This window comes from Providencia zhijiangensis (assembly GCF_030315915.2).
GTDB classification, from domain to species: domain Bacteria; phylum Pseudomonadota; class Gammaproteobacteria; order Enterobacterales; family Enterobacteriaceae; genus Providencia; species Providencia zhijiangensis.
The window spans coordinates 461,371-519,041 of record NZ_CP135990.1; the positions used below are offsets into that span (position 1 = coordinate 461,371).

General features: G+C 44.2%; 46 protein-coding genes (2 of these 46 only partly in view). 32 read left to right on the forward strand and 14 right to left on the reverse strand.

The window, feature by feature from the left end; genetic code table 11:
* The 11 genes from QS795_RS02035 to QS795_RS02085 form a co-directional block, all read left to right on the forward strand.
* A protein-coding gene (locus QS795_RS02035; RefSeq protein ID WP_154602039.1) for an acyl-CoA thioesterase crosses the window boundary here: on the forward strand, window positions 1-115 show its 3' portion. It extends 308 nt beyond the left edge of the window; the window shows 115 of its 423 coding nt (coding positions 309-423); its start codon lies off the left edge, out of view; the stop codon is at window positions 113-115.
* 28 nt (window positions 116-143) lie between these two features.
* Window positions 144-2,459: a bifunctional salicylyl-CoA 5-hydroxylase/oxidoreductase gene (locus QS795_RS02040; protein WP_286271110.1), complete on the forward strand. Its 2,316-nt coding sequence runs from the start codon at window positions 144-146 to the stop codon at window positions 2,457-2,459.
* A 28-nt stretch (window positions 2,460-2,487) separates the two neighbouring features.
* The gene (locus QS795_RS02045) at window positions 2,488-3,630 is read left to right on the forward strand and encodes a cupin domain-containing protein (RefSeq protein ID WP_286271112.1); all 1,143 of its coding nucleotides are present in this window, start codon (window positions 2,488-2,490) and stop codon (window positions 3,628-3,630) included.
* A gap of 110 nt (window positions 3,631-3,740) precedes the next feature.
* Window positions 3,741-4,652: a fumarylacetoacetate hydrolase family protein gene (locus tag QS795_RS02050; RefSeq protein WP_286271113.1), complete on the forward strand. Its 912-nt coding sequence runs from the start codon at window positions 3,741-3,743 to the stop codon at window positions 4,650-4,652.
* Window positions 4,653-4,670: 18 nt separating this feature from the next.
* Window positions 4,671-5,702 carry a carbon-nitrogen hydrolase family protein gene (locus QS795_RS02055; protein WP_318626790.1) on the forward strand — a complete coding sequence of 344 codons (1,032 nt, stop codon included), beginning with the start codon at window positions 4,671-4,673 and terminating at the stop codon, window positions 5,700-5,702.
* Window positions 5,699-6,454, forward strand: coding sequence for a maleate cis-trans isomerase family protein (locus QS795_RS02060; protein ID WP_154602044.1), 756 nt, complete (start codon window positions 5,699-5,701; stop codon window positions 6,452-6,454). The genes QS795_RS02055 and QS795_RS02060 overlap by 4 nt, the downstream gene beginning before the upstream one ends.
* An 85-nt stretch (window positions 6,455-6,539) precedes the next feature.
* A complete protein-coding gene (locus QS795_RS02065) occupies window positions 6,540-6,992 on the forward strand; it encodes a MarR family winged helix-turn-helix transcriptional regulator (protein WP_036955244.1) in 453 nt (150 codons plus the stop codon).
* A gap of 274 nt (window positions 6,993-7,266) precedes the next feature.
* Window positions 7,267-8,913, forward strand: coding sequence for a Na+/H+ antiporter (locus QS795_RS02070; RefSeq protein WP_154602045.1), 1,647 nt, complete (start codon window positions 7,267-7,269; stop codon window positions 8,911-8,913).
* 245 nt (window positions 8,914-9,158) lie between these two features.
* Window positions 9,159-9,575: a YybH family protein gene (locus QS795_RS02075; RefSeq protein ID WP_286271115.1), complete on the forward strand. Its 417-nt coding sequence runs from the start codon at window positions 9,159-9,161 to the stop codon at window positions 9,573-9,575.
* Window positions 9,576-9,736: 161 nt separating this feature from the next.
* On the forward strand, window positions 9,737-10,024 hold the full coding sequence (locus QS795_RS02080; protein ID WP_154602049.1) for a zinc ribbon domain-containing protein: 288 nt from the start codon (window positions 9,737-9,739) through the stop codon (window positions 10,022-10,024).
* A gap of 36 nt (window positions 10,025-10,060) precedes the next feature.
* Window positions 10,061-10,618, forward strand: coding sequence for a class I SAM-dependent methyltransferase (locus tag QS795_RS02085; protein ID WP_154602050.1), 558 nt, complete (start codon window positions 10,061-10,063; stop codon window positions 10,616-10,618).
* A gap of 46 nt (window positions 10,619-10,664) precedes the next feature.
* Here QS795_RS02085 and QS795_RS02090 read toward each other — a convergent pair whose 3' ends face one another.
* On the reverse strand, window positions 10,665-11,285 hold the full coding sequence (locus QS795_RS02090) for a flavin reductase family protein (RefSeq protein WP_154602051.1): 621 nt from the start codon (window positions 11,283-11,285) through the stop codon (window positions 10,665-10,667).
* A gap of 685 nt (window positions 11,286-11,970) precedes the next feature.
* Between QS795_RS02090 and QS795_RS02095 the strand changes: the two genes are divergently transcribed.
* From QS795_RS02095 to QS795_RS02135, 9 genes are all read left to right on the forward strand, one after another.
* Window positions 11,971-12,312 carry a helix-turn-helix domain-containing protein gene (locus tag QS795_RS02095; protein ID WP_286271119.1) on the forward strand — a complete coding sequence of 114 codons (342 nt, stop codon included), beginning with the start codon at window positions 11,971-11,973 and terminating at the stop codon, window positions 12,310-12,312.
* A gap of 132 nt (window positions 12,313-12,444) precedes the next feature.
* Window positions 12,445-12,996, forward strand: a complete 552-nt coding sequence (locus QS795_RS02100) for a fimbrial protein (protein WP_154602053.1) — start codon at window positions 12,445-12,447, stop codon at window positions 12,994-12,996.
* 74 nt (window positions 12,997-13,070) lie between these two features.
* Window positions 13,071-13,652, forward strand: a complete 582-nt coding sequence (locus QS795_RS02105) for a fimbrial protein (RefSeq protein WP_181478662.1) — start codon at window positions 13,071-13,073, stop codon at window positions 13,650-13,652.
* Window positions 13,653-13,740: 88 nt separating this feature from the next.
* A complete protein-coding gene (locus QS795_RS02110; RefSeq protein ID WP_286271123.1) occupies window positions 13,741-16,245 on the forward strand; it encodes a fimbria/pilus outer membrane usher protein in 2,505 nt (834 codons plus the stop codon).
* A gap of 54 nt (window positions 16,246-16,299) precedes the next feature.
* Entirely contained in the window at window positions 16,300-17,028 is a 729-nt protein-coding gene (locus QS795_RS02115) for a fimbria/pilus periplasmic chaperone (RefSeq protein ID WP_286271124.1), read from the forward strand.
* Window positions 17,029-17,059: 31 nt separating this feature from the next.
* Entirely contained in the window at window positions 17,060-17,452 is a 393-nt protein-coding gene (locus tag QS795_RS02120; protein WP_286271126.1) for a hypothetical protein, read from the forward strand.
* Complete coding sequence (locus QS795_RS02125) at window positions 17,445-17,975, forward strand: fimbrial protein (protein WP_286271127.1); 531 nt, start codon at window positions 17,445-17,447, stop codon at window positions 17,973-17,975. Before QS795_RS02120 ends, QS795_RS02125 begins: the two co-directional genes overlap by 8 nt.
* Window positions 17,975-18,508, forward strand: coding sequence for a fimbrial protein (locus QS795_RS02130; RefSeq protein ID WP_286271129.1), 534 nt, complete (start codon window positions 17,975-17,977; stop codon window positions 18,506-18,508). Before QS795_RS02125 ends, QS795_RS02130 begins: the two co-directional genes overlap by 1 nt.
* 13 nt (window positions 18,509-18,521) lie before the next feature.
* On the forward strand, window positions 18,522-19,586 hold the full coding sequence (locus tag QS795_RS02135) for an adhesin (protein ID WP_286271130.1): 1,065 nt from the start codon (window positions 18,522-18,524) through the stop codon (window positions 19,584-19,586).
* Between the two features lie 2 nt (window positions 19,587-19,588).
* On the opposite strand, the gene QS795_RS02140 is transcribed toward QS795_RS02135, so the two are convergent.
* Window positions 19,589-20,362: an AraC family transcriptional regulator gene (locus tag QS795_RS02140; protein ID WP_132497125.1), complete on the reverse strand. Its 774-nt coding sequence runs from the start codon at window positions 20,360-20,362 to the stop codon at window positions 19,589-19,591.
* Between the two features lie 205 nt (window positions 20,363-20,567).
* On the opposite strand from QS795_RS02140, the gene QS795_RS02145 reads away from it, so the two are divergent.
* The 3 genes from QS795_RS02145 to QS795_RS02155 are packed head-to-tail and all read left to right on the forward strand — an operon-like array spanning window position 20,568 to window position 24,486.
* Complete coding sequence (locus tag QS795_RS02145; protein ID WP_318626795.1) at window positions 20,568-22,979, forward strand: DMSO/selenate family reductase complex A subunit; 2,412 nt, start codon at window positions 20,568-20,570, stop codon at window positions 22,977-22,979.
* Window positions 22,976-23,614 carry a DMSO/selenate family reductase complex B subunit gene (locus QS795_RS02150; protein WP_318626797.1) on the forward strand — a complete coding sequence of 213 codons (639 nt, stop codon included), beginning with the start codon at window positions 22,976-22,978 and terminating at the stop codon, window positions 23,612-23,614. Before QS795_RS02145 ends, QS795_RS02150 begins: the two co-directional genes overlap by 4 nt.
* On the forward strand, window positions 23,611-24,486 hold the full coding sequence (locus QS795_RS02155) for a dimethyl sulfoxide reductase anchor subunit family protein (protein ID WP_286271139.1): 876 nt from the start codon (window positions 23,611-23,613) through the stop codon (window positions 24,484-24,486). The genes QS795_RS02150 and QS795_RS02155 overlap by 4 nt, the downstream gene beginning before the upstream one ends.
* 33 nt (window positions 24,487-24,519) lie before the next feature.
* Here QS795_RS02155 and QS795_RS02160 read toward each other — a convergent pair whose 3' ends face one another.
* From QS795_RS02160 to QS795_RS02180, 5 genes are read right to left on the reverse strand one after another with little or no spacing between them, the layout of a single operon-like run.
* Complete coding sequence (locus tag QS795_RS02160; protein WP_286271140.1) at window positions 24,520-25,221, reverse strand: fimbrial biogenesis chaperone; 702 nt, start codon at window positions 25,219-25,221, stop codon at window positions 24,520-24,522.
* Between the two features lie 12 nt (window positions 25,222-25,233).
* Window positions 25,234-26,310 carry a fimbrial protein gene (locus QS795_RS02165; protein ID WP_286271141.1) on the reverse strand — a complete coding sequence of 359 codons (1,077 nt, stop codon included), beginning with the start codon at window positions 26,308-26,310 and terminating at the stop codon, window positions 25,234-25,236.
* Between the two features lie 11 nt (window positions 26,311-26,321).
* On the reverse strand, window positions 26,322-28,829 hold the full coding sequence (locus QS795_RS02170; RefSeq protein WP_286271143.1) for a fimbria/pilus outer membrane usher protein: 2,508 nt from the start codon (window positions 28,827-28,829) through the stop codon (window positions 26,322-26,324).
* A gap of 14 nt (window positions 28,830-28,843) precedes the next feature.
* A complete protein-coding gene (locus QS795_RS02175) occupies window positions 28,844-29,536 on the reverse strand; it encodes a fimbrial biogenesis chaperone (protein ID WP_286271144.1) in 693 nt (230 codons plus the stop codon).
* A 52-nt stretch (window positions 29,537-29,588) separates the two neighbouring features.
* Window positions 29,589-30,182, reverse strand: coding sequence for a fimbrial protein (locus QS795_RS02180; RefSeq protein ID WP_154602067.1), 594 nt, complete (start codon window positions 30,180-30,182; stop codon window positions 29,589-29,591).
* Between the two features lie 648 nt (window positions 30,183-30,830).
* Between QS795_RS02180 and QS795_RS02185 the strand changes: the two genes are divergently transcribed.
* On the forward strand, window positions 30,831-31,253 hold the full coding sequence (locus QS795_RS02185) for a DoxX family protein (protein WP_006663313.1): 423 nt from the start codon (window positions 30,831-30,833) through the stop codon (window positions 31,251-31,253).
* A 61-nt stretch (window positions 31,254-31,314) separates the two neighbouring features.
* Here the strand turns inward: QS795_RS02185 and QS795_RS02190 are convergent, their stop codons facing one another.
* The 3 genes from QS795_RS02190 to QS795_RS02200 are packed head-to-tail and all read right to left on the reverse strand — an operon-like array spanning window position 31,315 to window position 34,500.
* Entirely contained in the window at window positions 31,315-32,130 is an 816-nt protein-coding gene (locus tag QS795_RS02190; protein WP_418055367.1) for a nucleotidyltransferase domain-containing protein, read from the reverse strand.
* Between the two features lie 22 nt (window positions 32,131-32,152).
* On the reverse strand, window positions 32,153-33,379 hold the full coding sequence (locus QS795_RS02195; protein WP_286271149.1) for an RtcB family protein: 1,227 nt from the start codon (window positions 33,377-33,379) through the stop codon (window positions 32,153-32,155).
* Window positions 33,380-33,381: 2 nt separating this feature from the next.
* Window positions 33,382-34,500 (reverse strand): slipin family protein, encoded by a 1,119-nt coding sequence (locus QS795_RS02200; RefSeq protein ID WP_286271150.1) that lies wholly within the window; start codon window positions 34,498-34,500, stop codon window positions 33,382-33,384.
* A gap of 480 nt (window positions 34,501-34,980) precedes the next feature.
* Here QS795_RS02200 and rtcR point away from each other — a divergent pair, with 480 nt between their 5' ends.
* Window positions 34,981-36,564: an RNA repair transcriptional activator RtcR gene (gene rtcR / locus QS795_RS02205; RefSeq protein WP_318626798.1), complete on the forward strand. Its 1,584-nt coding sequence runs from the start codon at window positions 34,981-34,983 to the stop codon at window positions 36,562-36,564.
* Between the two features lie 69 nt (window positions 36,565-36,633).
* On the opposite strand, the gene QS795_RS02210 is transcribed toward rtcR, so the two are convergent.
* A complete protein-coding gene (locus tag QS795_RS02210) occupies window positions 36,634-46,347 on the reverse strand; it encodes an invasin domain 3-containing protein (protein ID WP_318626799.1) in 9,714 nt (3,237 codons plus the stop codon).
* Window positions 46,348-46,604: 257 nt separating this feature from the next.
* Here QS795_RS02210 and rnz point away from each other — a divergent pair, with 257 nt between their 5' ends.
* Entirely contained in the window at window positions 46,605-47,519 is a 915-nt protein-coding gene (gene rnz, locus QS795_RS02215; RefSeq protein ID WP_286272271.1) for a ribonuclease Z, read from the forward strand.
* 61 nt (window positions 47,520-47,580) lie between these two features.
* On the opposite strand, the gene QS795_RS02220 is transcribed toward rnz, so the two are convergent.
* Both QS795_RS02220 and deoC read right to left on the reverse strand, forming a co-directional pair.
* Window positions 47,581-48,360, reverse strand: coding sequence for a DeoR family transcriptional regulator (locus QS795_RS02220; RefSeq protein ID WP_181477949.1), 780 nt, complete (start codon window positions 48,358-48,360; stop codon window positions 47,581-47,583).
* Between the two features lie 46 nt (window positions 48,361-48,406).
* A complete protein-coding gene (gene deoC, locus QS795_RS02225; protein ID WP_154602075.1) occupies window positions 48,407-49,075 on the reverse strand; it encodes a deoxyribose-phosphate aldolase in 669 nt (222 codons plus the stop codon).
* A 182-nt stretch (window positions 49,076-49,257) separates the two neighbouring features.
* Between deoC and rbsK the strand changes: the two genes are divergently transcribed.
* From rbsK to QS795_RS02240, 3 genes are all read left to right on the forward strand, one after another.
* Window positions 49,258-50,178: a ribokinase gene (rbsK, locus tag QS795_RS02230; RefSeq protein WP_154601062.1), complete on the forward strand. Its 921-nt coding sequence runs from the start codon at window positions 49,258-49,260 to the stop codon at window positions 50,176-50,178.
* 161 nt (window positions 50,179-50,339) lie between these two features.
* Window positions 50,340-51,647: an L-fucose:H+ symporter permease gene (fucP, locus tag QS795_RS02235; RefSeq protein ID WP_154602076.1), complete on the forward strand. Its 1,308-nt coding sequence runs from the start codon at window positions 50,340-50,342 to the stop codon at window positions 51,645-51,647.
* 63 nt (window positions 51,648-51,710) lie between these two features.
* Entirely contained in the window at window positions 51,711-52,727 is a 1,017-nt protein-coding gene (locus QS795_RS02240) for an aldose 1-epimerase family protein (protein ID WP_195848864.1), read from the forward strand.
* A gap of 43 nt (window positions 52,728-52,770) precedes the next feature.
* On the opposite strand, the gene QS795_RS02245 is transcribed toward QS795_RS02240, so the two are convergent.
* A complete protein-coding gene (locus QS795_RS02245) occupies window positions 52,771-53,178 on the reverse strand; it encodes a DUF2750 domain-containing protein (protein ID WP_154602078.1) in 408 nt (135 codons plus the stop codon).
* A 142-nt stretch (window positions 53,179-53,320) separates the two neighbouring features.
* Between QS795_RS02245 and QS795_RS02250 the strand changes: the two genes are divergently transcribed.
* The 3 genes from QS795_RS02250 to uriH all read left to right on the forward strand — a co-directional run.
* Window positions 53,321-54,334, forward strand: a complete 1,014-nt coding sequence (locus QS795_RS02250) for a mechanosensitive ion channel family protein (RefSeq protein WP_154602079.1) — start codon at window positions 53,321-53,323, stop codon at window positions 54,332-54,334.
* 272 nt (window positions 54,335-54,606) lie between these two features.
* Window positions 54,607-56,766, forward strand: a complete 2,160-nt coding sequence (locus QS795_RS02255) for an ornithine decarboxylase (protein WP_286272279.1) — start codon at window positions 54,607-54,609, stop codon at window positions 56,764-56,766.
* 99 nt (window positions 56,767-56,865) lie between these two features.
* Window positions 56,866-57,671, forward strand: the 5' portion of a protein-coding gene (uriH, locus tag QS795_RS02260; protein ID WP_286272281.1) for a uridine-preferring nucleoside hydrolase UriH. The gene runs 130 nt beyond the window's last position; 806 of the gene's 936 nt are visible here — the first part of the coding sequence; its start codon is at window positions 56,866-56,868; its stop codon lies beyond the right edge, outside the window.

Sequence of the window (57,671 nt, forward strand, 5' to 3'; positions counted from 1 at the left end):
CGAGTTGCGCATGGAAGTGACGCAAACTTATGTCACTACATCACTGATTACGCATCAGGCTATTCCAATTCCTGAAGCACTGTATAGCGCCTTAACCCAGCAGCAACCGGTGTAATGGCACAACGTAATAAAGGAGAAACTCCATGAATATCGTTTGTATCGGCGGCGGTCCCGCAGGGCTTTATTTCGGGTTGCTGATGAAACTACAAAACCCAAGTAACCGTGTGGTGGTGGTTGAACGTAACCGCCCTTATGACACCTTTGGTTGGGGCGTAGTATTTTCTGATGCCACATTAAGTAATTTGCGCAGAGCAGATCCAGTCTCAGCAGAAACGATCAGTGCTGAATTTAGCCATTGGGATGATATCGACATTCACTTTAAAGGCAGCTGTAATCGCAGCGGTGGGCATGGGTTTATCGGCATTGGGCGTAAAAAGCTTCTCAATATCTTGCAAGATCGCTGCCTTGAAGTGGGTGTGGAGTTGGTATTTGAAACCCAAGTGGCGGATGACCAAGAAATTGCACGTCAATATGATGCGGATCTGGTGATTGCATCTGACGGGATCAACAGCGCAGTCCGTACTCGCTATGAAAAAATCTTCAAACCCGATATTGATCAACGCCGTTGCCGTTTTGTTTGGCTAGGAACGAAAAAGATTTTCGACGCATTTACCTTCTTGTTCGCGGAAAATGAACACGGTTGGTTCCAAGTTCACGCTTATCAATTCCAAGAAGGCTTATCCACATTTATCGTAGAAACCACCGAAGAAACTTGGTTGAAAGCGGGTATTGACCAAATGTCCCAAGAAGATGGAATTGCCTACTGTGAGAAGCTGTTCGCCCCGTGGCTGGATGGTGAAAAACTGATTGCCAATGCAGCGCACTTACGTGGTGCCGCGATTTGGATCCGCTTCCCTCGCGTGATCTGTGATAACTGGGTGCACTGGACTCAGCCAACAAGCAGCAAGGAAGTTCCTATAGTGCTGATGGGGGATGCAGCTCATACCGCTCACTTCTCTATTGGTTCAGGAACAAAACTGGCTCTGGAAGATGCGATTGAGCTGTGCGAAAGCTTGAAAGCGACTCAAGGAGATTTGCGCAAAGGACTTGAGCACTACCAAAAAGTTCGCAGTGTCGAAGTGCTGAAAATCCAGAATGCGGCGCGTAACTCAACCGAGTGGTTTGAAAACGTGCAGCGGTATGAAAACCTCGATCCTGAGCAGTTTGCTTACTCTTTATTAACCCGTTCTCAGCGCATTTCTCATGAAAATTTACGTGTGCGTGATAGTAACTGGTTAACCCATTATGAAAACTGGTTTGCCGAAAAATCGGGTTTACCAACGCAGGTAGCTAATCAAAAAGTCGCTCCAATGTTGACGCCATTTCGCTTGCGTAATGTGGAACTGAAAAACCGTGTGATAGCGTCTCCAACGTTGCTGTATTGCGCAACGGATGGGTTAGTCAGTGATTTCCATCTGGTACATATCGGTAGTCGCGCATTAGGTGGGGCTAGCCTGATTATGACGGAAATGACGGCGATTTCTCCTGAAGCACGAGTCACGACAGGCTGCCCAGGAATTTGGAATGATGCGCAAGTGGCGGCATGGAAAAATGTAACGCAATTTGTACACCAAAAAACGGATGCGAAAATTGGGATCCAACTAGGACATGCTGGGCGTCGTGGTTCAACACAGCGCGGCTGGGAGCAAGAAAACCACCCAATGAAACAAGGTAATTGGCCATTAGTTTCCGCATCACCATTACCTTATTTACCTTCAATTTCACAGACACCCACTGAGCTAACCGAAGCCCAAATGGCGACGATTATCGATCAGTTTGTGGCGGCAGCAAAACGCGCGGATCAAGCCGGTTTTGATTGGTTAGAGTTGCAAGCTGGGCATGGTTATCTGCTATCAAGCTTTATTTCTCCGTTAACTAACCAGCGTACCGATGGGTTTGGTGGGTCGTTAGAAAATCGTCTGCGTTTCCCGCTAGCGGTAGTGAGCGCGGTCAGAAAAGTATGGTCTGACGATAAGCCACTGTCTGTGCGTATCTCTGCGACAGATTGGGTTGAAGGCGGCACAACAGTCGATGAGGCGGTATTAATTGGTCAGGCGCTTTATCAAGCTGGCGCGGATATTATCGACTGCTCATCGGGTGAAGTTTCTCCTCTTCAGCAGCCAGTTTATGGGCGTATGTATCAAACCCCAATGGCGGATCGTATTCGCAACGAAGGATCGGTGCCGGTAATTGCCGTCGGAGCGATCACTGATGCGGATCAAGTGAATAGCATTATCGCGGCAGGGCGAGCAGATCTTTGTGCGCTTTCTCGACCACTCCTTGCCGACCCTGCTTGGTTACTCCATGAGTGTGCTCGCTTTGGGTGGAATTCAGTCACGTGGCCAGCGCCTTATGAGTATGGTCGCCAACAATTAATCCAACAATCGAAAAGCCGTTAATGGCGCAAATGCGAGAGGAGGAAACACCATGACAGCCCACTCCCATGAAATTCAGTCCCATGACCAATACAGAGAAAATGTCGCAGGACGCGCAGATGTGGAAGATACACCAGAGTTGTTGGCGTATTACAAGCAGTTAGATGAACTCAAAACAGGTGCATTGTGGACGGTTGCCAACAAAATTGAGCCGTGGCAGCCAAAATCTCAATCTGTACCTGTGCTATGGCGTTACCAAGATTTACGAGAACACGTTCTGCGTTCGGTAGATTTAGTCACACCAGAAAAGGCTGGACGTCGTGTGGTCTACTTGAATAACCCCGGTCGCCAAGATGTTGCTGCGGCAGTGGGTTGGTTGTATTCCGGTCTACAAGTGATGCATCCGGGGGAAGCCGCTTCGGCTCATGCACATTCATCATCAGCATTGCGTTTCATCATGGAAGGGCGTGGCGCCTACACCATTGTGGAAGGGCAAAAAATGATTTTAGAAGCCAATGACTTTGTGCTGACACCAAATGGTACTTGGCATGAGCACGGCGTGGAAGCTGATGGACTGCCATGCATTTGGCAAGATGGATTAGATATTCCTTTAGTTAATGCGATGGAAGCGGGCTTTTATAAAGTGCATCCAGATTTGCATCAGGCACAGACTCGCCCAATTGATTATCCCGTTGGAATGTGGGGAGCAACCGCATTACGCCCGCACCATGTGGGATGGGATAAGCCTTATTCGCCTCTGTTTAAATATCAATGGGGGCCGACTTATGAAGCCTTACAGCGAGCAGTAAAAGTAACGGATGGCTCACCGTTCGATGACGTGTTAATGAATTATACCAATCCATTAACAGGAGGCCCTGTCATGCCAACGATTGGGGCTAGTATGCAGTTATTACGCCCTGGGTTTGTCGGTAAAGCGCATCGTCATACGGGTAGTTTTATTTACCAAGTGGCGAAAGGAAAAGGGTATTCGATTATTAATGGGCAGCGCTTTGACTGGCAAGAGAGAGATATTTTCTGTGTGCCATCATGGATGTTCCACGAACATGTGAATACATCCCAGAGCGAAGATGCGTGCCTGTTCTGTTTTAACGACTTGCCAGTGATGCACTCCCTTGGTCTCTATTATGAAGAGGCGCTTGTGGACAATGACGGGCACCAAAAAGTGATTAGCTAAGTTTTTATTCTAACTATTTATTTTTTTAGCTATTTATTCCGATTATTGATTTTAATTATTTACGTGAAGATTTCAGTTAGGTCTTAAGACCTGACTCAAGGAGAAAAATTATGCGTCTTATTACTTACCGTTCAGATGTTACCGCAGCAGCACGTTTAGGGGCGATTGTTAACGAGCAAGTCGTGGATTTAGCGAGATTAGCGGAAGAGAACGGCCAATATCTCCCTGATAATATGCTGGATTTTATTGATTTAGGCCCTCAAGGGATCCGTGCAGGTACTGAATTATTAAATGCACATAAAGGCCAATTTCCTGCGGGAACGGCATGGCCAGTACAGAACGTAAAAATTCTAGCGCCAATTCCACGTCCAAGAAAAAACATTTTTGGGATCGGCTTGAACTATGTTGAACACGTTGCGGAATCAAGCCGTACGCTGGACACTTCTAAAGAGCTACCAAAAGAGCCAGTTATCTTTTCTAAACCGCCAACAACGGTGATTGGCCCAGGTGATGCGATTGAGCACAACGGTAAAATCACTCAGCAGCTGGATTGGGAAGTGGAATTGGCGGTGATTATGGGGACGCGTGCTAAAGGGGTCTCTGAAGTAGACGCTCTGAATTATGTGTTCGGTTATAGCTTAATGATTGATATGAGTGCGCGTGATTGCCGTCGTGCGGGTCAATGGATCTACTCAAAAGGTCAGGATACTTACGCACCATTTGGCCCGTGCATCGTAACGGCTGATGAAATTCCTGATCCTCACTCACTGAATCTGAGTTTGAAAGTTAACGGTGTAACCAAGCAAGACTCCAATACTCGCCACATGCTGTTTAACGTGAATGCGTTAATTGCTGATATCAGCAAAGGCATTACCTTAGAGCCGGGGGATATTATCGCAACGGGTACTCCTGAAGGGGTTGGTGCGGGTCGTTCTCCACAAGAGTGGGTATGGCCGGGTGATGTGATTGAAGCGTATGTCGAAAAAATCGGTGAATTACGCCATCCAGTGGTTGCGGTATAACCAAAGGGGGATAGCAACATGTTGAATCTACCTCAATTTAAGGCGGCGGCAGTACAGGCCGCCCCTGTATTCCTCGATACTGATGCGACAGTTGATAAAGTGTGTCGGTTGATTGAAGAAGCGGCTGATAATGGTGCCAAATTAGTGGCATTTCCTGAAGTGTTTGTCTCTGGCTACCCGTATTGGAGCTGGGTGATGAACCCAATTGATGGCAGCCCTTGGTTTGAAAAACTGTGCAAATCTGCCATTGAAGTTCCGGGGCCTGAAATTAAACGAATCGTCCAAGCCGCTGCTCGTCACCATATCAACGTGGTGGTGGGTGTGAATGAGCGTAATCCGAACGGGATTGCCACGCTATACAACACTTTAGTAACGATTTCTGATGAAGGTAAAATTTTAGGGCGTCACCGTAAATTAGTCCCAACGTGGGCGGAAAAATTGACGTGGGCAAATGGGGATGCCTCCTCGCTGAAAGTTCACCAAACCAGTATTGGGCCTTTAGGGGCGCTGGCATGTGGCGAAAATACCAATACGTTGGCGCGCTTCTCGTTATTGGCTCAAGGCGAATTGGTTCATATTGCCAGTTATATTGCATTGCCAGTGGCACCAAAAGATTATGACATGGCGGATGCGATTCGTTTACGTGCTTCAGCTCACTGCTTTGAAGGTAAAGTGTTTACCATCATTTCGTGTTCAACAGTTTCTGAAGAGATAGTTGAAGCTATGGCTGCGTCGCATCCCGAATCCCGTGAGTTGCTCGCGCGTCAAAATAGCGCGTTTTCCGGCATTATCGGCCCCGATGGTCGAGTGATTGGGGAACCATTGATTGATAAAGAAGGCATTGTATACGCTGAAATTGATTTGAATCGCTGTATTCAACCTCGCCAAATGCATGATATTACAGGACACTATAATCGCTTTGATATCTTTGACTTACAGGTCAATAGACGCCCATTAACGGCAGCTCGTTTCCATCATAGTGGACAAGATGTTGATGAACTTAATCAGTTTGCTGAATCGGATGACTCTTCAGTGGAGAAAGGACTATGAGCTTAGCACGTACATTTCGTATTGGTCAGATTGTGCCTTCATCAAATACCACGATGGAAACTGAAATTCCGGCCATATTGCGCGCCCGTGAAGCGATGTTTGCCGAGCGTTTTACGTTCCACTCTAGCCGTATGCGTATGCAGAAAGTCACCAAAGATGAATTAGCAAAGATGGATTCAGACAGTGACCGTTGTGCCATTGAGCTTTCAGATGCCGATGTTGATGTATTAGGGTATGCCTGCTTGGTTGCTATTATGAGCATGGGGAAGGGCTACCATCGTGTTTCGCAAAAACGCCTTCATCAGTGCACTATCGATAACGGGCATCCAGCACCAGTAGTCACCAGTGCAGGCGCATTAGTCGAAGGGTTACATGCCATTGGCGCAAAAAAAGTGTCGATTTTGACGCCGTACATGAAGCCATTAACGCAAATGGTCATCGACTATATTGAACATGAAGGTATTGAAGTGGTGGATAGCATTTCGTTGGAGATCCCTGACAACCTCGAAGTGGGCAGACAAAACCCATTAGCGCCAGTGGAAATCACCAAAAAGCTGAACACCAATGTGGATGCGATTGTGGCATCGGCTTGTGTGCAAATGCCATCATTACCATCGATTCAACTGATTGAAAATAGGGTGGGTTTACCAGTGTTGTCATCGTCTGTGGCAACAACCTACATGATGCTAAAAAAATTGGGGCTAGATACGCGAGTGGATGGTTTTGGTTCGCTACTTAGCGGAAGATTTTAGTTAAATTATGTTAAGAGTTCGGTTTCCTTCTGCTACTCTGCTAGCTTCTAATGTCATAAAACCAGAAGCGAGAAAAGAGGAATTGATGCCTGAATCGAAAGTCTTCGTTGATAATTACCTGCCTGCTCTTTTGGGGCAGGCATGGATGCTAGTTTCATCTGAATTTCATGCAGTTGTGGAAGCTAATGGGCTATCGGTTTTGGAGTGGAGAGTGCTTTCCACCTTAGCTAATAATGGTTCGATGGGGATCACCGAGCTGTCGCAAAAAACTGTCAGTAAGCAACCAACAATCACGCGGGTATTACAACGATTAGAGCAGCAAGGGCATGTGATCCGCCACAATAACCATACGGGAAGTGACCGCCGTGTGACTCTCGTGAGTGTGACGTCGAGTGGTGTCGAGCTAGTCGAAGGGTTATTGATTGCTGCGGAAGAACACGAAAGGCAGGTTTTGGCTCCTCTTGGTGTTCGTAAAAGCAAAATGCTCAAGCAAGTTTTACAAGAATTGATTGATAGACATAGCCCAGAAATCAAATAGATAAGTTACATTGAAATACTCGGAATTATCCGTTTTTGATGAGTGATAAGGATTTATAACAGAAGAGCAGATTAAATCCTTATAAAACACTAGTGTATTGAATAGAAATGTAATGTATTGGAAATTAAGTAATATCCTGTAACACAATGATTGCTATCGTAGTTTTTGATTTGTTTTATTTTTTTATTCGGTAATAAATTGATGCTTTACATTGGTTTGATTTATCTATTTACTGCAAGGCAGATAACTAAGATAAACCATTATGGAGCACTCAATGTCAGTAGTGACACTTGTACTCGTTTTTTTACTTGCAGTCATCGTGAGCGTATTTGTTTCTCGATTACTTAAAGACATCATTCCATTGCCCATTATCCAGATAGCGCTAGGGGCTGCCTTGTCGTTATACGGATTTACAGTGGAATTCGAACCGCATCTTTTTCTATTTTTATTTATTCCTCCATTGCTATTTCTTGATGGATGGCGAATTCCAAAAGAAGCCTTATTCCAAGAAATTAAGCCAATTATGTCATTGGCGATTGGCTTGGTGGTCGTCACCGTTATTGGTATGGGTTTCTTTATCCATTGGCTGATCCCAACGATTTCACTGGCGGTTGCCTTTGCACTGGCAGCTATCCTTTCCCCAACTGACCCTGTGTCGGTATCTGCGATGACAGTGAATTCGCCACTGCCATCGCGTATGGCGCACATTCTTGAAGGGGAATCTCTACTCAATGATGCGACGGGCTTAGTGTGCTTTAGCTTTGCGGTTGTGGCTGCGCTGACGGGGGAGTTTTCTCTGGCATCTGCTGCGGGCCAATTTGTGCTGGTGGCATTTGGCGGGATAGCGATTGGTTTATTAGTCGCATGGGCAATCGGCTGGTTAAACCAATTCTTGGTCAAGCGTACGGGTGAAGAGCCGGCTATCCAAATTATGATTAGCCTATTGATGCCATTTACAGCGTATTTGCTGGCTGAACATCTGCATGTTTCTGGGATCCTTGCCGCCGTTGTTGCGGGTATAGCGATGCACTACGAAAAAATCGCAGGGCGTATGCAAGCAGCGACTCGTATGCAAAGTAAGGCCGTTTGGGACACGGTACAGACAGGCTTAAACGGCATGATCTTTATTCTGCTGGGTGAGCAGCTACCGGGTATGTGGACGAACCTACCGCAGGTAGCCGAAGCCGCAGGTGCTAGCCATCCTTGGATGTTGTTTGTGTATGTTGCGGTTATCACCCTTGCATTAGGTGCGCTGCGTTTTGCTTGGGTATGGATATCAATGACCCTGACCGTTTTCCACAATCGTCGTCGTGGAAAGCAGGCAGATGAAGTGCGTATCCGTATGATGGCAGTGATGGCAACAGCTGGGGTTCGCGGGGCAATTACCTTAGCAGGTATTTTAACATTGCCATTCTTAATGCCAGATGGGTCATTATTCCCTAACCGTGATGTGGCTATCTTCCTTTCGATGGGCGTGATCCTGTGTTCGTTGTTAATTGCTAGTATCGCATTGCCGATTTTAACCAAAGGTTTGGTGCAAGATTTACCTTACGATAACGATGAAATTCGTGCACGTTTGGCATTAAATGAGGCCGCAATGGCGCATATTCGCGAATTAATGAATCACCCTTCTGACGATATGGATGAAATTGCGATGCGTACCGAAGTGGGTGCTCAACTGTTAGAAATCTATGGTCGCCGTTTGGATAATACGGATGAAACGGAATCAGATGTGTTTGATTTACATAGAATGATCGAAATGGAACGTTCGATGTCAGATTCGGCTCTGAAAGCGAAGCGTGAAGCGCTATACCAAATGCGTAAAGGGAAAAACATCAATGAGCGTGTGTATCATCGCTTACGTGATGAGCTTGATTTAAAAGAAGAAACATTAAATCACCATAAGAGTTCAAAACACTAGTTTCTAACTTGTTACTAAATGGCTTAAGGTCTCTTAAGCCATTTTTATATACTCATTGAAAAAAATTTTATTGCTGATAATGTAATCTCTAATTATATTCAGGAAAAAATTATGTCACAGCATGTAGCTCACCTCATTATTATGATGACCATCACTTAACTGGTGGGAGTTTGCTGCATCCTCAACCCGCCAGATAAGGCGGGTTTTTTGTCCTTGTCTGGTTAGCATTCAACAAGGAGCCCTCTATGAATCTTTTCGACAATACTCAAAAACATACGCAAGAACTTGAAGCCCTAATTGCTAATGCAGATCGTGCCATCACAGAAGAAAATTTCAGCCATTTAATGAATTTTTATTCTGAGAATGGCTCATTAGTGGTGAAAGACGGTTTACATGTCCATGGAAAAGAGAACCTAAAGAAAGCGTTTTCAGCCATCGCTGAATTTTTTAATCACAGCTTGCAAGTGTCTCAAGGTGCGGTGAAAGTTATTTTTGGTGAAGATTGTGCCTTAGTCTTGGCTGAAACCATTTTGAGTGCGCAAATGCAAGACGGTACGTCATTTAACACAGTGCGAGATGCCACCTACGTTTTTAAACTGATCGACGGTAGGTGGCTATGTGTGATTGATAATTCCTATGGAACTTCATTGCTGAAATCCTAAGAAAAGCTTTTGCTCTTCACCATTTGTGTCATGAAAAAACAGCGAAATTCAGTTTACGTAATAAATGGTTTTTTATTGTAATTATTAAGCTTTACTGTTGTCTTTGGAGTTAAGTCTAAGGTTTATACTCGAGACAAGAATAACGGTGGAGGATATTTATTATGTCAATTTTCAGCTGGTTATTTAATCTCGGTAGAAATCGCTATGACTCGAAACGCGATAGTCAATATCGAGGTCATTCAGGACATGGCAGTAGTTCTAAGCATGGTTCTAGAAGTCAACATGACTCTCGAGGTAAACACGGCGGGGGTTATCAATACAATGATGGTCGAAGCGAAGATAATTATTTTTCACAGGGGCAAAATCTTCAAAAGATAAGATGCCGACAATGCCAAAGAGCCGTAGACCCAAATGCCAATTTTTGCGGTGAATGTGGAGCATCAACTTAAGGAAATAGAAAAGGTACTTCTGATTCAGGAGGAAGCATGGCGGAATCATTTTTTTCTCATAAAAATCATTACCAGCTCTATGTTAAGAATTTCATTGCATCACCAGCTTCGATGGGAACGGTATTCCCATCATCTCGTTGGTTATGCAATACCATGGTCGATAATATCGATTGGGCGCAGTGCAACCAGATAGCGGAAATTGGCGCGGGTAATGGCGTGATGACTCGCTATATTGTGAATAAAATTACGGCGCAAACACGTTTAGATCTCTATGAAATTAATCGTGATTTTCTTGATATTTTAAATCAGATTGATGACCCGAGAGTGGCGGTTAATCCCTGCTCTGCAGAATATTTATTGGGTGATTATGATTTGATTATTTCAGGAATTCCTTTTCTTTCCCTGAATAAAAAAACCAGTATGCGGATATTAAAACAGGTGCGTCAGAGCCTGATAAAGCATCAGGGTAAATTGGTGTTATTTCAGTATACTCAAGGCTGTGAGGCGTTATTTTCGCGTTATTTTTCATTTACAAAGGAACGCGTATATCGCAACTTTCCACCTGCTTGGGTGTATACCTGTGTACCCAAATAACGCATCTTAGGCCAGCGTGATAGAAACTGGCCTAAGGCTTTTTACGTTATTTAGGGCGATACATTTCGAGTTTTTGTTGCTCTTCAATCCAGTAATAATCCGCAGGTCCCCCCGCCCGCATCAGAGGTTTTTGGCGGGCACTGTTATATAAGCCTTGCTCTAAGGTGGCTTCATCGATATGCACCATCACCACTTCTCCCATGACCATCCACGTATCCAGTAGGCTGCCGTCTGCACGCTTTAATTGTTGATATTCAGTGACCACACACTCCATGGAAACAGGCGTTTGGGCGATGCGTGGAGGAGTAATTAATGTAGACGGTAAGGTGGAAAGTCCAGTTAGGTCAAACTCACTTTCTCCGTGAGGTAACATCGCACTGCTTGAATTGACCTGCTGCCCAAGTTCAAGAGTCGCAAGGTTATAAACGAACTCACCTGTTTCGATAGCATTGGTGACGGAATCTTTTTTTCCAACACTTGAAAAGACCAAAATAGGGGGGGAGTAGTTAAAAATATTGAAGAAGCTATAAGGCGCAAGGTTGGTGTTGCCTCGCTTATCACATGTGGAGATCCAACCAATAGGGCGCGGACCAATTAATGAGGGAATAGGATCATGGGGAAGCCCATGACCTTGTTGAGGTTGGTAGCTGTAAAACTGAGTTTTCATTATTGGCTCCTTTTTTCGTTATCCTAACGGATTAATTTATTCTAGTTAATATTAGAAAATGAAAAGTGCACGATATGCATAGTTTAAGCATGATATGGATAATGGAAAAATTGTCATGATGAACATGGCTGAGATTAATGAATTTAAATTATATTTAAATTTTTATTAATTGAATTTATAAAACACAAAAAATGAGTTATTTAAGTTTATTTTCATATTTTATGAAAGCATTAAGATTTTATGTTTGATATTGTTTGTTTTTAATCTGGAGTAAATTTTATTAAGTTATTATTTGAAATATTTATAATTAGATTTCCTTCTCTTTTTTTAATTTTAAATAATATTGTTTTTAATGATTTATAATGATGAAAGAAGGCGGGTTTTTAAATTATTAGCTAATTATATTATATGAATTTGGTTATTTAATTCATTGATAATTAATGTTATATAAATTTAATTATGATATTTAAGCGATCAATAAAGTTAATTTGATAGGTATTAACTATTGAATGATATAATTTCGATCGATATAAACGTATTTACAGATTTATTTACTGTATCTATATTTTAATAAATTAAATTTCCTGCACTTTGGATATATCCATTTTTTATTGCGCTATTTGCTCAATGAATTGGCTACCTTTGAGTAAATAAAATTAAAGCTATTTAAATTGGTTTTAATATTATGAAAAACAAATATCGATTACGTGAAGAAGTTGGTTCATTTATCAGAGAAGCACGGCTTAATTGTTCATTAACTGGTGAGGAATTAGGGAGCATGCTTCATATTAGTCAGCAACAAATATCTCGCTATGAACGTGGAATTACAAGCATAAACATAGAGACGCTTGATGCTATATTAAAGGAACTAGGCAAGGATTGGTCTGAATTCTTTTTCAAGGTTATTGCTAACTATTCAGATGAAATAGCAGAGATAAAACTACAAGATAATTTTTTATTTCAAGATAAAAAATCAAAATATTCCTATTACGATAAATTAAAGTTCAAAGCCTTACATGATCTTTAATAACGAATAATCAAATTCAAACATTCTTCATTAATTGTGTAATTAATTGTTATTTAATGTTTTTTTTGTTCCATTAATTATTTAATGGTGTATTGCGTTTCTTTAATTTTTAAACGAAAGGAAAGTCATTATATGAAACTTAATCAGTTAGCAATCATTACACTGCTGGCAACATCAGCGACTTCTTTTAGTGTTATGGCGGAGAACACAGGTACAGTGAATTTTATCGGTACAGTGGTGACTTCACCCTGCAATATTGCTCAACCATCATTAAAACAAACTATTGATTTTGGTCAGCTTTCTCGCAGAGGTTTAGAGAATGGCCGAACGGCTGAAGTGGATTTTAATATTGAATTAACAGGGTGTGATTTTTCAGATTACACCAAAGATGGTACAGGGGCGGCAGCGGCAGTGAAAAACATGGAGCTGGTCTTTACGGGGCAAAACTACGCTGATGCGGGTAATACTTTGCTTTCAACTTCTCCGGGCAATGCAAACAACGTGGGTATTGGTATTGATGGTTTTGAATTTGGTAAAGCCAAAGATATTTTATCGCGGATTATCAATAAGAAGGGGGATAACACCTTAACCTTCAAAGCATTAGCGAAAGCTGTTGATACCACAAAAGATGTCGCTGAAGGTAAATTCAGCGCAGTGACTAACTTCCGAATTACCTATCAGTAAGCATATGAGTCTACCGCCAGTGAATACTGGCGGTATCAGGACTGGATTGAAGAAGAACGTTGAGGGAGACAATTGTGATTGTTTATCAATGGGTAACTCGCCAATTAGCTCAACTGATGACGATGACCATTCTGGTATGCCCGATAACTTCAGGGGCTGCAGTGAATAAAAAAATAGAGCTTAATGGCAGCGCAACGCTGAAAGGTATTGTCATCGCGACACCGTGTTCGGTTGTCATGGAAAATAGATTTCAAACGATTGATTTTTCACCTTTGGCAATCCCTCTGCTGGGTACGAAGTTGCAGCGTGAGCAGCATAACCAACCTTTTATTATTGAGTTACGAGACTGTGGAAGCCTTTATTCTTCACTCGACAGTAAAACATGGTTTATTCGATTTGCAGGGGAAACAGCGGAACACATTGATACATTTGTACTACGAGGCGCATCACAAGGTCTCGGGGTTTCTGTCCTTGATAGCCGTTTGAACACATTGATTCCAGGGCAATATTACCCTTTAGCAAATAATGTATTACGGCAAGACAAATCAGGAAAAGCGCTCTATCTACAGTACTTTTTACGTCTAGAGCTAACTGGGCAACCTATTCAAGCGGGTAACTATCAAGGGTTAATCCGTTTTTTTATCGATTATCAATAACGTCGATTATCAATAACTTGTAGATAAACATGATCTCGAAATCATTTTCGAGAGGGGCACACTCGTCGCATTTGGGATGGTATAGAGCATGATGTTCAAACATAGCAAACTAAGACAGACGATTTTATTGGCGCTAAGTATGGGGATTGGCAATAGCTACGCTGCTGAATTTAATACCGATGTGTTAGATGCCGAAGATATTAATAACATTGATATGAGCCAATTCTCTGTTGCGGGATATGTTCCACCTGGAGACTATATTTTGACGGTTTTTGTCAATGGTCTGCGTTTAGGTGAGCCACGAGATATCGCTGTTTTTGATGATAAAAGTGCAAAAAGTGTAGGTTCTCAGCAAGTGTGTCTGGCACCTCAGTTGCTGGATTTTATGGGGCTAAAAAAATCTGCAGAGGAAAAAGTCACATTATTTCATGACGAAAAATGTTTGAATTTTTCAGCTCTGGCTGGGGTGCAAACCAAAGTGGATTTGCCTTCAATGTCCCTAAAAATGACCATTCCCCAAATGTGGATGGAATATCGGGATCCTTATTGGGTTCCCCCAAAATTATGGGAAGAGGGGATCAATGGTCTATTTGTGGACTACAGCGCGAATATTTCTGCTACAAAAGAAACCGATGGTGATAAGCGTGTTTACTTATCCGGTAATGGTACATCGGGCATTAACATTGGGGCTTGGCGGTTGCGCGGCGATTTCAATGGAACTTATCAAAAGCAGCATGGTGGCAGTTATTCGCAAGAAAAACATAACTTTGATTTCAGTCGGTTATATGCGTTTCGCTCATTGAAAGAAGTAGCTGCACTACTTACGTTCGGGGAAAGTAACTTTTATTCGGACGTGTTTGATTCTTGGCAATATACAGGGATTTCCGTTGAAAGTGATGATCGTATGCTACCGCCAAAATTGGTGGGATATGCCCCTGAAATTATTGGGGTAGCAAAAACCAACGCCATTGTGATCGTCCGTAGTCAGGATCGGATCATTTCAGAAACCTCTGTGCCACCAGGGCCTTTTCGTATTCAAACACTGGATAGCGGGATCCGCGGTGTGCTGGATGTGACGGTGCGCGAAGAAAATGGGGAAGAGAATAAATTTAGCCTCAGTACCGCATCGCTACCCTACTTAACCCGTCCCGGCCGGATAAACTATAAAGCGGCAGTGGGGAAAACACGTTATGACAATCGACATTTAACGGGGGAACCCGTCATTAGTGGTGAATTGTCATACGGTGTATCAAATGCTTGGTCGCTGTATGGAGGAACTCAGCTTAATGCCTATTACCAAAGTGCGGCTTTAGGGATTGGGCGTGACTTGTTCTCTTTCGGGGCGGTCTCGGTGGATATTACCCAATCTTTTGCTGATTATTCAGATGACGATAAAGGACACTTGCAGGGGCGCTCTTACCGTTTTAATTATGCGAAGTCATTCGAGGATCTCCGTACCGATATTACCTTTGCGGGCTACCGTTTCGCTGATAAAGAGTATCGAACGCTGATGCAATATATGGATGAAGACAGAACTGGGCACTCACCGCGAGCCACCAAGGAAAACTACCAAGTCTACTTAAATAAATATTTTGATGATTTTAACCTCTCGTTAAATTACCAGTACAGCACCTATTGGCAGGATGACCCGCAAACCCAGTACGGTTTATACGCCAATACGAGCCTGAATTTTCCTTCTCTTTCCCAATATAGTGGCAATATTGCACTCTCTGCGACACGAACGGAGCGGAGTAATGGTTATGAAGATGATGCCATTAACCTCTACTTGACGATCCCGCTGTACAGCGGGCATAGCCTAACATTTTCTGAGCTGTACTCTCGTTCCAATAAAAAGAATCAATATAACCATAATGTGGGATATAGCGGTTATGGGGATAGGGATAATTACAGCCTAACGATGGGGTATAACCACGGACAAGATGTGGATAGCCAAACGAGCTTGAGCGGCTTTTATTCCCGTGATCTCTCGGATGCCAACGTGTCCGTCAATGGCAGCTATGTCCCTCATCAATACCGCAGTATCGGGGCATCGATTAATAGCGGGATCACGATAACGACCAAGGGAGCCGCGCTGCATCGCTCAGCCCACGGTGATACTCGCTTAATGGTGGAAACCTCAGATATTGGCGGAGTTCCGCTGAATAATGGCATCACAAAAACTAACCGCTTTGGTTTGGCGGTGATCCCTAATGTGAATAGTTACCGTAAATCCTCGGCTTCCATTAATACCAGTAAATTACCGGACAACATTGAAGCACTCAGTGCCACCAGCGATATCACGCTCACAAAAGGCGCTATTGGCTATCGAAGCTTCCCCGTGATGAAAGGGGAAAAACTCTTCTCGGTGATTACCTTACAAAATGGCAAAAAACCACCGTTTGGCGCCAGTGTACGTAATGAAGCGAATCAAGAGCTAGGGATAGTTGGAGAAGATGGGGTGACTTGGTTGGTGGGTATCGAGAAAAATGCGGCGTTATGGGTCTATTGGCGTAACCAAAAACAGTGCCAGTTAACTTTGCCTGACTCATTAAGTAGCCCTTCTTCAATGCTGTTACTGCCATGTCAGAAATAATCGGCATGCCAAAAATAACGAAATTTTTATTATCTTTAATCTATGAGGTTGATTATGCTGAATTTTAAACTTATTTCCGCAGCATTGATAAGTCTGCTTATTGGGATACCACAATTTTCCTATAGCGCGGTGACTCTGGATAGAACGCGAATTGTTTTTCCGGGCAATGAAAACTCTATTAATGTGCGCATCGCGAATGATAATCCTGAAGAAGCCTATTTAGCACAAAGTTGGATTGAAGATCTTCAAGGTAAAAAACTGACTCAAGGCGCAATCCTTGCCACACCACCATTACAGCGGGTAGAAGCCAATAGTCACAGTTTAGTGCGTTTGAGCAAAACGCCGTTATTAAGTCAATTACCTGATGATAGAGAGTCCGTTTTCTATTTCAATTTGCGTGAAGTTCCGCCGAAATCCACGGAAGAAAATACACTGCAAATCGCCCTGCAATCCCGCGTCAAACTGTTTTATCGCCCTGAAAAAATCCTCGAAGCTTCCCAAACTAAATGGGCGCACAACATTACGTTGCAAAAAACGGCCAAAGGCTATCGTTTGAATAACACCACGCCGTTTAATTTAACGGTGATTGGGGTGGGCAATAGCAAAAAACAGTCGGAAGAGAGCACGTTCGAAGTCGTGATGGTCGCCCCAAAATCCACATTCGATATTAACAGCCACACACTGACAACGCCGTATTTAACCTACATCAATGACTATGGTGGCAAGCCAACACTGGTATTTCGTTGCCAAGGAGACACCTGCACGGTCTCCGGGGAACAGTAATGAAACCAAGGCATAAAAAGGGAGAATGTGGATGAATATTATCCGGTTAGCCATCGGGATTATCACAATGACCGTAAGTGTTTGGGGGCAAGGCGAGGAATTTTTAGGCAGCGTGCCACCTACTGAATCCCATTATGAATCTTCCCATGCGGGGTGGTTTTTGGTGAATGCCACGTTATTCAATGCACCATGCAGTTTAGAGGTAGGGAAAACGCTGAAATTGACCCATTGCGGTGCTGGGGTTGTATTTAGTGAAAATAAGAATGGAGCAAAAACTCCCGCACTTTTGCGGGTGGTGGATGCCTTAACGGGGGAAGAAACGGTGCGTTACCCTGTGGTACTTATTGATGGAAATAACCCCGTTCAGCTCCCTTCTGTGATTGATAAAGCACACCCACTGCGACTGGAGGTGAGTTATGAGTAAGCTAACCCTGTTTTGGTGGCTGATGGCGCCCCTTTTTTGGAGCTTTTCGACTCAAGGTAATGCGCAATTTCTGGATGTGGAGTTTAGCGGGGAGTTAGTGCATTTATCCTGCAAAGTGAGTGCCGGTTCCGTCAAAAAAGAGATCCAATTAGACGAGTTACGCATGGAGTCTCTTAATCTGGGGGAGATCAGCCCTATCACGCCATTTTCTATTGAGATCGACCATTGCCAGCGTGCAGAGCTGGGGAAACTTATCAAGATGACGTGGCATGGGACGCAGTTAGCGAATATTGATGGGGATAACTACCTTATTACTCAAGGCGATAGCGGCGTGGTGCTGGGAATTATGGATAGTGAAGATAAACCCATTGCTTGGGATGAGCCGATTGATGTAGGCAGCGTTGCGATGGTGAATGATGAGCAATCTTTATCCTTTGGGGTGGTGGCGCGCAAGCCCCCTTATGGCTACGTCAGCACAGGGCAGTTCTCCGGTTGGGCTACGTTCTCCGTGGAGTATAAATAGTGAAGCAAATCAATAAAATCAGAAAGTATTGGTGGGGTTTACTGTTATTTATCTCACCGGTGGTTTATGGGGATGTGTTTGTGGATGTCATGGCAACAATGGTCGACCCTGCTTGCCACGTACGCAGTGAAAATAACGATTCACCACTACAAATTAATTTTGGGGTGGTCGAAATTAATGGTGCGCCAGGGGTTTCGTTAACCAAAGATTTTCCGGTGTATATCAGTGGGTGCTCAGGAAGAAAAACGCTGTCGGTTCTACTCAACCCAAAAGGCTATGGAACAGAGGAGTACCAAGGTCGGCAAGTTTTATCCACTAGTGCAAAAGGGTTGGGAATCGATTTTTCTGATATCACGGATGGGTTAATCTTTCCTTTAGAACTCAATCTATTACAAACTATCACGCCACAGCCTATCAGTGCGACGGAGCACCGTATTAATCTTCAAGCAAAGTTGGTGAATACACGACCACTCAGCCAATTACCCGCAGGAAGATTCACGTCGGCAATGATGATCTCAGTCACTTATCACTAATGGGAACAGCAATATGTTGAAAATTAAATCCATAGCGTGGGTAGGTTGTTTAGTCGGAGGAATACTGTCGGCGATGATGGCTCATGCGGATTATGCAGCACAAATTCTTGATCCTAATACGGGTTACACGATACGTGTGAATAACAGCAGTACGCTGGCGGATCACCCTGATAAGGGGTCGGACGGTCAAAATTACTATCAAGTTGGGCAGCCTTTTGTGGTGGATAGTAACCTTGCGGAACCGACAGGTACAGTGAAGTGCGTTGGGCGCCGCTGGGGAAGTACCAGTACGCAAATTTTGCCATCGAATGCATTTCATCGATTATTTATGTATGTACCTGAAACTGGATTTTCAATCGGCGGGCTTAAAGCATATCGGCTGAATGCCAACCTCGTGATGACCGTGCAAGCCGACATGATGGAATGGACGAACCGCAGTTCTGGCGTGTGCTCAATGTCAAGCAGCGATACAATCTTTGGTGTTCCTCGATTTGATAACCATTTTCCTATCACCATGACGTTTTATATCAAAGAGCAAATTATCGATGGGCAGTTGATTATCAGTGAAATGCCGTTAGCAGGCTACGTGCGTGCATTTACCAACCCGAAAGTGGCACCCCCTTATGATAGCTGGCCACTTCACGAATCTTCTGTGCCATTACGCTTGGCGGCTTCGCAAATTAATATCGGTGCAAAATGCACATCCAGTACCAGTAGCGGGGAGCAAGGGATATTAAATCTACGCCATGGGCAGTTAAACAGCTTGTATTATGACAACCGTGCTAGAGGCCAAGTTACTTACAGTTGCCTCTTCCAATCAGCGACCAAAGTGCGGTTACGATTGGACTACACGCCGGATGATGACCCTCAAAAGCGCTTACCGATGAAAAATGAAGCGAACGATACGATTTACAGCGATTTGGTGATCACCGATCTTGAAACGGGGCAATCTGGCAAAGAGATCAACGCGGAAATTCACAGCCTGAAAGAGTTCGAAATCAGTAGCCACCTACAAGGGGAAAATGCCCAAGCGGGTGACTATCGCGGTTCTGCATGGCTGATTGCCACATTGGATTAAGGCTAGGATTCAATACGTTGAATAAAGCTCGATGGGGTTTGTCCAAGCCATTTTTTAAACATGGTTGAGAACGAACCCACATTGCTGTAACCAAGATCAAACGCCACCTCAGTGATCGACTTGCCTGCTGAAATCTGGCTAATGGCACTCAGTAAGCAGGCTTGTTGTCGCCAATCTGAAAATGACAACCCCGTTTGCGCCCCAAAAAAGCGGCTAAATGAACGGTCGCTTTTGTGCAACTTTGCAGCCCATTCTTGGGGAAGCGAGGTAATTTGCGGTGATTTTAAAAATTCACGGCACAGGGCAGCGAGGCTTTCATCTCGCGGGATAGGGGCAAAGAATGGCAGCGGCTCGGCGCGTGCCACTTCATGGAGGATTAACTGCATCAATGATCCATCGCGTCCGTTAAGATCATATTCCAGCGGCACATCAACCGCTTCTAATAACAATTGGCGAAGTAAAGGCGTGACGCGCAAAACTTCGCATCGATTGCCTTGGCGGGGCGCTGCCGCAGGTTCGATATATAAACTGCGGGTGCTGACATTCAGCATCCGTGTTTCATGAGCCGTATTCTCCGGGATCCACACGCCACTGTCAGGGGGAATAACCCACTCACCATCTTCAGTACTCACCTCAATTAGCCCCGTTGCACCATATAAGAATTGAGCGCGGCGGTGCTTATGAGAATCCAACAGTACGTTGGGTAAGTAATCCGTCGCAAGTGCGATAACATCCCGGGCGACACTATCAATGGTACTTAGTGGAATATTTCTCATCGTAATTTTGGTTACCGTCGTTCATTGGCTGAAATTCAAACATAACGAATTATTTTCTGAATATAGGCAAAATTTATTGATATAACCACATGTTTTAGGCGGTTGGCTGAAATTCCAATGCCTTTGGCGGTTTTTCAAAAGTTGGCTCAGTGGGAAATGTTTACGCTATCGCGGCAACCTAATGTACGCCAGAGGTAGAGTTACCATGAAAAATTATAATGATCAGAGTGAACATCTGATTGAACCATTGACCCGTCGTCGGTTTATTCAAGGCAGCTCTGCACTCATGGCTGTCCCATTTATTGCCACGAACACGGCCGCTTCAACACCAGAAAACCCCAATATTATTCCGACGACCACCTTGCCAAATGACGGTGAGCGAGTGGTTTCCACATGCAGCAGTTTTGACTGCGGCGGAAAATGTGATATTCGCGCCCACGTTAAACAGGGCGTTGTTACGCGCATCAGCACACGTCCCGATGGCGATCTTGATGAAGAGATGCCGATTATGCGTGCCTGTGTACGTGGGCGCAGCTATCGCAAATTTGTCTACCATCCGAACCGCTTAAAATACCCAATGAAGCGCGTGGGCAAACGTGGTGAAGGGCATTTCGAGCGAATTAGCTGGGAAGAAGCCACCACGCTTATCGCTGAAAATATGCAGCGAATTAACCAGCAATATGGCCCCGCATCACGCTTTGTGAGCTTAAGTACTGGGGTGACGGGCGGCATTTTTTCAGGGGCGAATATGCTACGCCGCCTGTTTAATTTGACGGGGGGATTTCTGGAAAATTACCACTCCGTCAGTAACGGTAACACTATGGCAGTGACGCCCTACACTTATGGCACCTCGGCGAGCGGCAGTACATTAGATACATTGGAAGAGACCCCATTGGTGATTTTATGGGGGCATAACCCGAATGAGACTATTTTCGGTCACACCAACCATTACTTCCAAAAAATGAAGAAAAATGGCACCAAGTTTATTGTGGTGGATCCGCGCTATTCCGATACTGCCTCTTCGCTGGCGGATCAGTGGATCCCGATTTTACCGACCACCGATAACGCGATGATGGATGCCATGATGTACGTGATCATCAGCGAAGGTCTGCATGATCAGGCATTTATCGATACCTACACCGTTGGCTTTGATGAGCACCAAATGCCAGATGGAGTACCGGAGCATGAATCCTTAGTCTCCTACTTGATGGGAAAAAAAGATGGCGTGGTGAAAACCCCTGAATGGGCGGCGCTGATAACCAAAGTGCCTGCACAAACCATTCGCCAGCTTGCCCGTGAATATGCCACAACCAAACCCGCCGCTTTGATGCAAGGGTGGGGACCGCAGCGTCATATTTGTGGGGAGCGCTCTGCGCGTGGTGCGACATTGCTGGCAACCATTACGGGAAACGTCGGTGTGAAAGGGGGTTGGGCTGCTGGTTATGGCATGGCCGTGACGCCAGATCTTCGTAAAACACTGGCGGGTCCCAGCCTGTTTGAAAACCCAGTTAAAGCGAAAATTAATATCACCAACTGGGTACAAGCCTGTGAAGATGCCAGCCTAGTTACACCGGATAACGGCTTAAAAAATGCGGAAAAACTAGATACCGAAATCAAAATGATTTTTTCCCTTGCGGGAAATTACATGACGAACCAAAACCCCGATATTCGCCATGCCGCCAAAGTGCTGGAGGATGAAAACAAGGTTGAGTTTATCGTCTACAGCGACCTGTATATGACCCCAAGCGCCAAATATGCCGACATTTTACTGCCTGAAACCAGCTTTTTAGAACGTTGGAATGTTGGCGGGACGTGGGGCACAGGGAATTATATTATTCTGTCTGAAAAGGTCGCGGAGCCTGAATTTGAACGTCGCAGTGATTATGAGTGGCTCTGGGATGTGGCAAACAAATTGGGTGTGGGTGAAAAATTCAGTGAAGGGCGCACGGAAAAGCAGTGGATTGAACATCTGGTCAATGATGCTCATGAAAAACGTCCTGAAGATGGAATTCCCACTTTTGATGAATTGTTGATTAAACGTCGCCATCTTTTGAAACATAAGCCCCATACGGGGCATGTAGCATTTGAGAAAAATATTAAAGACTTAGCCAATAACCCGTTTGAAACCCCATCGGGCAAAATCGAGATTTTCTCGAAACGTCTGTATGACCGTAATGACCGCGATATTCCGGCGCTCTCCCATTATGTGCCTGCGATTGAAGGCCCTGAAGATGCTCTAACGCAGCAATATCCGCTGCAATTGATTACGTGGAAAGGGCGCAACCGCGCGAACTCCACCCAGTTTGCGAACCCATGGTTGCAAGAAGTGCAGCGCCAAGAGTTGTGGATCAACCCGATTGACGCCAAACGTCGCCACATTACAGAGGGCGATCGCGTGAAAGTACATAACGATCGAGGTATCACGATGGTACCTGTCAAAATCACGTCGCGGATTATGCCGGGAGTAGTGGCATTGCAAGCGGGAGCATGGTGGCAGCCAGATGAAAATGGTGTCGATCAAGGGGGATGTGCCAACGTTTTAACATCTGCACGCAGTACTGCAATGGCGCACGGTAATGCCCATCAAACCTTATTGGTGGAGGTAGCAAAAGCATGAGTAAATTCCACGTTTATCCCGCAGTGAGTAACAAACAACTCGGGTTTTATATTGATTCGGCGCGCTGCTCAGGATGCAAAGCGTGTCAGGTTTCCTGCAAAGATAAAAATAATCTCGAAGTTGGACGTAAATTTCGTCGGGTTTATGAGATCACGGGCGGAGAATTTATCGAAAATGGCTGCGGCAGTTGGGAGAACAACGTGTTCGCCTACACCCTGTCTATCTCGTGTAACCACTGCGCTGACCCAATGTGCGTAAAAAATTGCCCAACTACTGCCATGCACAAGCGTGAAGGGGATGGCATCGTGATGGTCAATACGGATAAATGTGTGGGTTGCGGAACTTGTGCGTGGTCGTGCCCCTATGGTGCGCCGCAGATGAATCCCGAAACCAAGCAAATGTCCAAGTGCGATTTCTGTATTGATTTACAACTGCAAGGGCAGACTCCCGTATGTGTGGCGACGTGCCCACTCGGTGCAATTCAGTTTGGCCCTATTGATGAGCTGCGCGAGCGCTTCGGCTCGCAAGCTGATGTGAAAGGGCTGCCAGACTCATCCATTACTCACCCCAATTTAGTGATCCACCCGCACCAAGGGGCGGGGCGTCATACCGCGATCCAAGGAGCGAAAAAATGAATGAATGGCCACTATTAATATTTACCTTGCTGATGCAAGCCTCTATCGGGTTAAGTGTGATGCTGGGGATTTGTGCAAAAAGATTGGCGACGACTCTTGGTGGAAATATTCCTTCGAGCTTTCTGTTGCGCTATTTGTTTATCGCTTGTGTGCTGGCAGGTATGGGGTTGCTCTCCTCCATTACACACTTGGGGGTGCCGCTCAATGCACCCAATTCGTTATTAAATATTTTCTCCTCTTGGCTCAGTCGTGAAGTGGTTTTTACGGCGACTTACTTTACGTTCTTGGGCCTCACTTTTTTGTGGATGTGGTTTAAAAAACGACTGTCTTACGGGTTATTGGGGCTGGCGATTATCGCGGGACTGTGTGATGTGCATGCGATGGGGTCGATTTACCGTTATACCTCCATGTTAGTGTGGATGAATGACAATACCTATCTGATGTTTTATGGGGCGATGTTGACCCTAGGGGCGGCAGGCTACTATTTACTGGTTAGCCTTCTACTGAAAGATCGAGGTCAAAATAGGGCGCTTGCATTATTGATGGTGGTGGGCGTGAGCTTAGTGGTTCGTTTGATTTATCAACCATTCTACGAAAACTATTTGCTGGAAACCGCTTATACCAATGAATCCGTCACTTTTCCCATTGATTCAATTAATGCTTATCAACAGATTTGGTTACTGCGTTTAGCCAGTTGGGTGATTGGGTTTATTGCCATTGTGGCTATCGGTATGGGGGCATTTTATCGCATTAAAGGCGAAGCACAGGGCGTTCTGGTTGGGCGTAGCCACTATGTTCTTGTGGTGGGCTGTGTTTGTGCGCTGATTGCGGAATTTATGCTGCGTTACTGTTTTTATACGATCCATATTTAAAAATGAATAACCGAGCCAGATAGGTTCGGTTATCTAATTTACGCTTAAAGCATGGGTGACTAAGCTGCCTTGATCATTGATATACACCGCAATAAGTTTACCATTTTGCCGATGACTCCCTTCTAGCTTTTCAGTTGAATACGGTGGGATCATAACGCTTTTCGCGATGGGGGTATTTTGGTTATTTTCATAATAGAGCTGTGAAATATTCAAAAAATAAGGGGTAGGGTTTTTAATCGAAAGCTGATTCTCGGAATGTAAGGCACTCACGTTATTGATAAATGACTCTACGCCACTGGCAAGCGCTGCGGGTCGATAAAAAACTTTGATACGAATTTGTAGCGCTAACTGAATAATATTCATCCCTTCTTTATTTAGAGGTTTTGGCGAGATATCAAGTACATTCAGGTAAAAAACAGATTCTCTATCTTGCGGTAAATCCCCTCCAATAAATCGAATCCGTAATTGCGCGCCATCATGAGCGGCGATTTTGGTCACAGGCGGCGTCACAATAAACGGCGCCTCTGTTGTTTCAGGGGTGGAATGGATATTGCCCTCATCAACCCAACTCTGGACTAAGCTTGCTTGTTCACTGTCATTAATGGTTTGAATATTGGCAGATTTTTGGTCGCTTAAGTAAATCAGACGCGTTTTTTTGAGTATTAAGCTCGCGTGCACCTGTGAGCTGAGAAGGAGCAACATAAAACTGTAAATAATCCCTTGAATATATCGCATTTTTTCATCCTTCTAATTATAAGACATGACCACAGTTGCGGTGCTGGATACAGGGCCTTGCGTCACGATGGCAGGGGTATAAGGGTAATAGTAAGCCCCCATATTGAGGGTAAATGATGGGGATATTGGGCTCCCTTTTGTTACCGTGAAAATAGAGGTTGCGGTATTTTGTGCAGCCACGCTATTGGAGAGGGTAATTGGGCTGGTGGGATTACTTGCAGCGACCAAGCGAAAACCTACACCTGCGGCGCCTTGGCTGGCAGTATTATTCATGGTGGTTTTATCTGTCGCGAGTAAGCTGCTGCTGGATAAAAAGATATTGATATCTCTTGATGCGTTGCCTCCTGCAAGAAAATCACTGCAAGTGAAGTTGAGATTAAAGGGAGTATAGCCTGCACGTGTTGCTGATTTAACGGTACTGATGCTGACGGGGGGCAGGGTCACTACTAAACCTTGGTTTGCAAAGTTACAGGTGGTGGTAATAGGGCTATAAGTCACTTGAACGGGTTGTAAATAGATATCATCAGGCTGAGTTGTCCATACAAATCCCAGTAAAAATGCTAAGAGTCTAGCCACCACATCAATAAGCCATTGTACAAGACCTAAAGTGGATGCATCCGAAGCAAAAACAACGGGGTTAATCGTTGCGGTGCTTCCTGCAATTTCAATATAGTTCGAGCTCGGTTTGACAGTCACCAGTGTAAATTGCATGGTGAAATTTACATTGAGTTCATTGGCGTTATGGGAACCAGGGGACAAGTTTGACACATTGTTTTTTTCTAATTTAGTGACTGTCACTTCGACTAATTGCTTACCTCCATTGAATCCCACGGTCGCTTTTCGACCTTGAAATGGTGAGGCAATACCTACGACATTAGGGAGTAATCCATTATTGGTACAAGTAAATGTACCGGAAAATATGGTTCGAGAGTCTTTGGTTACGACAGTCGATGAGCTGGTTAAATCGTTTGATAAATCAAAAGTAATAGGGGATGCCGTGACGGTTGACGCTTGTCGACAGTTAGCAGAGGCATACTGGCTGACGGCAAGTAAACTTGAAAATAATAGTGCCAATGTGGTTTTTTTCATTGGATTTTCCTTTATTGACAGCGGTTTTTACCTTTATCCATCGTGTCAACTGGTTGATGGATCACACACTCTCTCTCCCCTTTCAGCTTGATGTGTAAGGCTGAAGGTAGCTGTTCACTCTTAAGGTACAGCACGCCAGATTGCCCTACATAGCCAATATTTTGCTGCTGTGGATCGACGACTTCAGTACCAAATGGCAGGCTGTGACCATTGGCTAATTCACCGCGTAAAATAAAGGTTTGCCGAGTGTCTGTTTCTAACTTGATGTAGTTAACTGCGCCTTGGTACGGGCTGATGTTTGCCATATTTCCGAGCACTTCAGCGCCAGCCGTATTTTCGGTATCAGAAAGGGTATATGAATTAGCGCGATAAGGGGTGCTGTTGGTCACTAGCACCACACCGCGCTGATTGGTTAGCGTGGTTTTATCGTCATTGACCATCATATTATTGGCCATTGGGGCATCAATGATGGTGTAGGTATCTCCGGTATCACCTGATAAGGCGATATGGTTAGGGATAGCGACCAAGGTACCTCGAGCGCCTAATCCGGCCTGACGATAATCATTCGCTTCGGTATATGAACCGGATAATGTGGTGTAAGGGTGCTTATAGGTAATATTTCCACCGAGGACATTGTTACCCCCAGACTGATTCGTGCCTGTCACGGTGTAATTAACTTGGTTATCTTTCCCCGCGATACCACTGACACTCAAGGCCGTTTGTTCATAGTGAGAGTCAGTAAAATAGCTGCCTAAGCTCACGTTAGCGCGTTTTTCGAATAGGTTAATAGGAACGCTAACATTCATATAAACGCGGGTTTCTTCTTTGTTATCGTAATTACGCATCCGTGATACGGACACGCTGTAGGAAATGTCGTTATAGTTGTTGGCATAACCAACTTGATATTCTCGGCTACTGCCGTGAGTATTCCAGTAATCACGATGGGTTCCAGAAACAAAAACAGAGCCATAATTGTCGCCAAGTTGCTGATTCAAGTTAACGGTGAAGGTATTTTTCGCCCGTGAGCCTCGTAAGGCATCGAAGTTACTTAGCGAGAGATCGGAATTGTTATTATTATTGCCAATTTGGTTGGCATTTTCGTCTTGATATCGCTGCCAGGCTTTATAGTTATCATGAGAATAAATTGAATCGACAAAGCTATAGTAGCCGCTAGTGGAATAGCGGTATGTGGCGAGAGTTAAACTGGTCGAGGTGGCGTCAATAAATTTACTGTAGGTTAAACGATAGCTTTGGCCACTCTTATCTCCGCTATCTAATTTAGTTTTGGCATGAGTGATGTCTGCGGAGATAGCACCAAAGCGAAAGTTCCAACCACTCCCAATAACGGCGGAGTAATATTTTTCACTGAGCAGAGCGCCGGAATAGAGCGTCACTAAGTTATTCAAGCCGTAATGATATTCACCTTGAATAAATTTAGGTTGGTATGAGGTATTGTCGATTTTGGCTTGCCCAGCAAGAACGTTATAGTTGGAAACGCCCTCTTTAAGCATGTCGGGTACGGCGGAGTAGGGAACAGAGAATGATTCTTTTCGGCCATCCGCTTCTTGTATTACCACCAATAAATCACCGCTTCCCGCGCTAGGCTGAATATCGTTAAATGCGAATTCACCTGGCGGCACGTTTTCTTGATAGACCAAATACCCATTTTGATAAACGGTGACTAAGGCGTTGGTTTGTGCGACGCCTCGAATAATCGGCACAAAGTTTTGGCTTGAGTTCGGCAACATACCCACTTCCGTTGCGAGCATTATTCCTCGCATACGGATGCTATTAAATAGCGCCGTTGGTGTATAAAAATCGCCAGCCTTCAGCCCTGAATTAATCTGGCTGATTGGGCGGTATACATAGCGGGTGTTATTGCGCCATTTTTGCGAGCCATGGGATGAATAGCGATAGCTTGATTCATCACGAAATTGCCATGCACCTAAATTGACACCCGAGTTGAGGGTGGCATAGAAATTCTCATTATTTCTCTTCTCGTGTTTCTTCTCTTTATAACTGTAATAGTTTGTATTATAAGAAAAAATAATGGCTGGCACGCCATGTTGCCACAAGCTGGGATCGACATAACCAGATTCAGATTGTTTAATTGATACTTGTGGAACAGTAATGTTTAGTCGCAACTCACTGATTTTAAATTGGTAATGTAGGTTGGGTGCCAGTGAGCTGAGTTGAACATATGCGTTATCTTCAGTCTGATCTGTTTGGTTAGGTGTGGTTTTTAAGCCGAGCTTAGGGACATCACTTTGCGCAATGCTGATTTGCTTACCATTATCTTCAACATTGATGTCAAACTGTCCTTTCCAAACCTGATTAACATAGATGTCCGCAAGCTGTTTGCCAGCTGGAGTTTGTCCATCAGAATAGAAACGAGAAATATCTCCTTTTGCAGATTCACCCACCAAAAGGGAGGTATCAAATTCATCTGCAAATGCATTTTTTAGATAAGTCTGTAGCCCTATTAAAATAAGGATGTAGAGATAATTTTCTTTTTTCATGATGGTTTCTTCTGTTAAAGCTGAAGGTTTTTAGATTTGAAAACACCATAATCATCAACATAAGTCAGAATAAGATTGCTACCTTTTAACTGCTTTTTTAACGGCAGAGTTTTGGATGTGTGTGGTGGAACCATCTCGGAATCAACAAGCGCTGTTTTTTTATCTTCAGGCGTTGTAATAGCAGCGATTGTAAAGTGGTATTGGGAGTTATTATTCACGACAATACCGTTATTATTTAGTTGGTAACTAATATTGTCCGTGATATTTTCAGGTGATTCAGTTAATCCCGTAGGTCGATAAAATAACTTTATTCTTGAACGTGCCGCTAATTGAATTCCATTTTTCCCTTTCATTGAATCAGGTGCTTTAGGAATATCTAGGACATTTAAATAAAAAACACTTTCAACATTATCTGGGAGTTTTCTATCTGTTTTTTTGATTTTTAATTGTTGCCCTTGTAAACCCTCTATTTTGATAATGGGAGGATAAAGATAAAAAGGTGCGTCTGAATTTTCAGGCGTTGAGTTTATATTGCCATCATCAATCCAAGATTGAACTAATGATGGTGTTTTACTGTTATTAGTTAATTGAATAGACATGCTTTGTGCAGCTTCCGGATATATAATCCTTGTTCCTGTAATAATAACGTTTGAAAATGTTTCTTTAGAAAAGAATAAAAGAAGTAAGAATAATAATTTTATTTTCATAATAAATTCTCACTAAAAGCTAGGCTCAGAGGAACCTAGCTTGAGTTTATTGTTATAGATATGAAACGGTATAAATAACGTTTGATTGCAGCGCACCGACAGATGCGGCAGTCGCATTTGTTTTGTAGTAACTCGCAATTAAGTTCAATGTTGCACCCGCAGCTGAAGTGGTATTGGCTGCAGTTAGCTGAGTATCAAAGGTCGTATTTAATGGAATAGCAACAGTTGGTGATCCAGTTTGTGATAAGCTGAAACCTACGTTGCGAGCAACGGTCGGGTCATTTTCGTTCACTGTTGTATTCATTAAATACAGGCCTGAAGGCGAAATATTACTTGAAGAGAAGTGAAGTTTTAATGTTCCTGCTGGTGTACCTCCACCAACAATTGCACAGTTTGAAAAGGTAAGCCCAAAGGCTTTTTGGTTTTTTGTAATAACTGTACTTGCCGTTGTTCCTGCATCAGAAGATATAATCGGATCTAAAGCAATCGACATATCAGCGCTGTTATTACCATTAATCGTACAGGTAGTATCACTAATTGCACCGGAGAAAGAAATAATACCTCCAGGGCTATTTGTGGCAGCAATTACTGAGCCAGATAACACGGATAAGGACAGTATTGATAGAGAAAGTATATGTCTAGGCATAATTAACCCCATCGAGGTTCTCGATTAATTAAAATAAGTGATTTTTTTTCGCTAACCAGAATTGACTAGCTTTTTAAGCTTAGACAAGGTTTAAAGATCTTCAAGATATGTAAAGTGGAATTATCAGGTTTATAAAACCAATGATTTTAAATTTTCAGATTAAAAAACTGATTTTTTTATTTTTAATTATCTTATGTACTATTTTCTTGCTTGTAATGAGTGATGTTACTTAGTTAAGTATAGATAATATAAGGAAGATTTTGTTTCTTGGTTTTTTTCTATTTTATTTTTATTCTGGCATTTTTTGTTTTTATTTATCTTCAGTATTTAAACAGGTAAAAAGAGTATTTTGCTTTTCTTATATTTTTGTTTAATTAATTAAAAATTTATTGAGTGATTAGTCTTGTTAATTATGTGGTCAATTTTTGACGGGGTTCTTTTCAATTTAACTGCACATTGAGTTGTGGGGTTCAAAAAATTAGTTCAAAAAAAGAGAGCATAAACGCTATTTTTGAATAAGAAATAGTGCATTAAAAATAACTAAAATTACCTTGATATAGATGAATAAAATGAAAATTAAAACAATTCTCATTTCTGATTTTTGAACCATAATGATAAGTAACATAACGTAGAGAGATGGGGTGCAAAATGGTCGGACTTTTCAATCGTTGTTTGTCACATGAAGACGCAGGAAAATTGCTGTTGCGCTTAGCGGTGGGCGGATTAATGCTATTTCATGGAATGAGCAAGTTGCTAACAGGTGCGAGTGGCATCAAAGGGTTGTTAGCCTCTTATGGTTTACCTGAATTTATTGCTTACGGCACAATTTTGGGTGAAGTGGTTGCCCCTATTTTCATTGTGTTGGGTATTTTAACCCGACCATCCGCGTTGTTAGTGGCGTTCACGATGGTTGTTGCATGGTTAATGGTGGGGTTAGATAAAACGTTCTTACTGGATAAAACAGGGGCATGGGCGATTGAGAGCATCGTTTATTTCTTTGTGAGTGCGCTAGCGATTGCTTTGCTGGGTGCTGGGAAATATTCCGTGGTAAAAAGTGAGAATTGGCGATAAATAACGTGAAATAGTGAAAAGGGCATCGAAATCGATGCCCTTTGTTTGATAATGAAAAATGCTATTTAGCACTAAATTTTAAGATGGTTTTCTGTAAGAACGTATCTAACAGGCGACTATCTCTACAAGACGGCTCTGGAAATTGATAGCGTTCCATGTTGTCTATCGTTTCCTGGATTAATGCATCAATAGCGGGTCTGCGCGTACCATAAAGGCTTTCTTTGCCTCGACCTTTTATCTCTAGCAGCGTATTAATTTCTGCTAATACATCCTTTTGGCTAACACATGCCGCGACTAAATCACTAAAAGCCATCGGTGGCATATTTTTATGGTTCTCTATCCATCGCAAGGCTAATACGGATCGTAAGATATAAAAGTATTTTTTTAATCTCACTTCTTCGCCCTTAAAATCAGTGTGTAAGTTTCTTTTACTGATAGAAAGGTAGTGATAACGCGCTTTTAACGGCGAGTAAAATTGTTCAGCCAGTGATTCTAACTGAGCAAAAAAGCCCTCATCTTTATGATAAACAATCGGTGATTGTAACCATTCAATTAATGCGGGGTTGGAATTACGCATCAGTTTTAAGGCTTTTGATAATTCCCAGCCCGATACATCTAGCTCGTCGTCAATCGGCTTTTCTATCACATCACGCTTTCTGTCGAGTGTGAGATACCACTCGAGTGTATGCACATAGATAAAGCGCACATCATAATCGCTGTCTTGCGAGGCAAATCCCCAGCCACGACTACCGGATTCACAGGCAAATAATATTTTGACTTGGTGAGAGCGTTCTATCTCGCTTAATGTTTCACGTATCCTTTCTTGCATAAGCATGGATACGCCATCACTTATTTTTTCCATGCTGCTATTTTCCATTTGAATTCCTAATTGGGGAAAATTACCCCTTCACACATACCACTTGGCGTAGCGTATGCACAATTTCTACTAGCGACGATTGGGCTGCCATAACTGCATCAATGTCTTTATAAGCCATTGGAATTTCATCAATCACATCGCTATCTTTTCGGCATTCAACATGCGCCGTCGCTATCTTTTGGTCGCTCACTGAAAAACGTTTTTTAGCCTCTGTTCGGCTCATTACACGTCCTGCGCCGTGGCTACATGAACAAAAACTCTCTTCGTTTCCTAGACCGCGAACAATAAAGCTTTTGGCTCCCATTGAACCTGGAATAATCCCCATTTGCCCTTTTTGGGCAGATACCGCCCCTTTTCGGGTTACTAGGATCTCTTCACCAAAATGTTGCTCTTTCTGCACATAGTTATGGTGGCAGTTTACGGCTTCTTGTTGCGTCATAAACGGTTTGGTGATTTCTTTCGATAGCGCTTCCAGTACGCGGTGCATCATCACTTCACGGTTATGGCGAGCAAAATCCTGCGCCCAACCTACGGCTTCCATATAGTCGTTAAAATATTGGCTTCCTTCTTGGAAGTACGCCAAATCACGGTCTGGCAAGTTGGCGATATGCTGCTGCATATCTTTTTGCGCTAAGGTAATAAACAAGTTACCAATCGCATTTCCCACACCGCGAGACCCGCTATGTAGCATCACCCAAACGCGGTCTTGCTCATCCAAACACAGCTCAATAAAGTGGTTTCCCGTTCCCAGCGTTCCTAAGTGATTGTAATGGTTAGTTCCACGCAGTTTTGGGTATTTATCGCAGATGCGTTTGAACTTTTCATCCAGTTGCGCCCAGTGGGTATCCACAATATCAGGGGCGCGATGCCAAGCGCCTTTATCTCGACCATGTCGATGGGTGGTTCGTCCGTGAGGTACCGCCGCTTCAATGGCAAAACGGATATTTTGCAGGCTATCTGGCAAATCCGATGCAGTTAATGATGTACGCACTGCAATCATCCCACACCCGATATCCACACCAACCGCCGCAGGGATAATCGCTCCTTTAGTTGGGATCACGCTCCCAATGGTGGAGCCTTTACCGACATGCACATCTGGCATCACTGCTAGGTGTTTAAAGATAAACGGCATTTTTGCCGTGTTTTGCAACTGGGTCACTGCTGCAGGATCAACTGGAACTCCGTGAGTCCACATTTTTACTGGCGCACTATTGGGTTGCATGATTTGGTTAAAGTTATTGTTATTCATTGTTATTCCTTAATTTTTACCAATCCGTTTAATACTTGATCCAATCCACCGTAAACGGAAATTTGGTCGATTCGATGTGCAATACTTTCTAAGGTTTCGAGCTCTTTTAAACGCAAGGCAACGGGATTGTTTTCCATCACTTTGGCAGTATTTAACAGTGAGCGCGTGGCAGCGGTTTCTTCGCGGCGACGGATCACGTTGGCTTGCGCCGATTTTTCGGCTTCTACAACCTGAGACAATATGGTGCGCATGTCTCCTGGTAAAATAATGTCTTTCACGCCAATGCTATCGATTTCTAAACCGAAGGTGAGGGAGGTTTGTACCACATGCTCCATCATCAGTTGGTCGATTAACTGCTTGTTTTCCAACAGTTCATCTAAAGTACGTGTGCCGATAATTTCACGCAGGGCAAATTGCAGCTCGCGATATAAATAATCCACTGGTTGGCTCAATTTGGATAACGCCAACAAAATGTCGGCATAGCGCCAGTTTGCCGATAAGTTAACACGCAAAGTGACTTTATCTTTGGTCAAGATTTCCTGGCCGCTAACTTCCAATGCCTGTAACCGCGTATCAAATACGTCAACTTCAGGCTTACGACAAATCTTCCAGTAACCGTAAGTGCCGGGTTGTAAAACTGACTGGATCTCGCCATCCAACTTAAATATACCGACATGCCATGCAGGGACTTGGCTGATTAAGGCCAGATCGGTACCTTTGATGCGTTTTTTACCCGCTAAACGCGCCAGTAATGTTGGGTTGATAACCACATCGTCAGTCAATTGGGTTTCGATGCGTAACGAATTGCCAGTTTTCCAGTACAGGCGGCGCGTTGCGGGCGCTAAAATTTCCGTCAGGCTGTTATGCAAATAAACAAAGCCCATTTCATCATCTGCGAGAGTGATGTTCACGCAGTATTCTTCAATCCAATCAGGATGAAACTGGCGTAAATGCTCAGCAAGTTTCTCTTCAATTGGGTCATTATTCAGTTCAAACATAGAAACCGTCAGTTTATTAAACCAATCATTGAGGCGATGTTCGCCAGCCACGAACAATTGCTTGAAATCGCCTTTGTTTGATGTCAGTGCAATGTATCCCTGTGCCACGTTAATTTTTGTCATTGTTATTTTCCTTTTTATTTATAGAGGTGTTATCGAAATCATCGACGAAGCGATGAGGGAAACAATCGAGCGCCATACGGCTGTCTACTGTTTTGCTCAATGCCCGGTGCGATGACTCGGATAACACTGTGTGGCGAAACGGCAACCACGTTTTATTCATTTGGTTTTGAATGCCGGGACTCGAACCCGATAGCGCATGCTATTACCAGATAGGTCTTACCAACGGCGGAATACAGACCATGAAGTGGGGCTAGCCACCATGTCTGCACCGGTAGAACTGAAGTTCTGACAAATTCCGGTAGTGGACAGTCAGACTATTGCCAGATGCGTGCCAACTTTCTAAAAATGCCATTAAATATTTTTAATTAATTGATAATTAACATTTAATTATTTTTGTGATTTTTTCGGTGCCATTGTTGAACGGAGTGAATTATGCTTATTTATATATTTTTATATCTCAACTTATAAATATTTATAAATATGAATCAAAAAAGAAAAGTGGTTATTGGCGTATTGGGTACCGTGCTCGACCGTCGTGGTAAAAAAGCCAATCGCTGGAAAAAATGGCGCCCTACTGTGGGACTGTGCCAACAAGTAGATTTAGATATTCACCGTTTTGAGCTTATCCATCAGGTGAACGATTACTCGCTAGCGTGTCGCGTGAAAGAGGATATTGAGCAGGCATCACCAAAAACGGAGGTAGTGCTGCGTGAGGTGGATATTGCGGATCCATGGGATTTTGAAGAGGTCTACACTTCATTGCTGGATTTTTCTGCGGACTACCCTTTTGATACGGAAAACGAAGAGTATTTGGTGCATATCACCACGGGCACCCACGTGGTACAAATCTGTTGGTTCTTGCTAACTGAAGCCCATTATTTGCCCGCAAAATTGATCCAAACTTCACCGACTCGTGGGGAGCGGGAAACCGATCCGGTGGGTATGTATGCGGAAATTGACCTCGATTTAAGCTGTTATGCGCAGATCACCAGCCGCTTTGAAAGCCAGCAACAGACTCAGTTGGCGTTCTTAAAGGCGGGTATCGCCACCCGTAATCGGGCGTTTAATACCATGATTGAGCAGATTGAGCGCGTGGCACTGCGTTCTAAAGCACCGATTTTGCTCAATGGCCCTACGGGTGCAGGGAAATCTTTTCTCGCTCGGCGAATTTATCAATTGCGCCAAGGACGCCACCAAGTTAAAGGGCGTTTTGTGGAGATCAACTGCGCCACTTTGCGTGGTGATAATGCAATGTCTACGTTATTTGGGCATGTGAAGGGTGCATTTACGGGAGCGCTTAATCCACGCCAAGGGCTATTGAAAGAAGCTGATGGCGGAATTTTATTTTTGGATGAAATTGCCGAATTGGGTCTTGATGAGCAAGCAATGCTATTGAAAGCCATTGAAGAAAAAAGCTTTTTTCCATTCGGGTCAGACAGTGAAATTCAAAGCGATTTCCAGTTGATTGCAGGAACCCATCGCAACCTTGCCGAGTGGGTGGAAGAGGGGAAATTCCGCGAAGATTTATTCGCCCGTATTAATATGTGGACATTTGCGTTGCCGGGGCTGGCGGATCGCCGTGAAGATATTGAGCCGAATATCGATTATGAATTGGCAAAATTCTGCCAAGCGGAGCAGAGCCAAATCCGCTTTGATAGAGAAGCTCGTCAACACTATGTTCAGTTTGCTTGCTCCCCTCAAGCCGCATGGCGTGGTAATTTCCGTGAATTAGGTGCTTCAATTTCCCGTATGGCAACCTTCGCGGAACATGGGCGTATCACCCAGTCAGTGGTAGAGGAAGAAATTCAGCGCTTAAGCCAGCAGTGGCAGCCAAAATCTAAGCTACAACTTCCTGAACAAGTGGGGGAAATCGATCTATTTGAGCAGCAGCAGTTGGCCACAGTACTGGATGTGTGCAGGAAATCTTCTTCCTTGTCTGAAGCGGGACGCACACTATTTGCGGTTTCTCGCCAACAGAAAAAGCAACCGAATGATGCAGATAGGCTGCGAAAGTATTTAGCCAAATTTGGGTTGGATTGGGATGGGGTGAAAGCAGGGGCTTGAGGGGGCTAGAACGCTCAATCGCAGAAAATATATAGCCATAAAAAATCCCCGCCGAAGCGGGGATGAGAGCTAATAATCGACAGTACATACTACTGGTAGCGAGTAGTCGGCAGGGACTTCAGGTGTAGGGTAATTAACTTTATCATCAAATATATATCCACTATTACTATCTATCCAGTGTCTCTGCGCATATATAGACGCATTCATGAGTAGATTTAGTTTTCTTGAAGGGGTTTTATATAAGCCTTTTACTTCATCTATTGTGGCAAGTCTGCCCCCCTCGTTTTTGCATAATTGATCAACAATGTGTTGGTTTTTAGTTGTATCCTTTGAACTGTAGATAAATTTATCTATTGTTATCGTTGCGCGTATTGCCTTAAGTTGATGGGTATTGTTTTTCGGTCTAGCGATTAACGTTATGACATTTTCTTGAGGTTTTGGTTTTCCCTTTATATAAAGTGAGGAAGTGCTATTAATACCTATCACGTCAGGATAGCTGTTCTCCCATGTATAATCAGAATAATCATCATTTTGGTAACCAAACTTAATAAATTGTTGGTTAGTCACTGAATTGAGAGGGTAATTAATATTTTGGAAAGAATAGAAATAGATATCAATTTCTTGTTTCGTTCCTACATAACCAATTGAATTAGAATCAAGAGTGACAATGACTTTACCTTCACTTGAGTTTGATATAGTGGCGGTATATATACCGGATGCCGAAGTTTCCTTCATAACCGTGTTACCAAAGGCACTATTACTAATGGTGAGCGTTGGATTTATACCGGAAATTGGAGTGTTATTTTGGTCAATCAATTTTAAGGTGATTGTTGCTTTATCTTTACCATTACCTTCAACTGAATCGGTATCAATAGAGAGTTCGCTTTTCCCGTTGCCAAAAACAGGTGGAAGCGCTTTGATAATGATCTCTTTTTTAGCCGTTGTTTTGGCTGAATTACTGATATTCACGGTTAAGGTATGCTTGCCAGCTTTATCAAACTTAATATCGGTTGAGTAGTTTCCGTGCTTATCATCGTGCCAGGCTAATGAAGATAAAGCCTGTTTATCACTCGATAAAGTAATATCACTTGGATTGACATCAATAACATCGAAATCATACTTATCTTGTAATTTGAGTGTTAATTTAACGGTATCTCCAGCATCCGAGGTATCTAAAATGTCTATCTTAATGCTATCAACATTTTCTGCACCTTTAGGCGCCGTCAATTCAATATCGATAGATTTTGGCAAACGGTTACCATTAACGACCACGTCTAACTGATGTTTGCCGACTTTGGTCGATAACCAATTTGCAGTGTATTGCCCCTGAGAATTTTCGGTCCACGTGATATTTTCTACTTGGCCGTTATTGGTTAATTGAATGTCTTGGCTTACAACATGCTTGACCTCGTTACCGAACTTATCTTTCAGTTGCAATATGAGTGGCGTATTTGCCCCTAGTCTGGCCGCTGCTGACATATTTAACTCAACTCTCGCCACATGTTTGGCACCCTCTAGTGGCTTCACATCAATGTTGATATTTTTTGTTTGGCTATTCACATCAACTGATAAAGTGTGTTTTTTCACTTTTTCTAATGTGACGCTAGCCGTATAAACACTCTCATGTGACGGTGATTTTACCCACGATGCGGTAGTGGTAATGGTGTTATCGGTATTTTTGAACTTAATATCGCTCGGTTTAACATCGGACACTTCATTGCCATAGCTATCCAGTAAGGTCAGAGTTAACGAGGTACTTTCACCTGCATTAATTGACGTTTCTGTCGTGGCTAATTGAATCGCTTTAACATGGCTAGTGCCTTTTAATGCTTTTACTGTGATTTCGTTTGTATCGGCATTTTTCTTATTAACTGTCGCAGTTAATGTATGTTTACCGACTTTGGTTAATGGTAAGGCAGTTTTATACACGCCTGTAGATGTCATTTGCCAAACAATCTTGCTGCTGTTGATCGTTTCTACTGAATGGCTATCTTTTAAGGCAATATCAGCCCCCTTGACGTCAGCCACTAAGTTGCCATATTGGTCTTTCAGCACTAACGTTAATTCAACCTTTTCACCTGCATTAAACGCATCGGCATTTGCGGTCATTTGTGCAGTGTTCACCACGTTTGCTCCTCTTGGCGCGGTCACATCTACAGCTTTAATCGGGGTCGATTGATTATTTACCAAAGCTTTAAATTGGTAATTTCCAGCAGTATCTAAGCGAATTTTAGTGGTATAAATGCCATCTTGAGAATGAGCCCATGTAGCGACGGTTGGTTTCCCATTGTTGCTAAGTTGAATATCCTTCGTATCGACATCAATAACACCGTTATTAACAATATCCGTTAAGGTTAATGTCAATATCACTTCTTTACCTGCCTCAATGGTACTTACATTGGTTTCAAGTGTGGTTTTATGGATATGATTCGCGCCTTTGGCTGGGGTAACAGTTAGCTCAAGTTTATTGCTGAGTATTTTATCTGCCATTACAGCAATAGATTGCTTATCTAGCTTGTCCATGGTGAGGTCTTGGGTGTATAGACCACTGCTGAGTTCTTTCCAAGCAGAAGCTGAATGTAAATTGGTTAATAATTTCAATGAGCCAGCTGCGCCCGTCAGTGGGTTATCGAACTTATCTTTTAGTTCGACACTAAGAGTGACTTTATCACCTGAATTAACAGTGTGATTTTTAGCATTGTGGGTAATAGAAATCGTCTCTAATGACCCCCTTAACCCGTCTTGAGTATAAGAGGAAATTGGGATCGCTATAGGTGAGTTGACAACCCACTCGGTAGTTTCTGATTGTCCATTGACTTCCACTACTATTTTGTAGCGGTTAGCTTTAGAAGCAGGAAGCTGAGCGGTATATTTATTTGAGGTACTATTTTCTATAAATAGAATATTCTGCTTCTGCCCATTAATTGTCATGCTGATATCGCTGCTGCTGACATTTTTAACCAAGTTTTTATATTGGTCTGTTAAATCAATAGATATTGATGATGGCTGTCCTGCATCACTGTTGGCGATCGGTGCAATAGCGATTGTCTTCACGGCATCTTTACCCGTAGGTGAATTAACGATGACATTGGTTGTCTCTGTAAACTGACCAATACTTGCCGTTAAACTATGTGTTCTAACCTCACTGAACATGATGCTGGTGGTGTATACGCCATTACCTTGCTCCTGCCATTGGATATTCGATAAGGCCAGCTTGTTATCTTCTAATTTGATATCACTAGACGGGATTTTTACGACACCATTATTGTGTTTATCACGTAACGTGAATGTGAGTGTTGTGCTTTGTCCCGCAGTAATAATCGTAGGCTGGGCATGTAACTCAACAGCGGTCACAGATGCTTTACCTTGTTGAGCTTCAACCGTGACCGAAGTAGGTTGGCTCGCTATAGCGTTCACGGTTGCGGTCAGTGTATCACTGCCCAGCTTGCTTAACTCCAGTGAGGCCGTATAGGTGCCGTTTTGGTTATCTTTCCACGTCACTGTGCCCGTTTGTTGGTGTGCCAGCGTAATTGCCGAAGCCAGACCGGTTAATGGGTTTTTAAAGCTATCTTGAGCCGTGACGGTTAACGCCAAGGTATCGCCAGATTTGAGGTCGGCCAGCGAGCCCGTTGTCAGTTCGACCGTTGCCAGCACTCCTTGCTCACCCGCATTGCCCGTGGTGTTAGCAGGGATTGGTTTTGGTGCTTGTACGGTAATAGTCGCTTGGTTGGAGTCTTTACCGTTGACGGTCACCTGAATATTTTTGCTGCCGCTATGCTGCGCGGGAAGTTCGACTGTGTAGCTGCCATCTGCATTTTGGGTGGCTGGGAGGGTATGTTTTGTTCCGGCAATGGTGACGTCAAGTTGCTTCACGTCGTTGACGACGTTGCCGTTGCTGTCAGTCAGTTTAACCGTCAACGTCAGTGTAGCACCGGCGTTCGGGGTTGTGTTGGTTGGGGTGATCACCACGTTTTGCACGCCCGTGTGACCCGTCAGGTTTACGACATTAAATGCAATCGCCTTGCTGCTCACGGTATTCACTGTTGCCGTCAAGGTATCGTTGCCCAATTTCGTCAGAGGGAGTGAAGCAGTATAGGTACCGTCTTGGTTATCTTTCCACGTCAACGTACCTGTTTGAGCGTGGGTGAGTGCGATCGCCGAAGCCAGACCGGTTAATGGGTTTTTAAAGCTATCTTGAGCCGTGACGGTTAACGCCAGTGCATCACCAGATTTGAGATTGGTGAGGGCGCCGCTGCTTAAAGCCACGCTTGCCAGAACCCCTTGTTCACCTGCCTTGCCCGTGGTGTTAGCAGGGATTGGTTTTGGTGCTTGTACGGTAATAGTCGCTTGGTTGGAGTCTTTACCGTTGACGGTCACCTGAATATTTTTGCTACCGCTATGCTGCGCGGGAAGTTCGACCGTGTAGCTGCCATCCGGATTTTGGGTGGCAGACAGGGGCTGTTTTGTTCCAGCAATCATAACGTCAAGTTGCTTCACGTCGTTGACGACGTTGCCGTTGCTGTCAGTCAGTTTAACCGTCAACGTCAGTGTAGCACCGGCGTTCGGGGTTGTGTTGGTTGGGGTGATCACCACGTTTTGCACGCCCGTGTGACCCGTCAGGTTTACGACATTAAATGCAATCGCCTTGCTGCTCACGGTATTCACTGTTGCCGTCAAGGTATCGTTGCCCAATTTCGTCAGAGGGAGTGAAGCAGTATAGGTACCGTCTTGGTTATCTTTCCACGTCAACGTACCTGTTTGAGCGTGGGTGAGTGCGATCGCCGAAGCCAGACCGGTTAATGGGTTTTTAAAGCTATCTTGAGCCGTGACGGTTAACGCCAGTGCATCACCAGATTTGAGATTGGTGAGGGCGCCGCTGCTTAAAGCCACGCTTGCCAGAACCCCTTGTTCACCTGCCTTGCCCGTGGTGTTAGCAGGGATTGGTTTTGGTGCTTGTACGGTAATAGTCGCTTGGTTGGAGTCTTTACCGTTGACGGTCACCTGAATATTTTTGCTACCGCTATGCTGCGCGGGAAGTTCGACCGTGTAGCTGCCATCCGGATTTTGGGTGGCAGACAGGGGCTGTTTTGTTCCAGCAATCATAACGTCAAGTTGCTTCACGTCGTTGACGACGTTGCCGTTGCTGTCAGTCAGTTTAACCGTCAACGTCAGTGTAGCACCGGCGTTCGGGGTTGTGTTGGTTGGGGTGATCACCACGTTTTGCACGCCCGTGTGACCCGTCAGGTTTACGACATTAAATGCAATCGCCTTGCTGCTCACGGTATTCACTGTTGCCGTCAAGGTATCGTTGCCCAATTTCGTCAGAGGGAGTGAAGCAGTATAGGTACCGTCTTGGTTATCTTTCCACGTCACCGTACCTGTTTGAGCGTGGGTGAGTGCGATCGCCGAAGCCAGACCGGTTAATGGGTTTTTAAAGCTATCTTGAACCGTCACGGTTAACGCCAAGGTATCGCCAGATTTGAGGTCGGCCAGCGAGCCCGTTGTCAGTTCGACCGTTGCCAGCACTCCTTGCTCACCCGCATTGCCATGGATATTCGTTGGCATCGGCGTTGGTGCTTGGACGGTTAAGGTCGCTTGGTTGGAGTCTTTACCGTTGACGGTCACCTGAATATTTTTGCTACCGCTATGCTGCGCGGGAAGTTCGACCGTGTAGCTGCCATCTGCATTTTGCGTGGCTGGGAGGGTATGTTTTGTTCCGGCAATGGTGACGTCAAGTTGCTTCACGTCGTTAACAACGTTGCCGTTCTTGTCGGTCAGTTTTACCGTCAGCGTCGGTATCTCACCGGCGTTCGGGGTGTTATTGGTTGAGGTGATCACCACGTTTTGCACGCCCGCGTGACCTGTCAGGTTCGTAACGTTGACGGTGATTGCTTGGCTGCTCACTTTATTGATGGTGGCAGTCAGGGTATCAGCACCCAGTTTACTTAACACCAGTGAAGCGGTGTAGGTACCATCTTGATTATCTTTCCACGTCACAGTGCCTGTTTGAGCGTGGGTGAGTGCGATCGCCGACGCCAGACCGGTTAATGGGTTTTTAAAGCTATCTTGAACTGTCACGGTTAACGCCAGTGCATCACCAGATTTGAGATTGGTGAGGGCGCCGCTGCTTAAAGCCACGCTTGCCAGAACCCCTTGTTCACCTGCCTTGCCTGTGGTGTTAGCAGGGATTGGTTTTGGTGCTTGTACGGTAATAGTCGCTTGGTTGGAGTCTTTGCCGTTGACGGTGACCTGAATATTTTTGCTGCCACTGTGCTGCGCGGGAAGTTCGACCGTGTAGCTGCCATCCGGATTTTGGGTGGCAGACAGGGGCTGTTTTGTTCCAGCAATCATAACGTCAAGTTGCTTCACGTCGTTGACGACGTTGCCGTTGCTGTCAGTCAGTTTAACCGTCAACGTCAGTGTAGCACCGGCGTTCGGGGTTGTGTTGGTTGGGGTGATCACCACGTTTTGCACGCCCGTGTGACCTGTCAGGTTCGTAACGTTGACGGTGATTGCTTGGCTGCTCACGGTATTCACTGTTGCCGTCAAGGTATCAGCACCCAGTTTACTTAACACCAGTGAAGCGGTGTAGGTACCATCTTGATTATCTTTCCACGTCACAGTGCCTGTTTGAGCGTGGGTGAGTGCGATCGCCGACGCCAGACCGGTTAATGGGTTTTTAAAGCTATCTTGAACTGTCACGGTTAACGCCAGTGCATCACCAGATTTGAGATTGGTGAGGGCGCCGCTGCTTAAAGCCACGCTTGCCAGAACCCCTTGTTCACCTGCCTTGCCTGTGGTGTTAGCAGGGATTGGTTTTGGTGCTTGTACGGTAATAGTCGCTTGGTTGGAGTCTTTGCCGTTGACGGTGACCTGAATATTTTTGCTGCCACTGTGCTGCGCGGGAAGTTCGACCGTGTAGCTGCCATCTGGATTTTGTGTCACTGGCAGGGTATGCGTTTGATTATCGATAATAATATCAAGTTGTTGAACGCCAGTGACGGTATTACCGTTGCCGTCGGTCAGTTCCACTTTTAGTGTTGGCTTATCGCCGGCATTTAATGTCGGATTGATGACGCTTAACGCCACGTGGTCAATTTTTGAAGTGCCGCTATTGTGATATACAGTCAAAACGGTTTTAGGGCTATATATACCGTTAATATTTGCGGTGATATCAAGATCGCCAATGGTGGTTAAGGGGAGGTTGACCACATAGTCACTGTGCCCTTCATCGCGCCAAGCCAGATCTTTTCCTTTCATATTGCCAAGATGAAGATGGTTGAAATCCACATTCTCAATTGCGTTACCAAAGCTATCTTTTAACGTGACGATAATGAGTGGATTATCGCCAGATTTAAAGTTCGTACGGTTAGGATTGATGTCTATGTCAATGCTGGCAATAACACCTAAAGCACCATCAGGACCGCTGCCATCTGTCGAACTTGATTGTATGGTACCCGCTTCGCGTGTCGTGAAGGTTCGTTCAAGGGAGACGATATTGTCCATCGCGACTTGGATAGTGTGCTCGCCGGATTGTAGTCCATAAACTTTCGCAGCATAGGTACCGTTATCGACATCAATGCCCCAAATTGGTGTTGAACTCACCTTTTGATCGATGGTGATGGTTGCGTCATTATTGGCATCAATAATCGGATTGCCTTGATTATCACGTATCTGGAAGACCACTTGGCTTTCTCTGCCTGCGTACACTTCAGGTATTTCTAGAATGGCGATTTGATACGCTTTGCCACTTATAAATTCAACAACTTTTGTTTCACTGTGACCGTTGATAGAGAGAGTCACTTCACTGGCTCCCGCTTTTACGCTGGTTAATGTGACTTCCACAAGGCCGTTTTCGTTTGTTGTGGCTTTATCGACGATTTTTGCATTTGTGGCAGAAAAATTGACTTCGTGGTTGGGGATAGGATTTTTATTCTTATCTGTAATCAGCGCTTTTACTGAATGGGCCGAGATACCATCTGCAATTACCGCGGGACGGGAGACGGTAAAATTATGGACATAGGCCTCCGCTACATCTGGTATGAAAGTGACTTGGGTTTTCACTGGCGGATGATTGCCTGTGTAGACAGTGATTTCATAGGCGCCTGCAATTTGTGAGGTAAATTGCACCTGCGCTTCGCCTTTCGCATTGGTTGTTGTGGTGTATTCCACTGGTTTAGCCACTTTCATCGCCTGCATTTTTTTACGCAGGTCGCGTTGGATATCTGGGCGGGCTGCTGTATTGGCTTTTTGAGCAATTAGCGCGAGTGTGTTGGGTAAGACAAAGACGACTTTTGCGTTGGGTGCGGTATTACCGTGGGGATCTCTGACAATGACGGAGAGACCGTTGATGTCATTACCATTGGCTAACCCTTTTCCATAAAATGTGATATCGCGAGGGTTAATGCTGAGGACGCCAGAATCGGTCACTTCAACCAATGTTTCAGCCACTGGAGAGGTATTTCCGTTTACGTCATAGGCTATTGCACGCAAGCGATAGCGGTTTGCTTTTTGGGCATCTTGTGTGGTTTTGGCGGTCTTATAGGACGGTAAGATCAGAACTGCAGTGTGATCGGTTGAGCTAATTGAACCTCCCGCAGCCAGAAGTTCAGGGGCGTTCCATTCAATATGTTTGAGTGGATATTGGCTGGTGAAGGATTTGACCAATGGGATAGATTGCCCGGTTTCACCTTGAATTTTGGTTGGTAATGACAGGCTCAGCAGCGTTTTCTTTTGGTAATCAAGAATAATGCTGTTATTACGCTCCACAAAGTCATAACGATTCCCCGAGAGGCGACGCGCTTCTGCTACTTTGGTTGGATCTAAATGATGGGCTAGGCTCTTACCAAAAATCCACGTAAATTGAAGTTTGGCTTGAGTTTCGGATCGGTTTTTACTGCCAAACTTATGATTAGCATTCAATGTGAATAATGGGAATGGTGTCCAGTGAGCGCCGATAGTCGCAGCGCTCGGGTTTTTCTGGCGTTGATTTTTTCCAAATAGAGCAACGCTATCACCATAATATTGTTCATATTTTAGGTTTCCGCCCAGTTGTGGATAAGCAGGAAGCCAGCTTTCGATTTGGACATCCCAGCCATGAGCGGGTTTCGCGTTATAATCATGGTTGAGTTCTGGAGCGCTTTTCCATGAGGTTAAGCCCAAATAGCCATTGGCATTAAATTTTAGGTAGTCTTGCCAGTATTCCACGCCTAATCCCGCGCGAGTGTGTGCGTGTGAGATGTCGTGGTCGATAAAAGCGTTAATCCCAATGGTATTTTTTTCATCGAAGTGGCGTAGACCGATCCCATTGTTTGTATGCAATCGCTCATCACTACGGTGAATACTGTGCTGGGTAAATAGCAGGGCTTTGGGATGGTCATACCAAGGGATCAGCCAGTCTAGCTGTGAATTCTTAATGGAGAAATTTTTATCTATATTAATATTGAGCCTGGCATTACCCGCTTTGGATAACCAATTTTCAATTTCTTTAGTAGCTTCACTCGCCACTTTATTGCGAACATAGTTTTGCGCTTTATCCGACAAGTTTTGCTCGTTTTTGTTTTGGGATAGGAATGAACCAAGTGTCTTACTGTATTCGGCGACCAAACGTTCAGTATTATCTTCTGTGACGTTATTTTCACTGGCCAATGATGGTAGGTCGTTGTTATCCAACATTTTTGCATAACTTGGGATAACAGGCATAATGGCTGATGACCAGATGGCCGTGAAGATAACAAAACCGTTAGCTAGCTTTTTTTTAACCGTTAAAGACGTGGAGCTCATTCAATCTATTCCTAATAGTAAAAATTAACGCGGCTATTCTGGAGATGTGAAAAAGTAAGCGCTTGTGAATTAATTGGACTTAAAGTGAAGCCGGATTTGCCTGTTGGAAAAGCTGAGAATTCCATTAATAGAACAGAAATTTCAGCGACGAAAATTACAAGACAAAAATCGTGACGTAAAAATGAAGGCTAGCGATTTTGGAAAAGTTTGGAATTTCGGTTTAATCAATTAAAAACAAAAAGATAGGAATTAATGGGATGGAACTGACTTTTCTCGGAACTAGCGCAGGTGTGCCAACAAAAGATCGCAATGTCACCAGCATGATATTAAATTTAGTCGGTATCCGTAAAAGCTACTGGCTCTTTGACTGTGGCGAAGGGACTCAGCACCGAATCTTAAACAGTCCCTTTAAAACACCCAAAATCGAGAAGATTTTTATTACCCATTTACACGGTGACCATATTTTTGGGTTACCGGGATTACTCTGTAGCCGCTCTATGGGGGGAACGACGGATCCCTTGACGTTATATGGGCCAAAGGGGCTGAAGCAGTATGTGGAAACTGTTTTATCAGTGAGCGACTCCTACATGACTTATCCTCTTGAAATTGTAGAAATTGAAGCGGGTAAGTTATTTGATGATGGGGCGCTAATTGTCACTGCGTATCGGTTGGATCACCGCGTAGAATGTTATGGCTATCGTATTGAAGAACATCCAAAACCGGGGGCGCTAAATGTGCAAAAACTGGAGCAAGATGGGATCCCTCGTGGGCCTTGGATGCAGGCGCTGAAGAAGGGCGAAGTTATTGAGTTAGAAGATGGTCGCACCGTGAATGGAGCCGACTACCTTGGTGAGCCAGTTACAGGTAAAGTGGTCGCGATTTTTGGGGATACTATCCCAACACCAGAAGCGTTGTTGTTGGCTAAAAATGCCGATGTCATGGTGCACGAAACTACGTTAGAAGTGGCGCTAGAAGCGAAAGCTAATGAGCACGGGCACTCTTCAACTCGCCAAGCGGCGCAGCTTGCCAAGCAAGCGGGGGTAAAACGGTTTATCGCGACGCATCTCAGCGGGCGCTATGGCGCAGAGGATATTCCTCGTTTATTGGCGGAGTGCCAAGCCGAATTTCTTGAAACGCAGATAGCGGAAGATTATTTGACGGTTAAAATTTAGTGAGAAAACAAATCGACACGATTTCAAACGTGTCGATTTTGTTCGAATGAATAGTATCAGGTTAGTAAATCACTTTCACAAACCCATTGCGGCAGTAAGCTTCGTATTCATCACTTAGCTGTCGGTTTGTCACAATCACATCAAACTGAGACAATTCGCCCATATTGGCGGTCGCCACTTCATCAAACAGGTTATAAGGCGCTAATAAAATCTTGCGAATCGATTTTTCCATGCCTTTCTTTTTCATCGGTAAATCATCGAGATTATAGCAAGTCACCCCATAGGCGCTGTGAACCCCAGTGGCAGACATAAAGGCTTTTTTGGGATTGATGGAATCGAGTAAAGAGGGCAGCGTAGGGCTGTAAAACGAATCACTTTTGGGGCGATATTCCCCACCACACAGCAGCGCTGTGGCATTTTTTTTCTGGCTCAAGGCGAGAAAAACGTTATGGGAATAACAAATGCCAGTAAAGCTGATTTCTTCAGGGATCAACGCTATCAAGGTGGCCATTTCGATGCCATTGTCGAAAAAGATTACATCATCTTCACTGACCATACTGGCGGCTAAATTAGGGATATACAGCTCTTCAGTTTGATCGGGTGTGAAAACATCGGCATGGGGTTCGTGCGGAGCTAAAGCAGTAGGTTGAGTGACAGAAACAATATAGCCACCAAGCAGTGACATGGGGATAGGGCCTTCGGTGTCCGCATTGAGATCTCGGCGAATGGTCATTTCAGAGACTTCAAGTATTCTCGCGGCTTCTTTAAGATGAATGCGTCCTGAACGTTTAATACATTCACTTAATCGGCGAAGGCGTTCTTTTTGTTTAGTTTCTATCACCCTGCAATCCTTTTTATAATGGCGCGGACGAACCGCGCCCCGTTGTTTAGTAGTCACTTGGAGTGGTATTTTCTCCAGTCACAATAGCGACACTCGCGCTTGCACCAACGCGGTTAGCACCCGCTTCAATCATCTTAATTGCGGTTTCACGCGTACGTACGCCACCGGATGCTTTGACGCCAATTTCATTACCAACCACTTTACGCATTAATGCCACATGATGCTCAGTGGCACCCATTGTACTGAATCCTGTTGAAGTTTTCACAAATCCAACGTTAATTGTGCGGCAAATTTCACAAACCTGTGTAATTTCTTCATCAGTTAACAGGCAAGTTTCGAGGATCACCTTCAGTGTTGCTTTACCACAGGCCGCAAAAACGGCTTCGATATCTTGACGAACGAAGTCTAAATCACCGCTTTTCAGCATACCTACGTTGATGACCATATCCACTTCATCGGCACCACGGCGAACAGCTTCAGCGGCTTCAAACGCTTTAGCCTCTGTTAAACATGCGCCTAATGGGAAACCAACAACACAGCACACCATCACATCGCTATCTTTTAAGCATTCACTTGCCAATGGGACATAACCAGTGTTAACACACACTGAAGCAAAGTGATGTTGAGCCGCTTCTGCACATAACGTTTTGATATCGTTAACTGTTGCGTTGGCAGCCAATAAAGTGTGATCAATATATTTCGCTAAATCTTGCATTTAAACCTTCCTATATGAAGTTTTTCAGAATAGATGTGGAATAGGTAACAAAGAATGAGGAAATGTGGCAGATATAACACTTGATCATTCGTTATTCGAGATCCTAATCACAAATGATATTTTTGCAACATGATAATGTTAGGATTATATCATTATGTGATTTATTTAACACGAGGGACATTATGGATATAGCAGTTATCGGTTCAAACATGGTCGATTTGATCACCTACATTGATCAAATGCCTAAAGAAGGGGAAACCCTCGAAGCCCCAGCCTTCAAAATCGGTTGTGGCGGTAAAGGGGCAAACCAAGCTGTTGCCGCAGCAAAATTAAACTCCAAAGTCATTATGCTCACTAAAGTAGGCGACGATATTTTCGCGGATAACACCATTCGTAATCTTGAGTCTTATGGCATCAATACCCGCTATGTGGAAAAGGTACCGTGTACCTCCAGTGGTGTTGCGCCGATTTTTGTGAATCAAAACTCATCGAACAGCATTTTGATTGTCAAAGGGGCGAATAAGTTTTTATCCCCTGAAGATATCGACCGCGCCGCGGAAGATCTGAAAAAGTGCAAATTGATCGTATTGCAGCTGGAAGTGCAGCTGGAAACGGTTTACCACGCGATTGCCTTTGGTAATAAGCACAACATTCCTGTGTTACTTAATCCAGCGCCAGCACAACGCGCACTGGATTTAGATTACGCATGCCGCTGTGATTTCTTTGTACCGAATGAAACTGAGTTAGAAATTCTGACCAATATGCCAGTAGATACCATGGATAACGTGCGTCGTGCTGCACAATCCCTGTTAGACAAAGGCCTGAAAAACCTGATTGTGACTTTAGGTGATAAAGGTGCGTTATGGATGACTCGTGAAAGCGAACTGTTCATTCCTGCTATCAAAGTGAACGCGATTGATACCAGCGGGGCTGGCGATGCGTTTATTGGTTGCTTCTCTCATTACTATGTTCACACCGGCAATATTGAAGAGGCGATGAAAAAAGCCGTTCTATTTTCAGCCTTTAGCGTTACCGGAAAAGGCACACAATCTTCTTACCCAAGCATCGAGCAGTTCAGTGAGTTTGTACAGTTGAATAATTAGTATTAACCATCTTTCAAGCGCCAGAAGCATTACCTGTACCCACAATATTTGCTCTGAATTTGAATGATGTTGAGCATGACCGGTTGAAATGAAGGTTGCCATTAGAGCAAAAAAGCCCGTTTAACCGGTTAAAAATATTATAAAAACTATTAAGGGTTAATATGAACATCAAAAATATAACTCAGTTACCTGATGGGTACCTGAATAAGACACCTATATTCCAATTTATCCTACTTTCCTGCTTATTCCCGCTTTGGGGATGCGCAGCAGCATTGAACGATATTTTAATCACACAGTTTAAAAGCGTTTTTGAACTCAGTAACTTTGCTTCTGCATTAGTGCAAAGTGCGTTCTACGGTGGTTACTTCTTGATTGCCATTCCTGCTTCTTTGGTTATCAAAAAAACCAGTTATAAATACGCGATTATGATCGGGCTTATTTTGTATATCGCGGGTTGTTCTATGTTCTTCCCTGCGTCTCATATGGCGACTTACACCATGTTCTTGGCGGCGATTTTTGCTATCGCGATTGGTTTAAGCTTCCTTGAAACCGCAGCGAATACCTACAGTTCGATGATTGGTCCAAAACAATACGCGACTCTGCGCCTAAACATCAGCCAAACCTTCTACCCAATCGGTGCCGCTGGTGGGATCTTATTAGGTAAATATTTGGTCTTCTCCGAAGGGGAAAGCCTGCAAAACCAAATGGCGACTATGGATGCGACTCAAATCCATGAATTCCGTTTAGCGATGCTGGAAAACACTCTTGAACCCTACCGTTATATGATCATGGTATTGGTTGTTGTGATGATCTTGTTTTTACTGACTAAATTCCCGAAATGTAAAGTGGCAGAAACGGTGGATCATAAACGTCCTTCTGCACTGGATACCTTAAAATACTTAGCTAAAAACAGCCGCTTTAGAAAAGGGATCATCGCTCAGTTCCTCTATGTGGGAATGCAGGTTGCCGTTTGGTCGTTCACCATCCGTTTAGCACTGGAAATGGGGGATATCAACGAGCGTGATGCCTCTAACTTCATGGTGTACAGCTTTGCTTGTTTCTTTATCGGTAAATTTATTGCCAACATCTTAATGACCCGTTTTAACGCCGATAAAGTCCTGATTATCTATTCCATTATCGGTGTGCTGTTCTTAGTGTATGTGGCTTTTATGCCAAGCTTCACCGCAGTGTATGCGGCAGTATTAGTCAGTATTCTGTTTGGACCATGCTGGGCAACTATCTATGCGGGCACTTTGGAAACCGTCGACAACGAGCATACTGAAATGGCGGGTGCGGTGATTGTCATGGCGATTGTTGGTGCGGCTGTTGTACCTGCAATCCAAGGCTATGTCGCGGATATCACTCACTCCCTGCAACTCTCTTTCTTAGTTTCCATGCTGTGCTTTGTGTACGTAGGCATTTACTTCGTTGGCGAACGTCGCTTTAAAGCAAAACAAGAAGCCAAATAATAGACTGCAATTCAGGGTAGGCGCTACGCCTACCCCTCTTTACCTCAAACCGTGAGTATGACAATGAACACAATTATCCCGTTACATAAACGCTTATTTACGGAAAAACCGACCTTAGTTTTGAAAAATAGCCAGTTTTCCGTTTCCGCATTTGTCTATCAATCTGGTGTGCAAGGATTGCGTGTTGAAAACTCGCAGGGGCACTTAACCATTTTGCCATTTTTGGGGCAGATGATTTGGGATGCTGAGTTTTGCGGGCAAAATCTGAAAATGGAAAATATGTTTTCAGAACCTAAGCCTGTTCCAACCGTGATTGAAACCTATGGTTGCTTCGCCTTCCATTCTGGAATAATCAGTAATGGTTGCCCATCGCCAGAAGATAATCACCCATTACACGGGGAAATGCCCTGTGCACCAATGGATAGCGCATGGCTTGAATTGACTGAAACTAGCCTTAAAGTGTGCGGTGAATATGAGTATGTGATGGGCTTTGGCCACCATTATCGTGCCGCGCCATCAGTACAATTAAATGCGGATAGTGCACTGTTTGATATCCATATGTCCGTCACTAACTTGGCATCCGTACCAATGCCGCTTCAATATATGTGCCACATGAACTACGCCTATGTGGACGACGCCACGTTAACGCAGAATATCCCTGAGCAGGCGATTAAGCTGCGTGAATCCATTCCTGGGCATGTGCATCCAACCCAAAAATGGCTCGATTTTAACCAAGCGCTCAAGTCAGGCGAGGTGACGCTGAATCAGCTAAATCAACCGCAAATGTGTGACCCTGAAATTGTCTTCTTTATGGACAATCTGAGCCAATATACTGCAAATCCTGAATTTAAGATGACTTCACCAGCAGGCAATACCTTTGTGACTCGTTTTAAAGCCAATGAGCTGAATTATGCGACTCGCTGGATTTTATATAATGGCGATCAAAAAGTGGGGGCATTTGTGTTACCAGCAACCTGCCGCCCAGAAGGGTTTATTGCTGCTAAAAATAACCAAACACTGATTTGGTTGGCGGCGGGAGAAAATCGCCAATTTACCGTGACGACAGGCGTCGAACAGTAAATTTTGTTTTTGAGTTTTTATGAGGCTGCCAATGTGCAGCCTTTTATTCATATTGCTGGCATTCTTCTTGTAGGTCATCGAGCACGCTCTGAGCATCAAATATTGGGGTACCCTTGCCATTGGGTAGCATCATAATGGCCGTTTTAATATTGGCGCTCGCCATGTCAGGTAATATTTCCGTCATTAAATGTTCCAATGTCATAGGAAGTGGGGAACATCCGGCCCATTCATCGGTTAAGCATAATTCGGCATACTCTTTTGCGACCCATAACGGTAAAAACAAACACGGGCTATCATCTTGAGCCGTGACTAAACCCTCATGATTACCCAATGTCCATACTTGCTCCCAATCCGCAACCTTGCCGATAAAATAGTCATATCGTTGATGAGGATTCAGTAGTAGAACATTTTGGATTTCTTGTTTTTTAGGTGAAAAATAGACACTGTTCATTATTAGACTACCTGAAAAGTAATTGATAATTATTGAGAAAATTAAATGAATAATTGATATCTTAGCAGTTATTCACTCACTATTTAGAGTGTTATATTTTACACAGCAAATTAGTTTTCAATGTCAGTTTAGGGCAATAGACATGATAGAAGCATTACTTGAAAAATATGCCATTGGCATGACCATCATTGCCGTCTGTTTAGCGTTGTATTTGCTTTTTGAAGTTTTACACAAGCGGCATAAACATAAGCGAAAAAGCATTTTGGTGCATGTGATCCAAACCATGGTGCTGTGCGTGATGGTGTTAGTGGCGGCTCAATCGGTGGATATGGCAGCCAGTGACTTTGATTTAACCTTTATTTCAACACCACTGATTAATTTAGTCGCTATATCGGTGATCGCATTGATCATCACGCGAAAATTCTTCCAATTGGTTAACCGCCTAGAGAAGAAACAGATTAAAAAAGGCAGCGATCCAACTTCTGCGAGGATTATTGCGCGCGTATTTAAGACTGCGGTCATCGTCATCATTATGCTGTTATTTGGCGAACATTTTGGCATGAGTTTGTCAGGATTAATGGCATTTGGGGGCATTGGCGGCATTGCCATCGGTATGGCGGGTAAAGATATTCTGAGTAACTTTTTCTCAGGGATCATGCTCTATTTCGACCGCCCGTTTAATATTGGGGATTGGGTCAGTTCGCCAGATAGAAATATTGAAGGGACAGTCGTCGAGATTGGCTGGCGGATCACCAAGATTGTCACGTTTGACCATCGCCCGCTCTATATTCCTAACTCACTGTTTTCTTCCATTAGCGTTGAAAATCCAGGGCGCATGACCAACCGACGAATTAAAACGGAAATCGGTTTACGCTATGAAGATTCCGACAAAGTTAGCGCGATTGTGGAAGATATTCGCACCATGCTGAAGCAAGATGAAAATATCGATACAGGGCAAACCTTGCTGGTCTATTTCGATGCGTTTGCGGATTCCTCCCTGAATATTATGGTGTACTGCTTTACGAAAACCACCGTATGGGCTGAATGGCTGGATGCACAGCAAGCGGTCTATTTGAAAATTATTGAGATAGTTAAGCGTCACAATGCGGACTTTGCATATCCATCTCAAACCCTGTATGTGGAAAGAAACAAGTAACCTCGTCGTCCTCGAAAATTAACCGACTGATCCACTGTCATTATTGTTTGTTTCGGTCGGTTAATCTGCAAATAATCTATTTTTTATGGTTTATGACTAAAAAGCCGGTGAGGTTATCCGGAAATTTTTATACTATTAACCAGTGAGTTATAAAAAATATTCACCCTAGGCAAAACTGAATAATTTTGCATTAATTCTGACTATTTCAATCTCAGTATCTATCAAGTATATTGAGCCCCTCTTTACCTCAGCTAACCAAGAGCCAGACTGCTATGAAGAAAATCAATGTGGCATGTAGCCAGGGGGTCGCTATCTATTTTACGGGTCAATTCCAGTGGGTAGATATTCGCGATGCACAGTTAAATAATATCGCTGCGGTTGTGCTCTCAGAACAAGATGCCAACCAAGGGCTGTGGAAGAGAGTTGCAGACAGTAAACTCAGTATTCCGCTGTTTGTCATTAGTGACAAGCAGCTACCAGACAATGCACCAACGCCTGACTATTTGACCGCATTATTACCGCCAGCGCCTGCTGCGCGTGAAGAGAATAGCCGCCAATTACGGGATGCTGCAAACCAATACCTTGAACAGTTATTACCGCCATTCTTTGCGCGAATGATGGATTATGCTGTGGGTCATAATGTGACGTTTGCCTGCCCCGGGCACCAAGGCGGACAATTTTTCCGTCGTCATCCAACGGGCGAACAGTTCTACCAATTCTACGGTGAAAACCTCTTTCGCACCGATTTGTGTAACGCCGATGTGGCGATGGGGGATTTGCTGATCCACGAAGGGGCAGCCAAAGAAGCGCAAAAATTTGCGGCGAAAGTGTTCAATGCAGATAAAACCTACTTTGTGCTTAATGGTACGTCGTCATCCAATAAAGTGGTGCTGAATGCCTTATTAACACCCGGTGATTTAGTGTTGTTTGACCGCAATAACCATAAATCTAACCATCATGGCGCCCTGATCCAAGCGGGGGCAACACCCGTTTATCTAGAAACGGCACGTAACCCATTTGGTTTTATTGGCGGGATTGATGCCCACTGTTTTACTGAAGAATACTTAAGAAACGCGGTGAGCGAAGTGATGCCTGAAAAAGCACAGGCAGAAAAACCGTTCCGCCTTGCTGTGATCCAGCTCGGGACATATGACGGCACGGTCTACAACGCGAGACAAGTGGTGGATAAGATAGGGCATCTTTGCGAATACATTCTGTTTGATTCCGCGTGGGTGGGTTACGAACAGTTTATTCCGATGATGCGCCAATGCTCGCCGTTACTGCTGGAACTGAATGAGAATGACCCCGGTATTATGGTGACTCAATCGGTTCACAAACAGTTAGCGGGCTTTTCCCAAGCGTCACAGATCCATAAAAAAGATAATCATATCAAAGGCCAAGAGCGCTTTGTTTCCCATAAGAAACTGAATAACGCGTTTATGATGCACGCCTCTACCAGCCCGTTTTACCCGCTGTTTGCTTCATTGGATGTGAATGCGCGTATGCACCAAGGGGAAGCGGGGGAAATGATGTGGATGGAGTGTGTGAGGCAAGGGATTGAAGTTAGAAAATCCATTATTAAACACTGCCGTCACTTTAGACCGTTTGTGCCAGAGTTAGTGGATGGCAAGCCGTGGCATGAATACCCAACCGAGCAAATTGCGTCGGAACAGCGTTTCTTTAATTTTATTCCGAAAGAGCATTGGCATGCGTTTGATGGCTACGCGCAGGATCAATATTTCGTTGACCCTTGCAAGCTGATGCTGACGACGCCGGGGATTGATGTTGAAAGCGGGGAGTATGAGTCTTTTGGGGTTCCTGCCACGATTTTGGCGCATTTTCTGCGTGAGCACGGCGTGATCCCAGAAAAATGTGATTTGAACTCCATCTTGTTCTTGTTAACCCCAGCGGAATCACGTGAAAAGCTCGAACTGCTGGTTTCTCATTTAGTGCGTTTCGAGCAGCTTCTGGATGAAGATGCGTTATTTGAAGACGTATTGCCGTCAGTGTATCAGCGTTATCAGGAACAGTATCAAGGGTATACTCTGCGTCGATTATGCCAAGAAATGCATCAATTAAGCGTGGATTTTAATATTAAACAGCTGCAAAAAGAGATGTTCCGTAAGGCGCATTTCCCAGTAGTGAAAATGAATCCGCAGCAGGCACACCTAGAGTTTATTCGTGGCAATGTGGAGTTACTGCCGCTGGATGAACTAGAAGGGCGTATTGCCGCAGAAGGGGCGTTGCCTTATCCGCCGGGCGTGCTGTGTGTGGTGCCGGGTGAAGTGTGGTCAGAGCCTGTTCTTCAGTATTTTAAAGCGCTGGAAGCGGGAATTAATGCCTTGCCGGGTTTTGCACCTGAGCTGCAAGGGGTCTATATTTCGAAAAATGAAAATGGGCCAAAACGCGTGTATGCGCATGTTTTGAAATAAATTTCCTCGTATTCAGACATCAAGCATAGATTTTGCCGAATGAGATAGCTAAATTGGGATCCGCGAAATGTGGATCCCGATTGACGATAAGGCAACCCTATGACGAAAAAGATTATTTTAGACTGTGACCCAGGGCATGACGATGCCATCGCTATGCTACTGGCTTACGGTAATCCAGACATCGATTTACTCGCCGTCACCACGGTTGCAGGCAACCAAACTCTCGAAAAAGTCACCCGTAATGCCCGTGCCATTGCTGAAATGGCGAATATTCGCGGTATTCCTTTTGCAGCAGGCTCTGCGCGCCCATTAGTGCGTGAAGTGGAAGTGGCACCCGATATCCATGGAGATTCTGGGTTGGATGGCCCTGAGCTTCCAACACCAACGTTAGCGTTGGATGAACGCCATGGGGTGAATTTGATCATCGATACGATCATGTCCCACCCACCAAAAACCGTTACCTTAGTGCCTACGGGGGCGCTGACCAATATCGCATTAGCCGCAAGGTTAGAACCTCGGATTGTGGAGCGCGTGAAGGAAGTGGTGTTGATGGGAGGGGGCTACCATGTGGGCAATTGGAGCCCAGTCGCGGAATTTAATATCAAAATAGACCCTGAAGCGGCGCATATCGTTTTTAATGAAAAGTGGCCGTTAACCATGGTCGGTTTGGATCTCACTAACCAAGCATTGGCAACGCCAGATGTTGTGGCGAAAATTGCTGAAATAGACACGAAATGCTCAAAATTTGTCGTCGAATTGCTGGATTTCTTCGGCAAAATGTATAAACAGGCTCAGGGTTTTGATGCGCCTCCGGTGCATGATCCTTGTGCCGTTGCCTACGTGATTGACCCGTCAGTGATGACTACCCAGAAAGTCCCTGTGGACATCGAATTAACGGGAACGCT

Coding starts and splice junctions, on each gene's coding strand:
- rtcR (WP_318626798.1), top strand. CDS start 34,981: ATGAATCAAAAAAGAAAAGTGGTTATTGGCGTATTGGGTACCGTGCTC.
- rbsK (WP_154601062.1), top strand. CDS start 49,258: ATGGATATAGCAGTTATCGGTTCAAACATGGTCGATTTGATCACCTAC.
- QS795_RS02255 (WP_286272279.1), top strand. CDS start 54,607: ATGAAGAAAATCAATGTGGCATGTAGCCAGGGGGTCGCTATCTATTTT.
- QS795_RS02050 (WP_286271113.1), top strand. CDS start 3,741: ATGCGTCTTATTACTTACCGTTCAGATGTTACCGCAGCAGCACGTTTA.
- QS795_RS02190 (WP_418055367.1), bottom strand. CDS start 32,130: ATGGAAAATAGCAGCATGGAAAAAATAAGTGATGGCGTATCCATGCTT.
- QS795_RS02040 (WP_286271110.1), top strand. CDS start 144: ATGAATATCGTTTGTATCGGCGGCGGTCCCGCAGGGCTTTATTTCGGG.
- QS795_RS02080 (WP_154602049.1), top strand. CDS start 9,737: ATGTCAATTTTCAGCTGGTTATTTAATCTCGGTAGAAATCGCTATGAC.
- QS795_RS02135 (WP_286271130.1), top strand. CDS start 18,522: ATGTTGAAAATTAAATCCATAGCGTGGGTAGGTTGTTTAGTCGGAGGA.
- fucP (WP_154602076.1), top strand. CDS start 50,340: ATGAACATCAAAAATATAACTCAGTTACCTGATGGGTACCTGAATAAG.
- QS795_RS02240 (WP_195848864.1), top strand. CDS start 51,711: ATGAACACAATTATCCCGTTACATAAACGCTTATTTACGGAAAAACCG.
- deoC (WP_154602075.1), bottom strand. CDS start 49,075: ATGCAAGATTTAGCGAAATATATTGATCACACTTTATTGGCTGCCAAC.
- QS795_RS02245 (WP_154602078.1), bottom strand. CDS start 53,178: ATGAACAGTGTCTATTTTTCACCTAAAAAACAAGAAATCCAAAATGTT.
- QS795_RS02100 (WP_154602053.1), top strand. CDS start 12,445: ATGAAACTTAATCAGTTAGCAATCATTACACTGCTGGCAACATCAGCG.
- QS795_RS02160 (WP_286271140.1), bottom strand. CDS start 25,221: ATGCGATATATTCAAGGGATTATTTACAGTTTTATGTTGCTCCTTCTC.
- QS795_RS02250 (WP_154602079.1), top strand. CDS start 53,321: ATGATAGAAGCATTACTTGAAAAATATGCCATTGGCATGACCATCATT.
- QS795_RS02210 (WP_318626799.1), bottom strand. CDS start 46,347: ATGAGCTCCACGTCTTTAACGGTTAAAAAAAAGCTAGCTAACGGTTTT.
- QS795_RS02145 (WP_318626795.1), top strand. CDS start 20,568: ATGAAAAATTATAATGATCAGAGTGAACATCTGATTGAACCATTGACC.
- QS795_RS02165 (WP_286271141.1), bottom strand. CDS start 26,310: ATGAAAAAAACCACATTGGCACTATTATTTTCAAGTTTACTTGCCGTC.
- QS795_RS02185 (WP_006663313.1), top strand. CDS start 30,831: ATGGTCGGACTTTTCAATCGTTGTTTGTCACATGAAGACGCAGGAAAA.
- QS795_RS02075 (WP_286271115.1), top strand. CDS start 9,159: ATGAATCTTTTCGACAATACTCAAAAACATACGCAAGAACTTGAAGCC.
- QS795_RS02140 (WP_132497125.1), bottom strand. CDS start 20,362: ATGAGAAATATTCCACTAAGTACCATTGATAGTGTCGCCCGGGATGTT.
- QS795_RS02090 (WP_154602051.1), bottom strand. CDS start 11,285: ATGAAAACTCAGTTTTACAGCTACCAACCTCAACAAGGTCATGGGCTT.
- QS795_RS02070 (WP_154602045.1), top strand. CDS start 7,267: ATGTCAGTAGTGACACTTGTACTCGTTTTTTTACTTGCAGTCATCGTG.
- QS795_RS02195 (WP_286271149.1), bottom strand. CDS start 33,379: ATGAATAACAATAACTTTAACCAAATCATGCAACCCAATAGTGCGCCA.
- QS795_RS02110 (WP_286271123.1), top strand. CDS start 13,741: ATGATGTTCAAACATAGCAAACTAAGACAGACGATTTTATTGGCGCTA.
- QS795_RS02150 (WP_318626797.1), top strand. CDS start 22,976: ATGAGTAAATTCCACGTTTATCCCGCAGTGAGTAACAAACAACTCGGG.
- QS795_RS02065 (WP_036955244.1), top strand. CDS start 6,540: ATGCCTGAATCGAAAGTCTTCGTTGATAATTACCTGCCTGCTCTTTTG.
- QS795_RS02060 (WP_154602044.1), top strand. CDS start 5,699: ATGAGCTTAGCACGTACATTTCGTATTGGTCAGATTGTGCCTTCATCA.
- QS795_RS02180 (WP_154602067.1), bottom strand. CDS start 30,182: ATGCCTAGACATATACTTTCTCTATCAATACTGTCCTTATCCGTGTTA.
- QS795_RS02155 (WP_286271139.1), top strand. CDS start 23,611: ATGAATGAATGGCCACTATTAATATTTACCTTGCTGATGCAAGCCTCT.
- QS795_RS02175 (WP_286271144.1), bottom strand. CDS start 29,536: ATGAAAATAAAATTATTATTCTTACTTCTTTTATTCTTTTCTAAAGAA.
- rnz (WP_286272271.1), top strand. CDS start 46,605: ATGGAACTGACTTTTCTCGGAACTAGCGCAGGTGTGCCAACAAAAGAT.
- QS795_RS02085 (WP_154602050.1), top strand. CDS start 10,061: ATGGCGGAATCATTTTTTTCTCATAAAAATCATTACCAGCTCTATGTT.
- QS795_RS02095 (WP_286271119.1), top strand. CDS start 11,971: ATGAAAAACAAATATCGATTACGTGAAGAAGTTGGTTCATTTATCAGA.
- QS795_RS02115 (WP_286271124.1), top strand. CDS start 16,300: ATGCTGAATTTTAAACTTATTTCCGCAGCATTGATAAGTCTGCTTATT.
- QS795_RS02120 (WP_286271126.1), top strand. CDS start 17,060: ATGAATATTATCCGGTTAGCCATCGGGATTATCACAATGACCGTAAGT.
- QS795_RS02045 (WP_286271112.1), top strand. CDS start 2,488: ATGACAGCCCACTCCCATGAAATTCAGTCCCATGACCAATACAGAGAA.
- QS795_RS02125 (WP_286271127.1), top strand. CDS start 17,445: ATGAGTAAGCTAACCCTGTTTTGGTGGCTGATGGCGCCCCTTTTTTGG.
- QS795_RS02200 (WP_286271150.1), bottom strand. CDS start 34,500: ATGACAAAAATTAACGTGGCACAGGGATACATTGCACTGACATCAAAC.
- QS795_RS02055 (WP_318626790.1), top strand. CDS start 4,671: ATGTTGAATCTACCTCAATTTAAGGCGGCGGCAGTACAGGCCGCCCCT.
- QS795_RS02170 (WP_286271143.1), bottom strand. CDS start 28,829: ATGAAAAAAGAAAATTATCTCTACATCCTTATTTTAATAGGGCTACAG.